The 57671-nt window shown below is 70.1% G+C and carries 44 protein-coding genes (2 of these 44 cut by a window edge); 18 read left to right on the forward strand and 26 right to left on the reverse strand.

The window, feature by feature from the left end; all coding sequences use genetic code 11:
- Window positions 1-216, forward strand: partial view of a glycosyltransferase family 2 protein gene (locus tag WMF17_RS05220; protein ID WP_437600830.1) — the 3' end only. It extends 909 nt beyond the left edge of the window; 216 of the gene's 1125 nt are visible here — the last part of the coding sequence; its start codon lies beyond the left edge, outside the window; it ends in the stop codon at window positions 214-216.
- A 35-nt stretch (window positions 217-251) separates the two neighbouring features.
- On the opposite strand, the gene WMF17_RS05225 is transcribed toward WMF17_RS05220, so the two are convergent.
- The 3 genes from WMF17_RS05225 to WMF17_RS05235 form a co-directional block, all read right to left on the reverse strand.
- Entirely contained in the window at window positions 252-1013 is a 762-nt protein-coding gene (locus WMF17_RS05225) for a YdcF family protein (RefSeq protein WP_437600831.1), read from the reverse strand.
- Window positions 1014-1162: 149 nt separating this feature from the next.
- Window positions 1163-3004, reverse strand: a complete 1842-nt coding sequence (locus WMF17_RS05230) for an MYXO-CTERM sorting domain-containing protein (RefSeq protein WP_437648461.1) — start codon at window positions 3002-3004, stop codon at window positions 1163-1165.
- 87 nt (window positions 3005-3091) lie between these two features.
- Window positions 3092-4570 carry a PQQ-dependent sugar dehydrogenase gene (locus WMF17_RS05235; RefSeq protein WP_437648463.1) on the reverse strand — a complete coding sequence of 493 codons (1479 nt, stop codon included), beginning with the start codon at window positions 4568-4570 and terminating at the stop codon, window positions 3092-3094.
- Window positions 4571-4777: 207 nt separating this feature from the next.
- Between WMF17_RS05235 and WMF17_RS05240 the strand changes: the two genes are divergently transcribed.
- The 3 genes from WMF17_RS05240 to WMF17_RS05250 are packed head-to-tail and all read left to right on the forward strand — an operon-like array spanning window position 4778 to window position 7728.
- Window positions 4778-5434, forward strand: coding sequence for an EboA domain-containing protein (locus tag WMF17_RS05240; RefSeq protein WP_437648465.1), 657 nt, complete (start codon window positions 4778-4780; stop codon window positions 5432-5434).
- Between the two features lie 23 nt (window positions 5435-5457).
- Window positions 5458-6342, forward strand: a complete 885-nt coding sequence (locus WMF17_RS05245) for a TatD family hydrolase (RefSeq protein WP_437648467.1) — start codon at window positions 5458-5460, stop codon at window positions 6340-6342.
- A gap of 12 nt (window positions 6343-6354) precedes the next feature.
- Entirely contained in the window at window positions 6355-7728 is a 1374-nt protein-coding gene (locus WMF17_RS05250) for an alkaline phosphatase family protein (protein WP_437648469.1), read from the forward strand.
- A gap of 132 nt (window positions 7729-7860) precedes the next feature.
- Here WMF17_RS05250 and WMF17_RS05255 read toward each other — a convergent pair whose 3' ends face one another.
- The 4 genes from WMF17_RS05255 to WMF17_RS05270 all read right to left on the reverse strand — a co-directional run bounded on the left by WMF17_RS05255 (window position 7861) and on the right by WMF17_RS05270 (window position 13141).
- Window positions 7861-9300 (reverse strand): hypothetical protein, encoded by a 1440-nt coding sequence (locus WMF17_RS05255; protein ID WP_437648471.1) that lies wholly within the window; start codon window positions 9298-9300, stop codon window positions 7861-7863.
- 282 nt (window positions 9301-9582) lie between these two features.
- A complete protein-coding gene (locus WMF17_RS05260) occupies window positions 9583-10464 on the reverse strand; it encodes a UbiA family prenyltransferase (RefSeq protein WP_437648473.1) in 882 nt (293 codons plus the stop codon).
- 2 nt (window positions 10465-10466) lie between these two features.
- Window positions 10467-11897 carry a metabolite traffic protein EboE gene (gene eboE / locus WMF17_RS05265; RefSeq protein WP_437648475.1) on the reverse strand — a complete coding sequence of 477 codons (1431 nt, stop codon included), beginning with the start codon at window positions 11895-11897 and terminating at the stop codon, window positions 10467-10469.
- Window positions 11894-13141 (reverse strand): 3-dehydroquinate synthase, encoded by a 1248-nt coding sequence (locus WMF17_RS05270; protein ID WP_437648477.1) that lies wholly within the window; start codon window positions 13139-13141, stop codon window positions 11894-11896. The genes eboE and WMF17_RS05270 overlap by 4 nt, the downstream gene beginning before the upstream one ends.
- A gap of 255 nt (window positions 13142-13396) precedes the next feature.
- Between WMF17_RS05270 and WMF17_RS05275 the strand changes: the two genes are divergently transcribed.
- The 4 genes from WMF17_RS05275 to WMF17_RS05290 all read left to right on the forward strand — a co-directional run bounded on the left by WMF17_RS05275 (window position 13397) and on the right by WMF17_RS05290 (window position 19045).
- Window positions 13397-13999 carry a polysaccharide biosynthesis/export family protein gene (locus WMF17_RS05275; protein WP_437494751.1) on the forward strand — a complete coding sequence of 201 codons (603 nt, stop codon included), beginning with the start codon at window positions 13397-13399 and terminating at the stop codon, window positions 13997-13999.
- Window positions 14000-14001: 2 nt separating this feature from the next.
- Window positions 14002-15483 (forward strand): oligosaccharide flippase family protein, encoded by a 1482-nt coding sequence (locus tag WMF17_RS05280; protein WP_437600841.1) that lies wholly within the window; start codon window positions 14002-14004, stop codon window positions 15481-15483.
- A gap of 175 nt (window positions 15484-15658) precedes the next feature.
- A complete protein-coding gene (locus WMF17_RS05285) occupies window positions 15659-16993 on the forward strand; it encodes a nucleotide sugar dehydrogenase (protein ID WP_437600842.1) in 1335 nt (444 codons plus the stop codon).
- Between the two features lie 357 nt (window positions 16994-17350).
- Window positions 17351-19045: a SpoIIE family protein phosphatase gene (locus WMF17_RS05290; RefSeq protein WP_437600843.1), complete on the forward strand. Its 1695-nt coding sequence runs from the start codon at window positions 17351-17353 to the stop codon at window positions 19043-19045.
- Between the two features lie 12 nt (window positions 19046-19057).
- Here WMF17_RS05290 and WMF17_RS05295 read toward each other — a convergent pair whose 3' ends face one another.
- From WMF17_RS05295 to WMF17_RS05315, 5 genes are all read right to left on the reverse strand, one after another.
- Entirely contained in the window at window positions 19058-20458 is a 1401-nt protein-coding gene (locus WMF17_RS05295; RefSeq protein ID WP_437648479.1) for a hypothetical protein, read from the reverse strand.
- A gap of 88 nt (window positions 20459-20546) precedes the next feature.
- Window positions 20547-22406, reverse strand: a complete 1860-nt coding sequence (locus tag WMF17_RS05300) for a CpsD/CapB family tyrosine-protein kinase (protein ID WP_437648481.1) — start codon at window positions 22404-22406, stop codon at window positions 20547-20549.
- Window positions 22399-23949, reverse strand: coding sequence for a GumC family protein (locus WMF17_RS05305; protein ID WP_437648483.1), 1551 nt, complete (start codon window positions 23947-23949; stop codon window positions 22399-22401). Before WMF17_RS05305 ends, WMF17_RS05300 begins: the two co-directional genes overlap by 8 nt.
- 328 nt (window positions 23950-24277) lie before the next feature.
- Window positions 24278-24577 (reverse strand): STAS domain-containing protein, encoded by a 300-nt coding sequence (locus WMF17_RS05310; RefSeq protein ID WP_437487014.1) that lies wholly within the window; start codon window positions 24575-24577, stop codon window positions 24278-24280.
- Window positions 24574-25161, reverse strand: coding sequence for an ATP-binding protein (locus WMF17_RS05315; RefSeq protein ID WP_437600848.1), 588 nt, complete (start codon window positions 25159-25161; stop codon window positions 24574-24576). The genes WMF17_RS05310 and WMF17_RS05315 overlap by 4 nt, the downstream gene beginning before the upstream one ends.
- 65 nt (window positions 25162-25226) lie before the next feature.
- Here WMF17_RS05315 and WMF17_RS05320 point away from each other — a divergent pair, with 65 nt between their 5' ends.
- Complete coding sequence (locus WMF17_RS05320; RefSeq protein WP_437600849.1) at window positions 25227-25958, forward strand: sugar transferase; 732 nt, start codon at window positions 25227-25229, stop codon at window positions 25956-25958.
- A 94-nt stretch (window positions 25959-26052) separates the two neighbouring features.
- Here WMF17_RS05320 and WMF17_RS05325 read toward each other — a convergent pair whose 3' ends face one another.
- The 5 genes from WMF17_RS05325 to WMF17_RS05345 form a co-directional block, all read right to left on the reverse strand.
- Entirely contained in the window at window positions 26053-27429 is a 1377-nt protein-coding gene (locus tag WMF17_RS05325; RefSeq protein ID WP_437648485.1) for an O-antigen ligase family protein, read from the reverse strand.
- A 137-nt stretch (window positions 27430-27566) separates the two neighbouring features.
- Window positions 27567-28532 (reverse strand): hypothetical protein, encoded by a 966-nt coding sequence (locus WMF17_RS05330; RefSeq protein WP_437600851.1) that lies wholly within the window; start codon window positions 28530-28532, stop codon window positions 27567-27569.
- 138 nt (window positions 28533-28670) lie between these two features.
- Complete coding sequence (locus WMF17_RS05335) at window positions 28671-31157, reverse strand: hypothetical protein (protein WP_437648487.1); 2487 nt, start codon at window positions 31155-31157, stop codon at window positions 28671-28673.
- The gene (locus tag WMF17_RS05340; protein WP_437648488.1) at window positions 31154-32164 is read right to left on the reverse strand and encodes an NAD-dependent epimerase/dehydratase family protein; all 1011 of its coding nucleotides are present in this window, start codon (window positions 32162-32164) and stop codon (window positions 31154-31156) included. Before WMF17_RS05340 ends, WMF17_RS05335 begins: the two co-directional genes overlap by 4 nt.
- Window positions 32161-33249 carry a Gfo/Idh/MocA family protein gene (locus WMF17_RS05345; RefSeq protein WP_437487021.1) on the reverse strand — a complete coding sequence of 363 codons (1089 nt, stop codon included), beginning with the start codon at window positions 33247-33249 and terminating at the stop codon, window positions 32161-32163. The genes WMF17_RS05340 and WMF17_RS05345 overlap by 4 nt, the downstream gene beginning before the upstream one ends.
- Window positions 33250-33514: 265 nt before the next feature.
- On the opposite strand from WMF17_RS05345, the gene WMF17_RS05350 reads away from it, so the two are divergent.
- Entirely contained in the window at window positions 33515-34726 is a 1212-nt protein-coding gene (locus tag WMF17_RS05350; RefSeq protein WP_437600855.1) for a glycosyltransferase, read from the forward strand.
- 212 nt (window positions 34727-34938) lie between these two features.
- The gene (locus WMF17_RS05355) at window positions 34939-35316 is read left to right on the forward strand and encodes an STAS/SEC14 domain-containing protein (RefSeq protein WP_437600856.1); all 378 of its coding nucleotides are present in this window, start codon (window positions 34939-34941) and stop codon (window positions 35314-35316) included.
- Between the two features lie 24 nt (window positions 35317-35340).
- Here WMF17_RS05355 and WMF17_RS05360 read toward each other — a convergent pair whose 3' ends face one another.
- The gene (locus WMF17_RS05360; protein WP_437600857.1) at window positions 35341-36543 is read right to left on the reverse strand and encodes a P1 family peptidase; all 1203 of its coding nucleotides are present in this window, start codon (window positions 36541-36543) and stop codon (window positions 35341-35343) included.
- The gene (locus WMF17_RS05365; protein ID WP_437648490.1) at window positions 36540-38924 is read right to left on the reverse strand and encodes a D-alanine--D-alanine ligase family protein; all 2385 of its coding nucleotides are present in this window, start codon (window positions 38922-38924) and stop codon (window positions 36540-36542) included. Before WMF17_RS05365 ends, WMF17_RS05360 begins: the two co-directional genes overlap by 4 nt.
- Before the next feature lie 178 nt (window positions 38925-39102).
- Here WMF17_RS05365 and WMF17_RS05370 point away from each other — a divergent pair, with 178 nt between their 5' ends.
- The 3 genes from WMF17_RS05370 (at window position 39103) to WMF17_RS05380 (ending at window position 44494) form a co-directional block, all read left to right on the forward strand.
- Entirely contained in the window at window positions 39103-41559 is a 2457-nt protein-coding gene (locus tag WMF17_RS05370) for an ATP-dependent helicase (RefSeq protein ID WP_437600859.1), read from the forward strand.
- 670 nt (window positions 41560-42229) lie between these two features.
- Window positions 42230-43219: a hypothetical protein gene (locus tag WMF17_RS05375; RefSeq protein ID WP_437648492.1), complete on the forward strand. Its 990-nt coding sequence runs from the start codon at window positions 42230-42232 to the stop codon at window positions 43217-43219.
- 249 nt (window positions 43220-43468) lie between these two features.
- Window positions 43469-44494: a hypothetical protein gene (locus WMF17_RS05380; protein ID WP_437648493.1), complete on the forward strand. Its 1026-nt coding sequence runs from the start codon at window positions 43469-43471 to the stop codon at window positions 44492-44494.
- A 51-nt stretch (window positions 44495-44545) separates the two neighbouring features.
- Here the strand turns inward: WMF17_RS05380 and WMF17_RS05385 are convergent, their stop codons facing one another.
- From WMF17_RS05385 to WMF17_RS05405, 5 genes are all read right to left on the reverse strand, one after another.
- A complete protein-coding gene (locus WMF17_RS05385) occupies window positions 44546-45706 on the reverse strand; it encodes an FG-GAP repeat domain-containing protein (RefSeq protein WP_437648495.1) in 1161 nt (386 codons plus the stop codon).
- A 182-nt stretch (window positions 45707-45888) separates the two neighbouring features.
- The gene (locus tag WMF17_RS05390) at window positions 45889-47253 is read right to left on the reverse strand and encodes a DUF1552 domain-containing protein (protein WP_437648497.1); all 1365 of its coding nucleotides are present in this window, start codon (window positions 47251-47253) and stop codon (window positions 45889-45891) included.
- The gene (locus WMF17_RS05395) at window positions 47250-49001 is read right to left on the reverse strand and encodes a DUF1592 domain-containing protein (RefSeq protein WP_437648499.1); all 1752 of its coding nucleotides are present in this window, start codon (window positions 48999-49001) and stop codon (window positions 47250-47252) included. The genes WMF17_RS05390 and WMF17_RS05395 overlap by 4 nt, the downstream gene beginning before the upstream one ends.
- A gap of 190 nt (window positions 49002-49191) precedes the next feature.
- Complete coding sequence (locus WMF17_RS05400; protein WP_437648501.1) at window positions 49192-50427, reverse strand: pyridoxal phosphate-dependent aminotransferase; 1236 nt, start codon at window positions 50425-50427, stop codon at window positions 49192-49194.
- Window positions 50428-50458: 31 nt separating this feature from the next.
- Complete coding sequence (locus WMF17_RS05405; protein ID WP_437648503.1) at window positions 50459-51253, reverse strand: SDR family oxidoreductase; 795 nt, start codon at window positions 51251-51253, stop codon at window positions 50459-50461.
- Window positions 51254-51661: 408 nt separating this feature from the next.
- On the opposite strand from WMF17_RS05405, the gene WMF17_RS05410 reads away from it, so the two are divergent.
- Both WMF17_RS05410 and WMF17_RS05415 read left to right on the forward strand, forming a co-directional pair.
- Window positions 51662-51940, forward strand: coding sequence for a MoaD/ThiS family protein (locus tag WMF17_RS05410; RefSeq protein ID WP_437600868.1), 279 nt, complete (start codon window positions 51662-51664; stop codon window positions 51938-51940).
- A gap of 70 nt (window positions 51941-52010) precedes the next feature.
- Window positions 52011-53177 (forward strand): WD40/YVTN/BNR-like repeat-containing protein, encoded by a 1167-nt coding sequence (locus WMF17_RS05415; RefSeq protein ID WP_437600869.1) that lies wholly within the window; start codon window positions 52011-52013, stop codon window positions 53175-53177.
- 54 nt (window positions 53178-53231) lie between these two features.
- Here WMF17_RS05415 and WMF17_RS05420 read toward each other — a convergent pair whose 3' ends face one another.
- Entirely contained in the window at window positions 53232-53828 is a 597-nt protein-coding gene (locus WMF17_RS05420; RefSeq protein ID WP_437648505.1) for a 50S ribosomal protein L11 methyltransferase, read from the reverse strand.
- 399 nt (window positions 53829-54227) lie between these two features.
- Here WMF17_RS05420 and WMF17_RS05425 point away from each other — a divergent pair, with 399 nt between their 5' ends.
- Entirely contained in the window at window positions 54228-55460 is a 1233-nt protein-coding gene (locus WMF17_RS05425) for an MFS transporter (protein ID WP_437648507.1), read from the forward strand.
- Between the two features lie 115 nt (window positions 55461-55575).
- On the opposite strand, the gene WMF17_RS05430 is transcribed toward WMF17_RS05425, so the two are convergent.
- Window positions 55576-55995 (reverse strand): hypothetical protein, encoded by a 420-nt coding sequence (locus tag WMF17_RS05430; RefSeq protein WP_437648509.1) that lies wholly within the window; start codon window positions 55993-55995, stop codon window positions 55576-55578.
- Between the two features lie 773 nt (window positions 55996-56768).
- Here WMF17_RS05430 and WMF17_RS05435 point away from each other — a divergent pair.
- Window positions 56769-57671, forward strand: the 5' portion of a protein-coding gene (locus tag WMF17_RS05435) for a DNRLRE domain-containing protein (protein ID WP_437600872.1). 330 nt of this gene lie beyond the right edge of the window; the window shows 903 of its 1233 coding nt (coding positions 1-903); the start codon lies at window positions 56769-56771; its stop codon lies off the right edge, out of view.

A 57671-nucleotide genomic window follows, 5' to 3' on the forward strand; every position in this document is an offset into this window, starting at 1 on the left:
GCGTGGATCGGCGCCGAGGCCAGCGGCGATGTCTCGTGGACGCTCTACGCGACGCGCGCGATGTTCGGGGGCCAGGCGGCGTTCTACCTGCTCGCGGCGCTCGGGGGCGCCGCGGGCAAGCTCGGCTCGCTCGCGCGCACCTTCGTGGTCCTCAACGCGGCGGCCGTGGTGGGTCTCTGGCGTTTCGTCCGCGGCTCGCAGAAGGTCACCTGGTAAGCGCGACGCGCGAGCGCGCGCCGTGATCTCTGCGGCTACGGCTCGAGCAGGCCCACGAGCTCGTGGACGGCGCGGTGCGATCGCCGGAGGGTGAGCGACGATGGAATCAGCTGCCCCGGCCCGTCGGGCGGCGGGGCCTGGAACCTGATCGGCGCGGGGAGGACGTCGAGGCCCGCGCGCTCGAACATGCGGATCGAGCGCGGCATGTGGAGCGCGCTCGTCACGACCACCACGGCGTCGGCCGAGAGGCTGCGGGCGATCTTGGCGGAGTAGATGGCGTTCTCCCGGGTGTCGCGCGACTCGGTCTCCAGGAGGATCTTCTTCCTCGGCACGCCGAGCTCGACGAGCAGGTCGGCCATGGCGCCGGCGAGCTCGGTGCGCTCGCGCCGGACGTCCTGCCCCGAGACGATGACGTGGCCGAAGCCGTAGGTGCGGTAGATGCGCGCGGCGCCGAGGCCGCGCTCGATGCCAGGCGCCGACTGGCGTTCCATGGCGGGTGTGCCGAACTCGTCGGGGTCGATCCCGGCGGTAAGGATGATGAGGACCCGCCGCTCGGGCGAGCTGGCGGCGAGCTCCGCGCGCAGGTCTCTCGGCTTCGTGCTGATGCTGCGCACGAGCGCGCTGGAGACCCATGGCATGGAGAGGAGCCACAGCGCCAGCCAGGCGCTCCACGCGAGCGCCCGCCCGACCTTCGCCCGGCGCGCGCGGTAGGTCCACCCGCCGCCGGAGAGCGCGAGGCCGAGGCCCGCGGCGACGAGGAGCACGAAGAGGGGATCGACGAGGCGGGCGATGGGCAAGGCGAGGCTCGCCGTGAGGCGCTCGGTGGAGCTCTATCTATGCTGTCGCCGGGGAGCGACGCGAGCGAAAAGAGGCGCGTTGTGAAGGCGGGACGGACGCTGGCGGCGATGCGCCCGTTCCGGCGCTGCTTCTCGTGGCGGGTGGACGCTCAGCGCCGCCGGTGCGCTCGTCGCCGCCGGGCTGCGGCGGAGGCGAGGGCGAGCCCCGCGAGGCCTGCGGGGAGCCATCCGTCGTGGCCGTCGCCGGGGGTCCGGCAGCCGCACCCGCCGGCGTCGCGCGCGCCGTCGGTGCCGCTGCCGGTCGGGCTGTCGCCGCCGCCGCCTCCGCTGCCGTTGCCGCCGCTGCCGTTGCTGGCGGTGTCGGGCGGCTCTCCCAGATCGATCGGCGCATCGGCGTTCGCGACGAGGATCGGCGGCGCCTCGCCGGTCTCCTCGTAGATCTCCAGGAGCCGTTCTCCCGTGTCGTCGGTGACGTTCTCGGATCGCAGGAACTCGATGTACTCCCTCGTCATCGACTGGTAGTAGACGCGCGCCGAGAGCGTCTGGGTACCGAAGGTGCCGGCGGGCACGGTGAGCGTGAAGCGCGCCTCGTCGTAGTTGCGGAATCCGCCGTTCCCGTCGCTGAAGTCGACCTCCGGCGTCGGCTGGGTCGTCTTCGACGGCACAAAGCCCTTCGGCGGGATGCGGGTGTCCGAGATGATCATGTCGTGGAGCGCGAGGTGCTCCTCTTTCTCGCCCACGCCCGCGCCGCTGTTCCAGCGCCCGTGCACGGCCCGGTACTCGTGGGTGGGCGGCTCGTGCTGGATCTCGCCGGTGTCCGCGTCATAGCCGCCGAGCAGCGGCCGCTCGCGCCCGTCCTCGTCGACGAGGACCACGGCGATCCAGGCGCGCCGGCTCTCGGCGTAGCCGGTCGGGAACTTGTGGCCGGTGAGGTTCTCGACGCGGACGGTGAGGGTGATCTCGTCGCCGGGCTCCGCTTCCTGAGGGGCTTCGACGAGCGTGACGGAGGCGGCCGACGCGAGGCTCTCGAGGGTGCGGTCGAGGGCGAGCTGGAAGGCGCCGGCGTGCTCCGCGGCGAACTCCTTCTCGGCCGCCATGACGGCCTGGATGCCCCAGTGATTGCCGCCGACGAGGACGTGGTCGCGCGGATCGGCGCGGATCGGGCCGAGATCGGCGATGGTCCACTCGCCGGGTTTCCTGCGCATGTGGCAGTCGACGCAGCTCCGAGGGGCCGCGCCGCCGTCACGATAGTCGCTGGAGGCCCACTCCTCGAAGGTCGTATCGAGCGGAAACTCGATCCTGGTCTCGGTGCCGTCCGCGTCCCTCAGCATGATCTCCGGGTTCGTGACCTGGTGACATTGCCCGCAGAACTGCGATCCGGCGAGCGTGGGGTCCTGCTCGCCGATATGGGAGTTCGAGACCACGTTCTCGTACGGCCCATACATCACGGGTGTGCTGGTGAACCCGGCGGCCTCCGGCGTTGTATCGAACACGAGCTGAGCGTTGCCGATGAGGTACGATCTCGTATCGTCGGGGCCGAGGGTCGTCATCGCGCGATGGCACACGCTGCAGCTGACCCCCTGGCCATCGACGATCTTTCCGTCGGACGCGGCGTTGGGGTCGAATCCAGAGCCATCCGGGGGCGTCGCCCTCCCGTTCACGAAGCCGACCGGGGAGTGGCAGCGCAAGCAGAACGTGCCGACCCCCGGAGCGTCCTGGTTGGCGATCGTGAGGGCGGCCTTGAACACGGGATCGCGCCACGCGTTCGCCATCATGGTACCTGCCCACGTGTCCGTGGGCATGTAATCCATGCCGCTCTCGTCCTCGGCGCGATGGCATCCAGCGCAGCGCTCGGCGGTGCCGAGGTTGTTCTGCTCCGGCATCGCGCCTGCCTTCGTCCCCTGGAGGTCATCGATTCCAGCCGCCGCCTCGCGGCTCAGCAGCCCGAACGCGAGCACCCAACCTACCCCGAGTCTCGACCTTTTCTGCATGGCTTGAATCCAGCTCTGGCAAGCTGCCCTTCGGAGAGCGTGAACCGATGACAAACGGTGTTGCGGTGCTGCGGTCCGCGGAGCGCCCTATTCCGGATCGATCCGGAAAATCGTGCCCCCATAGGAGACGATGTAGAGCTCGCCCGCGGCGTCCTCGCCGAAGGAGGCGAGGCCTTCGATGGTGCTCACGGAGTCGAGATCCTGGCTGAGCGAAGTGCCCAGCTGGGTCGGCATGGCGGGCGTGGCGACACCGTCCTTCCACGTGAACATCCACACCCTGTCCGAGGCAAAATCGCCGTACAGGTACTTCCCACGGAGTGCGGGGATCTTGCTGCCGCGGTAGACATAACCGCCTGTCACGGAGCCGTCGCCGTTGTCGTGATCGTATCGCTTGACGGGCGGCGTGATCGTCGACGAGTCGCATCCCGGCGATTGGCTTGCCTTCAGGCATGTCGCCCCCTCGGTGACGCTCCATCCGTAGTTCTTGTGACCCTGGCCGCGCGGCTCGATGTTGATCTCCTCGAACAGGCGCCCACCGACATCTCCGATGTAGAGATCGCCTCGGCAGCGGTCGAAGCTGAATCGCCACGGGTTGCGCAACCCGTAATCCCAGATGTCTGGATCTCCACCGGTGAGATTCCCGGCCGGCGCCGTCGGATGATTGTCGACGTCGATGCGCAGGATCTTGGCGAGCTTCACATCGATGTTCTGTCCATTGTTATTCGGATCCGGGTTGTCGCTCTGACCGCCGCCGTCGCCGACGCCTACGTAGAGCATGCCGTCAGGGCCGAACGCGAGCATGCCGCCGTTGTGATTGCCCATGACGCCGGATGTGATGCGAAAGAAACTGCGTTTGCTCTCGGGGACGGCGATGTCCGGGTTGCTCGGTGAGCGCGAGAATTCCATGAGAGTGAGGCCTGCCGGTGACTCAGCGCTCTGACGGCGTGCGTTGAAGTACACGAAGAAGCGCCCGTTTTCCGCGTAATCGGGATGAAACGCGAGGCCGAGTAGCCCCTTTTCGTCATCGTAGCTCGTGTCAACCGGCGTGACGAGCCCCGTGATGTCGAGGAACGATGCGTCCTGAAGCGCTCCGTTCTTCACGAGGCGAATCCTTCCGACCTGCTCGATAACGTAGAGTCGGCTCGCGTCGGCGGGCTCGCTGGTCACGTAGAGCGGCCGGTCGAAGCCGCTCACCACCTCGGTGAGCTTGAGCGGCGGCACGGTCCCGCCCGGCTCGTCGCACTCGATCGTCCCATGCCCGCCTGCGCCGGTTCCCGTCGCAGGGCCGGCTCCCGCCCCCGTCGTTCCACTCGTGGCCGGCCCGGCTCCGCTGCCAGTCGTGGGGGTGCCCGTGCCCGTGCCCGTGCCCGTGCTTGTGCCCGCGCTCGTGCCCGCGCCCGTGGTAGCGCCGCCGCCGGTGCCGGTTCCGCCAGGACCGGATCCTCCGCTGCCCCCTGATCCTGGTCCGGTCTCGTTGCTCCCGCAACCATTCAAGGTGAAGCTCAGACCGACGACGGCGGCTGCGATGGGCACGAAAGACAAAAGGAAACGCTTCTGGTCCATCATGGCTTAGGAGACTATCCGAAGCGCGCGCCCCTTGGTATAACTTTCCACCTCATGGCGCCCCGTCTGCGGCTTCCCACGCCGCCGGGACCGGTGAACGCGATCACAATGCAAGACCCTTCCCTACCGCTGCTCGAGATCCTGTCACGCCGGATTCCGCCTGCGGCCGGTTCCTGGCGAGAGCGCGTCGAACAGGTGACCGGGATTGGCGTGCGCCGTGGCGAGGTGCCTGACGCGGGGGCGAACGAGCTGTCCACCTGGTTCGATCGCGACCGCTTCCTGTCGACGTTCACTGCCGCCGCGCGGGTGCTCGGCAAGGCACCGCTCGAGCTCCACGCCGACGAGCGGGACGCCCTGGAAGCTGCGGGGGCCGCCAGGTCGGTGGATGGCTGGCGGCTGGACGAGCTCGGCCGAGTCACGATGCTAGCGCTTGTGTCGAGGCGCCTGCTCGCAACGGAGCTCGAACTGCTGCTCTCGACTGGCTACCAGCAGGGCGACAGCCGGGAGCGGCAGGCGCTCCTGCGGGCCCTGCCGCTCGTGACTGGAGCCGAGCGCTTCCTCCCGCTCGCGGTCGATGCGTGTCGCACGAACGAGCTGCCTGTCTTCGAGGCGATCGCCTGCGAGAACCGTTACCCAGCGGCGTATTTTCCGGAGCTCAATTTCAACCAGATGGTCCTCAAGGCCATGTTCATGGGCGTGTCGCTCGCGCGGATCGCCGGGCTGGAACAGCGCCGGTCGAGCGAGCTCGCCAGGATGGCGGACGATTTCGCGAATGAGCGGAGGGCGGCTGGCCGGAGCGCTCCGGCCGACATCGGCCTGCTCTCCCCGGAGCACGAGCACGAGCGCGCGACTCGGATCCCCGAGTGAAGCCGCGCGAGGCGGAGAGACAAGTGAAGCTATTCGATCCCCATATCCACATGACATCGCGGACGACCGACGACTACCAGGCGATGGCCGATGCCGGCATCGTCGCCGTCCTCGAGCCCGCGTTCTGGCTCGGTCAGCCGAGGGCGCACGTCGGCACGTTCGAGGACTATTTCGCGTCCCTGCTCGGCTGGGAGCGCTTCCGGGCCAGCCAGTTCGGCATCCGTCACCTCTGCACGCTCGCGCTCAACCCGAAGGAGGCCAACAACCCCCGCGTGGCGCAGGGCGTCATCGATCTCTTGCCGCGCTATCTCGACAAGGAGGGCGTGGTCGCGGTCGGCGAGATCGGGTTTGACGACATGACGCCCGAGGAAGAGAAGTACTTCGTCCAGCAGGTCGAGCTCGCGCGAGAGCACGATCTTCCCATCCTCGTGCACACGCCGCACCGCGACAAGAAGCGGGGAACCGAGCGGACGCTCGCCCTGGTGCGGGAGCTCAAGTTCCCCGAGGAGCGCGTGCTCATCGATCACAACAACGAGGAGACGCTGCCGCTCGTGCTCGCGACCGGCTGCTGGGCCGGTCACTCCATCTACCCGAACACGAAGATGGACGAAGACCGCATGGTCGCGCTGGTCAAGAAATACGGCGCGGAGCGGATCCTGATCAACAGCGCGGCGGACTGGGGCGTGAGCGATCCCTTGAAGGTGCCGAAGACGGCGGCGCGGATGCGCGAGAACGGGATCGCGGACGAGGTGATCGAGCGGATCGTCTGGAAGAACCCGCTCGCCTTCTTCGCCCAGAGCGGCCGGCTCGACCTCGCGGAGTTCGGCGAGGCGCCTGCGGTGGACCAGCGCGTCCTGTTCGAGGGAAACTCGGTCTTGCGCGGGCAGGCGCCCATCGTGCAGGGCTGACCGAGCACACCCATGCACCGCACCGTCGTCCTCAACGTCGTCGGGCTGACCGGCGAGCTCCTCGGCGACGCCACGCCGAACCTGCAGCGGCTCGCGCAAGAAGGCGTGATGCGCCCTCTGGAGACCGTGCTGCCTGCCGTCACCTGCACGGTCCAGTCGACCTTCACGACAGGTCTCCTCCCGAGCGGGCACGGCTGCGTCGCGAACGGCTGGTACTTTCGCGACATTGCCGAGGTGAACCTGTGGCGCCAGGCGAACCAGCTCGTGACGGGGGAGAAGATCTGGGAGGCTGCGCGCCGCCGGGATCCGACGTTCACCTGCGCCAAGCTGTTCTGGTGGTACAATATGTACAGCTCGGCGGATTACGCGGTGACGCCGAGGCCGATCTACTTGGCGGACGGGCTCAAGCTGCCGGACATCTACACCGATCCGGCGTCATTGCGCGATGAGCTCGTCTTCCGGCTGGGTGAATTCCCGCTCTTCAATTTCTGGGGTCCGAACGCGGACATCCGATCGACGGAGTGGATCGCGCGGTGCGCGCGCCACGTCTACGACACGCGACGTCCAACGTTGACGTTGGTCTACCTTCCGCACCTCGACTACAACCTGCAGCGGCTGGGGCCGGATCATCCCGCGATCAAGGAGGACCTCCGCGCCGTGGACGCCGTCTGCGGCGAGCTGATCGACCACGTGCGCAAGGACGGAGCGCGGGTGATCGTCCTGTCCGAATACGGTATCACGCGGGTGTCCGGGGTGGTGCACATCAACCGGACGCTGCGGGAGCAGGGGCTGCTGCGCGTCCGGGTCGAGCGTGGGCTCGAGAAGCTCGACGCCGGCGCGTCCGAGGCGTTCGCCGTGGCGGACCATCAGGTGGCGCATGTCTACGTGCGTCGTCCCGAGCGCGTTCAAGAGGTGAAGTCTCTCCTCGAGATGCTGCCTGGCGTGGACTTCGTCCTCGATGTGGAAGGCAAGCGTTCTGCGGGGTTGGATCACCCTAGGTCGGGCGAGCTGATCGCTGTCTCCCGCGAGGATCGATGGTTCAGTTACTACTACTGGCTTGACGACGAAAAGGCGCCGGAGTTTGCCAGGACCGTCGACATTCATCGTAAGCCAGGTTACGATCCTGTGGAGCTGTTTGCCGATCCCAACCTGCGCGTCCTGCCAGCCAGCGTCGCCTGGAGGCTGCTCAAGAAAAAGCTCGGGTTTCGCTACCTGATGGACGTGATCCCGCTTGACGCGGGGCTGGTCAATGGCTCGCATGGGCGTTTGACCGAGCGCCCGGAGCGGGGGCCGCTCGCGATATCCACCTGCGACTCGCTGCTGACAGACGAGCGTGTTCTCGCTGTTGATGTCGGCGAGATCGTGCTGCGTCACATCTTCGATTGATATTGGGACCAGGCTCTGCCTGACGAGCTGCTGCGCGGCCCGAACCGTCGGTCACGCACACGCGTGATACGGAATCGTTCCTCGCTGGCTCTCCCCGGGGTCGGGCCGCTCGCGACCTTCGTCAGGCAGAGCCTAGATCCCAAGTCTTGCGATGAAAATGGCGTCGGCTTCTGCCTCCAGCGTGCCCGTTTCAAAATCAATCTGGCGGTAGTACAGTCCTGTGATGATGACCTCGTCGCTTGGATCTGTCGTGGAAGCGACTCCGAATGAAGCCCCGCCGGACATGATGGATTTCTTCCACAGTGTTTTCCCTGTCGCGTCCAGCTTGAGCACCCACGGGGACGGGAGCTCGAAGTGATCAATGGTGTTGTTGTCCACCCTCAGCTCTTTCGAGAATTCACCGACGAGGATAAGATTGTTCATCGCGTCGGTGCTGATGTCGCCGATGGCATTGTGGCCGCGGCCTTCGAAGTCACGGCTCCACACGTGCTCTCCGGATGTGTCGAACTGTGCAACGAAGATCGCCGTGTAGCCTTCTGGTGACGCCAGGGGTGCGGCGCCTCCGAAATTGATGCTTTCGTCATAGTTACCCGTGGCAGAGATGTTGCCGCGCGCATCGACGTCCAGAGCAGAGGGATAGCCGCCGTCGAAGTCACGGCTCCACGTCGGTGTGCCATCTCTGTCAAGCTTCACCAGGAACATCCCGGAACCGCCGAGCGCCGGTCGGTCGCCGAAGCTGATCGAGTCGCGGTGCTCGCCAGTGATGATGATGTTGTCGCTTCGATCCACGACCGCGTCGATCAACGCATCATAACCGGAGCTGCCGAACTTCCGCGCCCATCCGCCTTGCTCGGTGCTCGAGGATCCAGTCTTCCCGTCGAGCTTCGCGATGTACATATCCAGCGTATTCGCTGGAGTCGAGGTCAGGATCGTGTCGTCGAACTCGATGTCCCCCCTGAACGTTCCTGCGATGATGATGTCCCCGTGCTGTGTGCTGTCGACCTTCGGGCGGACAGTTCTGACAAACCGGTCGAATTTGCGTTCGCTTATGGGGTTCGCCGAGAAGCTTCGACTCCAGATGTGTTCTCCGCTATTGGTGAGCTTCGCGACAAACAGGCCTGGGCCGACGTCTTGATCGCCGAATTTGATGGTGCCGCTGCTCACGCCGGTCAAGATGATGTTGCCCGATGCGTCCACGCTGACAGACGTCGCCTCCTGGGCCGCGGAGTCTCCGAATTTGTGGCTCCAGAGGTGACTTCCGGTTCTGTCGAAGGCGACGATGAAGATGTCGGATTCTCCGGCGCTTGTCAGCGGCTTGGGTCCAAATTGTATAGACTCCGAGAAGCTGCCTACCGCGATGGTGTTTCCATCCTTGTCGGCTGCCACCGCGTGGGCCACCGCGTCCTTGCCGAATGTTTGCGCCCACAAGGTGCAGTCAAATGTGTCGCAGTTTTCGTCCTCGTCGGACGCGCAGCGCTCTTGGTCGGGTACACGCTCGCCCTCGCACGCGCCCCAGCTGTTTTGGCTGCTGTCGCACCTGCGTGTCCCAGCTCGGCACATCCCGACATTCACGGTCCCTTGTGGGCCGCTGTAACATCGCTCTATTTCATTCAGGTTGCAAACGCTCGCGCCACCGCTTCCGCCTGAGCTCTGGTTCCCTGGTGCAGGCGCGTCCTCAAAGTCGTCGAGCCCGAGGACGAGCGCGCATCCGGACCCGGCCAGGATGAACGTGAGGAGGCTAGCCGGTAGGGTGCGAGCGCTGCGTAACGTCATGAATCGCGTCTCCGGTGGCTCAAGATGTCGTCTTCCAGTCTTGGCGAGTATATCCGCTCAGGCGCCGGCCAGGCGCCCGCCTCACGTCCCCCGCACCACCCGCTGCATCGCGAGCGTCAGCGGAAATCCCATCAGCGCCAGCGCCGCCGCGCCGCCGGCTCCAGGCGCGCCGCTCTTCGCGATGAGCACCGCGTCGAGCAGCGATATGCCGGCGATGAGCGTCACCACGGCGCGCGGGATCCGGTCTTTCCGCGTCCCGCGCAGCAGCCTCACGGCGTGGATCACGCAGCCCGCGAGCGCGCCGTACGCGATCGTCCCCATCAATCCCGTGAGCGGCGCCCCGATCGTGTAGAGGAACGGCACCGCCATGAAGCCGAGCGCCCACAGGCTGCGCACGGCCAGCAGATTCTCCTGCTTCGCGATCGCCGTCAGCCCGATCAGATAGAAGAGCAGCGCCACCCCTCCTCCGATCATTGCGCTCCCGAGCTGCCCCCCCGCCGCGAGCGCCGCCGTCGCATAGACCAGCACGCGGCATAGCCCCATGAGCGCCGGGCTCAGCGGATTCCCCTTGTGCCAGGCGTCGTACAGCACGATCGCCCCCGCGAGGAGCGCGCTCGCCACGATCGGCGCCGCGCCCCGGCCCTCCAGGTACGCGTGGCCCCCCACGAGCAGCACCCCCGCGCCGAGCAGGCCGTACCCCACCGCGAACACCTCGCGGGCGCTCACCAGCCCGGACGGGATCGGCCGCTCCGGGCGCTCACGCGCGTCGATCTCGCGGTCGAACGCGTCGTTCAGGAACATGCCGCCCACGTACATCAGCGACACGGCAAGCCCCACCAGCGCCACCTCGGGCGCCCGCAAGCCGGACCCCGCCAGCGCCATGCCGCACAGCACGTTCGTCCAGACCGTGGGCAGGTTCGAGACGCGGCCTAGCCGCAGATACACCCGCGCGCGTGAGCTCATGGTCAGACTCCCTCTCCGCCAGCTGCGCCGAGGACGCCGCCTCGAGCGTCGCCTCCGCTGCCCGCGCCGGCTCCGGCGCCGCCGCTCCCTTCCACCACCATCCGTTCCTCCACCCAGCGGAGCTCCCTCGCCACCGCCTCGACCAGGCCGCCGCGCCGCTGATCCTCCGGCAGGACATCCCAGGTGTAGGTCTCCACCTCGAGGTGCTGCGTCGCGGGCAACTCTCGCAGGTGCGATAGAAGCGTCGCAAGCTCCGGCTGCGTCGTCGCGAGCGCGCCCTCGATCCGCTGGAAGATCGGCATGTGGAAGTGGATACGCCACTCCTCCGGCCACTCCTCCGGCGACGCCGCCCCCGCGCCCTCGAGCGCCGACAGCGCCTCGGGCAGATCCAGGTAGCGAACGAGCTCACCCGCGCCCGCCCGCCGCTCGACCACCTGGTGCAGGTAGACGATGTCCGCCGCATACGCGCGCAGCCTCGCCATCGTCGCCGGATCGCGCTCCGCCACGCGCGCGCGCAGCCCGGCGCTGATCTGCACCTTGTGCACGCCGACGCCCGCCGCGCGGAGCGCCGCGAGCGACGCCGGCGCGTCCTCGAACTCCACCGCCATGTGGCACGCATCGAAGCAGAGGCCGAGGTGCGTGTGGAGCGCCTCCTCCGCGTCCGGCAGGCTCATCCCGGCCAGCACCGAGAGCTCCCGCGCGCGCTCCCGCGCGAACACGTGATCGGTGAAGAAGGCGATCGCCTCGGGCGTCGTCTCGAGGAAGCAGCACGGCTCCGGCTCGAGCGCCAGCGCGACGCGCTTGCCCGTGCGGCGGCGGAGCTCGACGAGGTGCGCCGCGTGCCTGACCAGCCGCCGCGCCATCGCCTCCGCGTCCTCCCGCCCGCGCACCCGCGGCCTGAACGCGCCGGGCACGGTGCTGACGCTCCCCATCAGGCCCTCCTCGGCCGGCAGCAGCGCGGCGAGGAGCGTCGCGAGGAGATCGCTGTACGCGAGGCGCTCGTCAGCCAGCCAGTCCGGCAGGTACACGCGCTCCTTCACCGGCGCGCCGTGGAACCGGCCGTAGGGGAAGCCGTTCAGCGTGAACACGTACAGGCCATTTCGTTCGAGAAAATCGCGGAACGCCTCGAGCTCCGCGGGCGCCGCGAGCTCCGCCGCCGCCCTCGCCGAGAGCCGTAGCCCCACCCCGCAGCGGCGTCGCTCGCCGGGCCCGGCGCGCTCCACCCCGCCGCCTCCGCCGCCTCCGCCCGATCCGTCGCCTCCGTCCGGTCCGCCGCCGCCGCGCGGCTGCGCGCCCTCCCGCCCGCCGGCCGCGCGCGACCAGATCTCGATCAGGTGCGTCTCCAGGCTCTGCTTCACCTCCGCCCACGTCTCGCCCGGGTGGATGTTCGTGCAGTACGTCAGGTGCGGCGCTCCCGCGCACGCGAGCCTCATGATCGCGCCGCCCCGGCCGCCCCGGCCGCCCCGGCCGCCCCGGTTGCCACCAGCGCGCCCCGCCGCCCCGCGCGCTCGCGGAGCCGCGCGATCGCCGCGACGATGTGCCGCTCCTCCATCGCGTGCACCTCGCGCGCGCGCCCCACGTCCTCGAGCAACGTCACCGTGAGCTCTCCGCCGAGGTGCTCGCGGAACTCGTCCAGCCCGTCGAGCACGCAGAGCCGCTCGCCCCGCTCGCCCCGCTCGCCGCCCGGCCGCGTGAGCGCGAGCGCGTCGTCCCACAGCGCGAAGCCGAGCGCCTCGAGCGTCGAGAGCACCGCGGCCGACGTCGACTCGCTGCAGAGGCCGGCCAGCTCGGCGTAGAGGGTGTCGAGCGCGATCCCGATCGCGACCGCCTCGCCGTGCCGGAGCCGGTGCTTCGTGAGCGACTCGAGCTTGTGCGCGGCCCAGTGCCCGAAATCGAGCGGCCGCGCGCTCCCGAGCTCGAACGGATCGCCCGCGCTCGCGATGTGCTGGAGGTGGATCTCCGCCGAGCGACGCACCAGCTCCGCGAGCGGCGCGAGCGAGCCCGACGCGAGCGCGGGCGCATGCTCGGACAGCCACGAGAACAGCCTCGCGTCCCGGATCAGCGCGACCTTCACCGCCTCCGCCATCCCGGCCACCTTGTCGCGCAAGGGCAGCGTCTCCAGGAAGCGCGGGTCGAGGATCACCGCGAACGGCGGGGCGAACGTGCCGAGCAGGTTCTTCTTCCCGAACGCGTTGACGCCGTTCTTCACGCCGACGCCGGAGTCGGCCTGCGCGAGCACCGTGGTCGGGATGCGCACGACCCGCACGCCGCGGTGCACCGTCGCGGCCGCGTAGCCGGCCATGTCGAGCACCGCGCCCCCGCCGACGATCATCACGAACGACTGCCGATCCATCCCCAGCGCGTCGAGCCTCGCCTGCAGCGCCTCCGTCGCCGCGGCGTCGTTCTTCGCCGCCTCGCCGCCGGGCACAACGATCGGCTCGGCCGCGAGCGCGAGCCGATCCGCGTGCGCGTCCACGTACCGCGCGATGTCCTCCGCGAGCGACGGCCACGCCGCGGCGACGCCGCCGTCGATCACCGGCAGCACGCGGTGACGCCGGCGCGGCTCCTTCGACGCGACGGCGGACGCAAGGTCGCCGTTGCGCGGCGAAAAGACGCCGTTCGTGAGATAGACGGGGTACTCGAAGGGGACGGTGATCCGTTGGAGATGAAGCAGCATCAAAGCCGAGCTTTGAGAGCCGTCATCGGGCCGTCAAGTTGGTTCCTCGCCGAGGATCCCGCGTCCTGCCGCAGCATGAAAACTTCCCCTTGGCGGCGGACGGCCTTCCTGCAATGCTGGCGCCGCTCGTGAGCTGCGCGGCTGCGCGGCCGCGATCGCCTCGCAAGCGCAACCCCGTACTGCCTGACATCCTCCTCAATGCAGACGCCCATGGAAGGCACAGCCCGTCCCACGAAACGGTCCTTCATGAGAGGAGTGCTTTTGACAGCAGCGGCAGGCCTCGCCCTCGCCGCGCTCTCCGCTGGGTGTGCGCCCACGTACGTTTACAACCCGGCGAACTACGCGAAGGAGTACGACCCGCGCAAGCACGAGTACGTGATCGGGGTGGGGGACCAGCTCCGGGTCAACGTGTGGCGCATGGCCGACCTGTCGAGCGAAGCGCTGGTCAGGGCCGACGGCTTCATCACGATGCCGCTCATCGGCGACCTCTACGTGGCCGGCAGGACCCCGACCCAGGTGCGCGAGGAGATGAAGAAGCGGCTCACCGAGTTCGTGAAGGACGAGACGGCCGTGATCACCGTCGCCGTGACCGGCATCAACAGCTACCGGTTCGTGGTCAGCGGCAACGTCGCGCGCACCGGTATCTTCAACTCGAACTACTTCGTCTCCGTCTCCGAGGCGCTCGCGATGGCCGGCGGTCCAAACCAGTTCGCCTCGACCGATCAGATCCTGCTCATCCGCATGGATAGCCCGGGCAAGTTCCGGCACATCCCCATCAACTACGACGATATCGCCTCGCGCAAGCGGCCCGAGCAGGACCTCGTGCTCAAGTCCGGCGATACCATCTTCGTGCCCTGATCGTGGCCGGCTCCTCCGCGCTCGCTCGCAAGGCCGTCCTCGGCGCGGTCTGGACGATCGCGACAGGGCTCGGCTCACGCGTGATCGGCCTGATTGGCACCCTCGTGCTCACCCGGTTCATCGCGCCGGACGTGTACGGCGAGGTCTCGGCCGCCTCCGTCGTCATCATGACGGCGCATTTCGTGTCGAGCCTCGGGATCGGCCAGTACATCGCCTCGAGGCCCGAGCTCGACCGCCAGACCGTCTTCAACGCCACCATCTATTTCCATGTGGCGGGCCTGCTCGCCATCAGCGTCGTGTACCTCTTCCGGGAGCCGATCGCCGTGCACCTCGTCGGCGCGCCCGGGATGCTCGAGTTCATGCCCTGGCTCATCGTCGCGATGATCATCGATCGGCTCTGGTACATCCCCGATCGCCTGCTCATCCGCGAGATGCGGTTCCGCAGCGTCAGCCTCCGCAACGCGGCCGGCGAGCTCACCTACACGGCGGCGTCGGTCGTCCTCGCCATGCGCGGCTGGGGGGGGAATGCCATCGTGGTCGCGACGGTCCTGCGCGCCGTCGTGCGCGTGGTCACGACGGTCCCGGCGGTGAAGCTCGCCGAGTGGCTGACGCCGAGCCCGCTGTCGCGCGAGAAGGCGCGCGACCTGTTCGCCTTCGGCATCCCGCTCAACTTCGGGTCGCTGGCGAACTTCGGGGCCTCGAAATGGGACAACCTCGTCATGATCCGCCTCTTCGGCGAGCAGGTCGGCGGCCTCTACAACCTCGCGTGGAACCTCGCCGACATCCCGGCCTCCCAGGTCGGCGAGCGCATCGGCGACGTGCTCGTCCCGTCGTTCTCGAAGCTCGAGCCGGAGCAGCGCAAGGTCGCCCTCGTCCGCGCGCTCACGCTGCTCTCGCTCCTCATCTTCCCGCTCGCCATCGGCCTCGGCGCGGTCGCCCCGACGATCCTCAACGACACGTTCTTCAACGAGGCCTGGGAGCCGGCCGGCCCGCTCCTCGCCGTGCTGGCGGCGCTCGGCGTCACCCGTCCGATCGGCTGGGTCATGTCCTCGTACATGCAGGTCTACGGCCGGACGCGGGCGATCATGGTCCTGGAGTGGCTCAAGGTGATCGCCATCATCAGCGGCATCGCGCTGCTCGGCTCGATCGGCGGCGTCCTCTGGGCGTGCGGCGGGGTCGGCGTCGCGTTCGGGGTCCACGCCCTGGGGAGCCTCTGGGTGGTGAAGCGCGCCGACGGCGTGCCGTACATGCGGCTCCTGCGCCCGCTGGTCCGCCCGCTCGCCGCGTGCCTGCCCATGGTCGCTGCCGTGCTCGCCGTCCGCTACGGCATGCGCTCGCTCGGCGAGCTGCCCCGCGGCTCCCGCCTTGGCGCCGAGGTGCTCGCGGGCGGGCTGGTCTTCGCCGGTTCCGCGCTGATCATCGCGCGGCAGGCGTCGCGCGACTTCCTCCAGCTCGCCCGCGAAGCGGTACGCCGCCGTCGCTGAGACGTCGCCCACGGCGCCGGCAGACCCTCACGAGGAGGCCCTTTCCCGGCGCTGGTGGGGACCCTTTCGACACTCGAGCGAAAATTGGGGGCCTGTGGTAGCGTCGGGCCCCTCTCTTCGAACATGGGTCGGGATCCGCGTGGCGGCTCCCCTCCACCACTGGAGATAAACGGAAATGGCAGAGACGCATCCCGCTGCGGTCGAGAGCCTCCTGGCCAAGATCACCTCGCACGAAGCCCAGGTGGGCATCATCGGCATGGGCTATGTCGGCCTGCCGCTGGCGCTCACGTTCATCGAGAAAGGCTTCCGCGTGCTGGGGTTCGACGTCGACCCGGCGAAGGTCACCGCGCTCGGCGAGGGGAAGAGCTACATCAAGCACCTTGACCCCTCGCGCGTGGCGGCGGCCTCCAAGACGGGTCGATTCGAGGCGACGGCGGATTTCGGGCGGCTCGGCGAGCCTGACGCCATCCTCATCTGCGTCCCCACCCCGCTGACCGCCCAGCGGGAGCCCGACATGAGCTACGTCGTCGGCTCGGCCCAGAAGATCAAGGAGCGGCTGCGGAAGGGGCAGCTCGTCGTCCTCGAATCCACCACGTACCCCGGCACGACCGATGAGCTCGTCCAGGGCATCCTCGAGCAATCAGGCCTGCGCATGGGCGAGGATTTCTATCTCGCCTTCTCGCCCGAGCGCGAGGACCCGGGCAACCGCGATCACAGCACAGCGACCATCCCGAAGGTCGTCGGCGGCGTCGATCGCGCGTCGCTGGTCCTCTCGCAGGCGCTCTATTCCCAGGCGATCGCCCGCGTCGTGGCCGTCTCGTCGGCGCGCGCGGCCGAGGCGGCGAAGCTGACCGAGAACATCTTCCGGGCGATCAACATCGCCCTCGTGAACGAGCTCAAGGTCGTCTACGACGCCATGGGCATCGACGTCTGGGAGGTGCTCGACGCCGCCGCGACAAAGCCGTTCGGCTTCATGCGGTTCAACCCGGGCCCGGGCTGGGGCGGCCACTGCATCCCGCTCGACCCGTTCTACCTCGCCTGGAAGGCGCGCGAGTTCGGCGTGTCCACGAAGTTCATCGAGCTCGCGGGCGAGGTGAACGTCGAGATGCCGCACTACGTCGTCGAGAAGCTCCAGCTCGGGCTCAACGACCGCGGCAAGGCCATGAAGGGCACGAAGGTCCTGCTCCTCGGCGTCGCCTACAAGAAGGACATCGACGATCCGCGCGAGAGCCCCGCGTTCGAGATCATCGAGCTCCTGCGCCGGCTCGGCGCCGTGCTCAGCTACCACGACCCGCACGTGCCCAAGCTGCCCCGCATGCGCACCTGGCCGCACCTGCCGGAGCTCGCGTCGCTCCCGCTCAACGAGGACACCCTCAAGAGCCACGACGCGGTCCTCCTCGTCACCGATCACTCCGTGGTCGATTACGACCTGGTGCTCAAGCACGCCGCCGTGATCGTCGACACCCGCGGCGTCTACCGCGCGGCGCACCCCAAGGTGATCAAGGCCTAGCGGAGGGCGCCTCGAGCGGTACGCCCGCGCTCCGCCTCGCCTTGCCCGTGCGAGCGCGCTCGATCCGCGTCGCCTGCCCGCGCGCGCCGCGGCAGGCGCGGCGCGCTTGGTGACCGGGCACCCATCGGCGGCGTCATCGCCTCGTTCGTGGTCCCGCACCGCGATGGGTCGCTCGACGCCCGCGCTGTGGGCGGCGCGGGGATGCTCAGGGCGCAGGGAGACTCACGGCCTTACCGATGCGGATCTCGCCGCGCTCGCGAAATCGCGAGCATCCCCTTGATGTCAGGGCGCCGGTTCGGTACCCATCGAGGACGGTCCATGTCCACGCCGCCGCCCATGGTCGGGCCAGGTCGAACGATGTCGCCTGCAGATGACAGCCTGGGCCCTGCGCCATCGAGCTCGGATTGGAAGGGCCACCTGGAGATCCGGCTCGGCGATCTCCCGGCGACCCGGCGGCCGCTGACGGAGTCTCACATCGTCATCGGCAGGGCGCCGGGCGTGCAGCTCACGCTCGACCACTACACGGTCTCCCGGCGCCACGCGGAGCTCTTCTGCGATCCGTTCGGCCGGTGGTGGATCCGCGATCTCGGCAGCACCAACGGCACGCTCGTCAACGACGAGCGGGTCAACGAGAAGGTGCTGAAGCCAGGGGATCGCATCGGGATCGGCGACTACGTCCTCGAGTTCCAGCTCACGGCGCGCGCCCCCCGCGTGCCGATCGAGCCGGGCGGACTCCATTTCGAGGAGGACAAACCGACCGCGATCCGCAAGCTCGGCGAGCTCGACCCGCCGCGGATCGCGGCGAAGCACCTGTTCACCCTGATGGACCTGTCACGGCGGCTCCTCAGCATCGAGGACGCCACGGATCGGTTCGACGCGCTCTGCCAGCTGATGGTCCGGGAGGACTTCCACGGCAGCATGGCGCTCGCGCTGCGGCTCCGGCAGAACGGCGCGCTGACGATCCTGTCCGGGCCGCACCGCCCGTTCCAGTCGCTCCGGCGCGAGGACTCCGTCGCCCCGCCGTACATCTCGCGCCGCGTGCTCGCGGCCGTGCAGGACACGCGCGAGCCGGTGCTCGCCGGCAACCTGGTGAGCGACAGCGCCACGGTCGAGCTCACGATGTCGCGCGACGTCATGGCGCTCTGGGTCGTCGCCTGTCCGCTGCGCGTCGAGGAGCAGCTGATGAACCTGCTCTACGTGACCCTGCCGCCCGACTTCGGCAGCGTCGAGTGGCTCGGGCTCATCGCGCTCGCGTCGGAGGTCTATCAGCAGGCCGAGTCGGCGTGGGAGGCGCGGCGCCACGCGCAGGCGCACGCGGCGATCGAGCGCGAGCTCGAGATGGCGCACCAGATCCAGCGGACGTTCGTCCCGAAGCGCCTGGAGTTCAAGGCGCTGGACGTGGCGCTCGGCTTCGAGCCGTGCCGGTGGGTCGGCGGCGACTACGTGGACATCGTCCCGATGCCGGACGGCCGCCTGATGCTCGCGGTGGCGGACGTCTGCGGCAAGGGGCTCCAGGCCGCGCTCATCGGGTCGAGCGTGCACACGATGGTGCGGGCGACGGTCGACGCGGGCCGCGGCATCACGGGCATGATGGATCGGCTGAACGCCTATCTCTGCGAGTACCTGCCCGAGCAGTCGTTCGTGACGATGGTGGCCGTCGCGCTCGACCCGGCGACGGGGCGCATGGAATGCGTCAACGCAGGGCACCCGCCGGCGCTGGTGGCGACCGCGGAGGGCGGCCTGCGCCACCTCCAGGCGGCCGTCAACCCGGCGCTCGGGATCGGCCTTGTGCCCATGGAGGCGCACCAGAGCGTGCTCGCGCCGGGCGAGGTGCTCGCGATGTACACCGACGGGCTCACCGAGCTGCGCAACTCGTCCAAGCAGATGCTCGGCCTGCACGCGCTCGGCACCGGCTTCGCCAAGCTGTGCGCCACGAACGCCGGCCGCCCGGTCGCGTCGATCGCCGACAAGCTCACGCACATGCTCGAGGAGTTCCGCGGCGATCAGCTGCCCGAGGACGACAGGGCCTTCCTCCTCGCGCGGCGCACCTGAGCGCCCTCGCGCTCAGGGCGCGGCGTCGCCGGCGGACGACGGCTCCGCGCCCTCGGTCGGCTCGATCGGCGTCGGCTCCCGGCGCGGCGCGCCCGCGGGGCCGGCCGAGCCGAAGGGCTGGGTCATCGAGATGCGCGAGCCCGGCTCCATCCGCCGCGGGAACGCGCCCGACACGGACACGAGGAGCGTGTTCCGGACGATGCGCGTGTCGGGGAGCTCCGCCGTCCTCGCCGCGCTGCGCTGGTTCGTGTGCTGGTACCGGAGCGCGAGCGCGAAGTCGGGGATGACGATGGGAGGGCTCCAGAGCAGCGCGACGTCGGTGAGCACGGCGATCGTGGTCGGCCCCGTCTCGAGCTCCCCGGCCGCGTTCGCCTCGAGAGCTTGCGCGATCTGACCGCCGGCCGAGCCCTCGACGGACAGGTGCCAGGCAGGGCGGAGGGGCGCGGCGGCGCGGAGCGTCAGCTGATGCGAGAGCTGGATCTGCTGCAGGAAGACGTTGGGCGTGGCCGAGTAGGCGTACGCGAGCTCGGCCTCGCCCCGATCGTGCGTGTAGCGCAGCGCCGCGAGCCCCGCGGGCCGCACGAGCGAGTCGGCGCCGCCGGTCAGGTCCGTCGCGACGACCCCGCCGAGGTCGAGCTGGCTCGAGAAGCGGCGGCCGAGGTCGTGCTGCCAGCTCGCCACGAGCGTCGTCAGGAGCTGGTCGCGCGCCGTTGTCGTGTCCTCGGTCGTGGGATCGGTGTCAGTCACCGGGACGTTGTCGAAATGGGTGTAGCCGACCGAGAGCGCGAGGGCCGCGGTGTCGTGGCGGAAGATGCGCTGCGCGCTCAGCGTGTTCGCCGCGCTGTACGTGCGCTGCGGGCGAGCCTGGAGCGGGTTGTAGACGAGGAACGTCGCCGCCTGCCCGAGCGCCCAGACCGGCGAGGCCTGGAACGAGAAGCCCTCGTTGAACGACGCCTGCACGAAGTTCGTCGTCCCGCCCGCGGTGCCCTGGACCGTCGTGGTCCCCGGCGTCTGCTCCAGCTGGAAGGTGTTGAGCTGGCCCTGCGACCCGGCCGCGCCGAGCGTCAGCGACGTCCTCGGCGAGGTGACGAAGCGGCCGGACCACATGGCCATGTTCGAGTACGAGCTCGCCTCCGAGTGCAGGAAGAAGAAGCTCGTCGAGAACGTGTAGGACAGCGTCTGCGCGGTCCGCGGCGTCGTGTAGGTGAAGATCAGGCCGGGGCTCGCGGTCCCGAAGCCGTCTGCGTCGGGGCCGGGCCCGGCCGGAGGCTCCGCCGCCGAGCTCACGTTGTCGGTGATGCCGATCGACCCGGTGAAGACGCCCTGGAGATACGCCTCCTGCGCTCGGGCGTCGTCGTGGGTGAGGATCGCGCAACCGAAGGCCGCGACCGCAATACCTCGTCCGGAGCGCATGAGGGTCGCAAGGTAACCATGGAGCCGGCGCGCGGCTACGCCTCCCCGACCTTTCGGGCAGGGAAGTCGCCGGCCGTGCGCCGAGCGCTCAGGCGTCGAGCAGGACGACACCGAGGATGGGCGCCGGTCGGAGCTGGTCGATGGCCTGGCGGATCGCCTTGCGGGTCGACTTCTTGACCAGCGACGTCAGAAGGACGCCGTCCACCGAGTCGCCGATCACGTTCATGTCCATGCTGCCGAGCACGGGCGGTGTGTCGATGACGATGTATGAGTAGCCCGCGCGCTTGAGGCTCTCGATCGCGGTCGAGAACGCCACCGAGTCGAGGATCGGCGGCCGCTCGGTGCGCGGATCGACGGCCAGGATGTGGACGGGCGTCTGGACGGAGAGCCTCGGGTCGGGCGACCTGCCGCCCATCGGCGCCGCGCTCCGGTCCGACACGTCGATGCCGTCGTCGCCGGGCGCCACGGCGGGCGCCGGCGCCGCCTGGTCGACGACGACCCAGGGGGCGAACCGGTCGGAGGCGTGCCGCTGGAGCTGCTCCGTGAAACAGCTCGGGGGCTCGAACCGCAGCGCCTTCGCGATGCCGGGCTTGCGGATGTTCGCCTCGACGAGGAGGATCTTCCCGCGGACGGTCTCGCGGAGGGCGAGCGCGAGGTTGATGGCGCACGACGTCTTGCCCTCGCCCGGCCCGGCGCTCGTCACGGCGATCGTGGTCCCGGAGCCCGACGGCAGCTTGCGCCGGAGCGTCCGGTAGGCGTCGGCCTGAGGCGAGTACGGCGCGTGGATCATCACGATGTTCGCATCCACGGCGTCCGGCAGCGGCAGCGGGCGGACGGTGACCTCGCCCGGGCCGCCCAGGGACTCCGCCGGGAGCAGCCCGGCGCTCTCCGGCACGCCGGGCAGCGAGCGCATGTGCTCGATGTGCAGCGACGGCGGCTCCTCGAACGTCGGGTCCAGCGACTGCAGCTTCGCGTCCACGGCCTGCTGCGCCGGGGTCGACACCACGCGGTTGAACATGAGCGACGGCGGCGAGGAGAACGCGGCGGTGCCCGAGCGCTCGAGCGGCCTCTCGGGCGGCGGCTGCTGTTGCTGCTGCCGCGGCGGCGGCGGCACCTCGCGCACCGTCACCTCGTGCGCCGCGGGCGGCACCACGCGATCGAAGACGAGCGACGGCGGCGAGCGGAAGGTCGCGCTGAACGAGCGCTCCAGCGGCGGCGCCGCGCCCGCAGGAGGCCCCGCCGCGTTGCGGACGCCCACGTCGCGCGCCGGCGGCGCACCGACCCGCTCGTTCGGCCCCGGCAGCGCCGATGAGCTCGCCGCTCCCGGGCCGCTGGACACGAGCCCGGGGCTGCTCAGCGTGGCGCTCAGGTCCACGACGCGCGTCACCACCGGGCCCGCGAAGTGCCGCTCGGGGCCGGGCGGCAGCGCCGGCGCAGGCGCGCCGTGCATCGCCGGGTGGCCCTGGGGCGCGCCGCGCTGCTCCCCGGACAGCCCCGCCAGGAACATCGCCGCGGTCTGCGGCGGCCCCTTGATCGGCGGCTGCATGCCGGGATGGCCCCCCGCCATCGGCGCGGGGCCGATGCGCAGCCCCATCCCGTGCGGCGGCTGGTGCCCCATGTGCGGCAGGTCCTGGCGGATGGTCGGCGAGTCGAACGCGGCGTTCGGGTCCTCGTGGCTGGAGCTCGGGCGCTCCGCCGCGACCAGGTCCTCGGCGTCGTTCGCGAGGCGCAGGACGCGGGCGATCATCTCCTCGCGCACGTCCGGATCCGGCGCGATCGAGCGCCAGTTGCCGACCACGTTGCGGAGCCGGCGCGCCTCGATGACGAGCGCGCGGACCCGCGCGGTCTGCTCCGCGCGACTCAGGAAGTCGCAGACCTGATCGAGCGCCCGCTCCAAGGAAGCGACCGGCGGCGGCTTTCCCGGCTCAGCTCCGCCTGCTTCAGCCACGGCGCCCCCGGGACCCACGCGCGGCGGCCGGCACGACGACGAGCACCGGAGCGAGCGCCATTCGATCGATATCTTCCATGTCGTAAACCCGATCGTCGAGCACGATGCCACGCGCTGCTGCGGCGGCGATCCCGGCCGCGACGGACGCGAAGAGCCCCGCGACGGCGAGGATCAGCCGCGACGGGCTCGATGGAGCGCTCGGCCTGTACGCCGGGTCGAGCACCTCGATCTGCGCCGAGTAGCCGCCCTGCTCCGAGCTCGCCGCCATCTCCGCGCGGAACGACTTGCCCTCGAGATCGGCGAGCCGCTGCTGCGCCCGCGCCTTCTCGCGGCTGAGCCGCGACCAGTCGGTCTCGGTGTTGATGATCGCCTTCGCCGTCTCGCTCGCGTCGGCCGCGGTCCCGATCTTCGCGCCCCTGCGCGCCGCGATCTCCCGCTCGATCTTGGCGAGCTGGGCCCTGATCTTCGCCTTCTCGGCCTCGTCGGTCGCGGGGACCTCCATCACGGGCTCCGGCGGGGGCGGCACGAGGAGCGCCGCCTCGGCGCGCCGCAGCGCCGCCTCGGCGTTGTTCACGCGGGCGACCGCGGCCCGGACATCGGGGTGCTGCTCGGTGAAGCGCGACTGCTTGTCGCCCAGATCCCGCCGCGCGGTCGCGAGCTCTTGCTCCGCCTGCTCCTTCTGCCGGACGAGCGCGGGGGAGGGCAGCCCCGTGGCGCTCTGCGCCGCCTGCTCCGGCTTGCCGGTGAGCCGGCTGCGCAGGCGGGGCACCTGCCGCTCGAGGGCCTCCAGCGTCGGGTCGGTGGTGGTGGAGCGGCGCTCCCGCTCGCGGACGGCGGCGCCGGCCTGCGCGCCGCCCGCCGTGTTCTGCTCGGCGGCGAACTCGGGGTGCTCGGCCAGGAACGCCGCGAGCTCGGTCTCGGCCTTCTCGACGTCCTGCTCGGCGCGCTTCAGCTCGGCGTCGAGGAACTCGTTCGTCAGCTTCGCCTGCGACCTGCGCATGCGCGTCGTCTCCTCGACGAGGATGTCGGCGAGCCGCTGCGTCACCTCCTGCGCCTGCTCGCGCGTCTGCCCTTCGGCCGAGATCGCGAAGGTGTCGGTCGAGCGGGCCTTGAAGGTGATCTTGAGGCGGAGCCGGTCGACCGCGTCGACCATGCCCCGCTTCTCGAGGACCTCGGGGAAGAGGTTGAACTCGGTCACGACCTTCTCGAGGTTGGAGCGCGCGAGCAGCGTCTCCTTCAGCCGCGCGGAGAGGGTGCGGAGCGGGTCGGGCCCGTCCGGCCCGAGGTACGTCGCCTTCACGCCCTCCCGGTAGAAGATCACCGTCTCGGAGCGGTACGCGGGCTTCCTCGACTGCACGACGAGCACCGTGAACCCGATCCCCGCGAGCGCCACGAGCACCGCCACGTACCAGTGCGCAAGGGTCCGGTTGATCATCGCGCTGATGCTGGGCGGCTGCGGGCCCCCAGGTCGCGCCGTTGCATCGACGGGAAGCGCCCCGAGCGCCTCCTGGGGCGGGTTAGGCCCGGAGGTCTGCTGGTTCATCTTCTTTGTCCATATTCCGCGCTCCTCGAAGGTTGCGTTGCCCTTGCTCCGCCCGACCCGGAGAACGCGCACCCCAGTCCGGCAGACGGCTGCCTATCGTAGACGTGCGACGCCCGAGCGCCAGCTTGTTGCACGCGGCCTGTGCTCACCGCGTGCTAGCTCACGCCCGTCACGCCCCCGGCGCACGCAGGAAGCGGCGTGGCCACGGCCCCGGTCGCAGCGGCGCGCCGAGCGCTCCGAGCGCTCCGAGCGCTCCGAGCGCTCCCGTCGCGGCGCGCCGCCGCGGACGCTATCGCCGGGCCGGCGGCGCGCGCGCCGCCTCCGAGCGTCACGTGGGGAACACCCGATCGAGGCGCAGCAGGCGGAAGATGGCGCGCGGCTGATCCCGCAGCCCCACGATGCGCACCTGGCCGCCGTTGGCTCGTACCCGCTTGAACAGCGAGACGATGACGCCGACGCCGGAGCTGTCGATCAGCCGGAGCGACGAGAGCTCGAGCGTGATGTTCTGCCGGCTCTCGGCCACCAGCTCGTCCACCAACGTCCTGAACTCCGGCGCGGTCACCGCGTCGAGGGTCCCCTCGAACTGCACAACTGTCTCACTGCCGTTATCGGTCCGCGTATAGCTCATTGGATTTTGATTCCCCCTGCGGCGCGGGCTGCGCCCAAGCGGGAGACGCTCCGCATTCGAAAACTGCTCGTCCGATGCCCCGTCGCCCCGGCGAAATCGGCATCGGAATGCTCTTGTTCGCTGCTGCCTTCACTGTCGTCGCCGGCGATGCATGAGCTGCCCTCCCGCCGCTTCACCAGGCGGAGGACATTCGGGCTGCCAGGACAGTAATCGACCTCATCCATGAACGACTTGATGATGAAGAGCCCCATCCCGGACTCGGGGAGGTCGTCGATGGGAGGGTTGTCGATGGCCGCGGGATCGAAGCTGCGACCCGTGTCCATCAAGCGGATGATGATGCCGTCCGCGCCGGATTCGATCTCGATGTCGACGTCGCCCGGTGGCCCATCGCGGTATCCGTGAATGGCGATGTTGTTGAACGCCTCGCCGAACGCCGAGACCGTCTGGTCCTCGAAATCCTCCTGGGTCATGCCGGGCGATCCGCCTTCGACCCTCCCAGGCGTGGCCATCTTGCATGCGGCCGCCACCACGCGGAGGGCGAGGTGGCGATAGGTCAACGAACCTGGTACGCGGAGTCGGATCACGCCCAAACCTCCATCCGAGCTTGTACCCTACCACGTTCTCGACTATGGGAGCCACAAGGTAAACAGTGACACCTGGCGTTCGTGTAGCGAAACGTGCGATCGACCTCGCGGGCTCGCTCGTGGGTCTCACGCTGACCCTCCCGCTCTACCCCTTCATCGGCGCGGCCATCTACCTCGAGTCGCCCGGGCCGATCTTCTATTTGCAGCGCCGCGCCGGGATGCTCATCGGCACGGAGGTGCGGGATGGCGTCAGCTACCCGCGGTTCGTCGAGTTCCATATGCGCAAGTTCCGTTCCATGCGCGTGGATGCCGAGAAGATGACCGGGCCCGTGCTCGCCCAGCAGGACGACCCCCGCATCACGCGCGTCGGCCGCTTCCTGCGCAAGACGCGCCTCGACGAGCTCCCGCAGTTCTGGAGTGTGCTCATGGGCGACATGAGCATCGTGGGGCCGCGCCCCGAGCGGCCGGAGCTGCTTGTCAACCTGGCGCTCGCCATTCCCTTCTTCGAGGAGCGGATGCGCGACATCAAGCCGGGCATCACGGGGCTCGCGCAGGTGTCGCTGGGCTACACCGGCCGCGCCCCGGCGGAGAGCGAGGTCGCCGCCTTCGAGGCGACGCTGACGAACCCGTTCGGCCTCGAGGAGGCGGAGGGGGCCGAGGCCGACGACATGCGGATGAAGCTGCTCTTCGACCTCGCGTACGCCGCCTCGCTCGAGAAGCTCTCGACGTTCCTGCAGATGGAGCTCTCGATCATCCTGAAGACGCCGCTCGTGATGGTCCTCGGCCTCGGGCGCTGAGCAGGCGCCGCGCGCCCCGCACCCCGGGGCCCGCGCCGCGGCCGCCAAAGCTCCGCGCGCCAGCGATCCCCGGCGGGATTTCGGGCGCACGGAGCTAGCCCCTCCTGCTGAGCGCGAAGATCACGAGCATCACGATGACGTCGGCCAGGATGAGCCGGTACGCGTCGCGCTTCTCGAGCCGGATCGAGAAGTTCGGGTCGACGCTCCTGATGGCGCAATACAGCGCCCCCGCGAGGCCGAAGTAGATCCAGAGCACGTAGTGGTAGGTGAACGAGAGGAAGAAGATCCCGACCATCATCCCGCAGAACCCGGCCATGATCGCCATGGACCAGGCGCGGATCATCGCGAACTGGGCGCCGTGCTCGTACCGCTTGAGCGCGACCAGCGAGATCTTCAGCGTGAGATAGATCATCGCCGTCCACGCGAACATCCCGAGCGGGCCGAGCTCCGAGAGCGCGAGAAGGTACGCGTTGTGCGCCGTGAGCCAGTGGTGCTCCGTGAACTGGCGGTAGCCCGCGCCGATCAGCGGGAACATCCGGTAGATCAGGAGGCCCTCGGAGAGGATCTCGGTGCGCTCGTTCGCCGACTCGTCCGCCTCGCCGCCGCCGCGGCCGCCGAGGAGCATGAGCGGCGCCGCGAAGACCGCGCCGAAGACCGCGCCGCGGAGGCCGTACTTCTTGACGAAGTAGACGCCCAGCACCGTCGCGAAGACGAGCTGGCCGCCCCGCGACTGCGTGAGGATGATCGCGGTCGCGATCACGAGCAGCGAGGCGAGGACCAGGAGCGCTCGCATGAACGAGCGCTTCTGCTCGAACAGGGCGAAGCTGAACGGCAGCACGATGCCCGACGTGAGCGCGAGCTCGTTCGGATCCTGGAGCACGCCGCGCCAGCGCACGCGGCCGTTGATCGTCGACGTCTTGAAGAGGCCGACGCGCTCGCACAGGTACTCGGCCTCGGGATCGGCGCCCGGCGCCTCGCGGCAGTCCACGCGCCTCTCGCAGGACCGGCCGTCGGGGATGCCGGCCTCTCCGCGCGAGCCGCCGATGGTCTGGGTCATCGCGAGGCACTGAAACGACGAGAACCCCTGGTGCACCGCGACGCCCGCGACGAAGAGGCCCATCACGAGCACCGTCGTCGCGAGCTTCTGGAAGCCCTTGAAGCCGTCGGGGCTGTGCCCGATCAGGAAGAAGAGCACGAACGTCACGCTGATCGCGACGAAGTTCGCGGAGAAATCGCCGGGGTTCCGCAGGCCGAGCGTGATCACGCACCAGACGTAGACGACGATGGCCCACCGGAGCTGCGGCGTCGCCTTCAGCCGGACCTTGCCCAGGGCGAGGTCGAGGCCCATGCCCATGAAGGAGAGGGCGAACCAGAGGTACAGGAACGGCAGGCTCTCGAAGCGCTCGTCCCATTCCTGGGGCCTGCCGTAGATGAAGATGATGAGAAGGATGACCCCGGGGAGCGCGAGCATGACGAGGGTCCTCAGCGAAGACGCGGTTCGGGTGAAGAGGGACGTTCCGGAGAATCGCGGCCCGCGTCAAGCAACTTGCGCTCGCTCCTCCCGGCGACATCGGTCGCCGCCCTCTCGATCTCGATCTCGATCTGGATCTACGTGCTGAGGCCCATGCGGCGCACGGCCTGGTTCAGGAACGGCACGAGCTCGTCCGCGGTCCTCTCGTTGCCCTCGCGCGAGGGGTGGTTGTCGGTGTTCCCCTCCGAGCCGAACAGGGAGAAGTTGGACTCGCCCTTGTTCGTGAGCACGTCGTAGTAGTCGAAGACAACGACGTTCTTCTCCGCATAGCCGCTGAGCCAGCCGTCGGGCGACTTGACCCAGTTGTTGAACGAGCGGGCGAGGTCGGCCTGCCGCTGCGCGACCTCGGCCTCGGACGGCTTGCCGAGGATCTGCTTCGCGGTCCACTTCCACGCGGGCTCCTTCGAGCGCTTGAGGACGTTGGCGGGGGCGGTGACGTAGACGAACAGCGTGTCCTTCCGCTTCGCGAGGTCGGGCAAGAGCGAGGCCAGCGTGGCCTTGGCGTTCCAGACGGTGAGCTCCGGGCCGGCCGGGTTGCCGGGGGCGGTGCCCTCGCCGACGAAGCGGTTGTTGGGATAACAGGACTTGAAGACGACGATCCGGTTCACCACGCCGTCCGGGTGCATCTGGTCGTTCAGCGCGACCCGGAGCACCTTGTCCATCTTGTCGCGGAACTTGGGCGCCCAGTCGAAGAGATCGGTGTTCTCGCCGATCTCGCTGCCGTAGGAGGCCTCGTGGACGCGGTAGCCGTGCTCCGTGAGCCTCTTCTTGAGGCCCCCCCCGTTCGGGTGCGCCTCGTAGACGCACGACGCCTTCTCCTTCTCGGCGCCCGGGTCCGTGAGCAGCTGGCCACCGCAGGAGTGATGGATGAACAGGAGATCCAGCGGGGTGTCGGGCCGGGCGCTCGAGAAGCCCGACAGATCGAGCGAGGTGGCCTTCGCGATCGGGCCGGTCGCGGCGGGGGCCTTGCCCTCGATAGGGATGAACAGGGCGCCCAGCGCGACGAGGAATGCGCCGGCTGAGACGAGGTGCTTCTTGTTCATGACATCTCCGTGGAGGGGGCGGGCAAGGAACCTAAATTATCGCAGGGCGCCGCGCCGAGGACAAGCCGACCGGGAGTCCCCCTCGCCCCCCGAGCGCGGGGGCGACCCAGGTCCACCGCGGGCGGCAGGGCGATCGGCTCAGAAGGTGAGGACGCCGCCCTCGTCGGCCTTGGCGGCCGAGCCGGGGCGGATCGTGATCTCGTCCCCGCCGCCCGCGGGCTTCCGGATCACGTCGTACGAGGCGCCGGGGGCGAGCCCCGTGACGAGGTGCTTCGTCACGCCGGGCAGCGAGGTGAACTGCACCTGGGACACGGCGCCCAGATCGACCGGGAACAGGACCAGGGTGCCCTTCACCGCCGCGCCCACGAACGGCGTGCCCTGCTTCGTGCGCACGAGCGTCGCCGGCGTCGCCGCGGCGTTGCCGGCCGCGCCCTCCAGCACGTGGAGGAAGCGGGCGTCCTTCGGCATCGGGGCCGGCGGCTCGGTCCGCAAGGTCGCGAGCATCGGCTCGAACTCGGCCGGCTTCGTGTCCCAGGTGCCGGTCGGCTTGTACGGCTCGGCCACGACGACGGCGCTCTCCGGCAGCAGCGCGGTCACGAAGAGCTTCTGCCCCTTGGGCGTCGTGACGGTCGCGAGCTTCCCCGCGACGAGCGCGGCGCTCGGCGTCTGCAGGAAGAACCGCTTGAAGCGCCCCTCCTTGCCCGTCGCGGCGCGGTCGTAGATCACGAGGTGGTCCGGCTTGAGCCACACGAGCGAGCGGCTGACGTGCGTGACGTCGTTGATGTTCTCGTAGTCGGAGTTGTAGAGCGGGGTCGCGTCGCCGAGGACGTAGACGTGGTCCTGCGCGAAGCTCTTCGCGAGCACCCGGGGATCGTTCGTGTGCACGAGCGGCCACTGGGACCCGCTCCGCCAGAGCCAGCCGCGGTTCGGGTCGTCGTGGCGGCGGTTCCGGTCGTTCTCGACGGCGAGCGTGTTGTGCTGCTCGGAGCTCCCGAAGAAGGCGCCGTACCCGATGCGCTCCTTCGTGAGCCACTCGCCGCCGCGGTAGAAGCCGAAGCTGAGGCCGTCCCCGTGCTGGTGATCGATGTGCTCCCAGCCGAGCTGGAACTGGAGCCACGCCGCCTCGGGGCCCCAGCTCGTCCTCGCGAAGACCTGGCCGAGGCCGGGGCCGTAGTGCGTGAGCGGGATGGAGGGGCGCGGATCGGTCGGGGTGACCGCCGGGTCGAGCAGCAGGAAGTACAGGATCGAGTGGCGCTTGTGGACCTGGCCGAGCTGCGAGCGGGCGCGCCGCGCGAGGCCGGCGGCGCCGCCCGGGCTCGCGTGGACGGCCATCCAGCGGAGCGCGTTGAGGCGCTCGGCGTTGCCGCTGTTCTGGGCGTGGAGGCCGAGCGCCGCGAACGGATCGATGTGATCTGTGTACTCGTAGCGCTGGCCGTCGCCCGTCCACGCGGCCTCGTGGGTCGGCCCGATCCGGCCCGCCGGCGCGGCGGGGCTCAGGCTGTGGACGTGGGCCGGGATGAACTCGTGCCAGAAGGGGTTGCCGTCGAGGTGCACCTGCGGGCCCCACTTCGCCGGATCGGCCTCGCCGGCCGTCTGGATGGCGAGGAGCGTCTGGCTCACGTAGGCGAGCGTCGCGGGGCCGTACTGGAAGCCCTCCGGCGGCGCGCCGCCGCGCGCGTCGTTCCGGAGGATGTGGTCGGTCATGTAGAGCCACGCCCCGGTGACGTTGGCGAAGTAGTCCCTGAGCCGCGGGTAGGTGCCGCTGTGCTTCGGATCCGGCGGATCGTCGGCCTCGTCGAACGCGAGCGACAGGAGCGTGAGGTTGCGCATGTGCGACGTGAAGTAGTTGTTCACGGCGTACCTGCGCTTCCGCGGCTCCTTCAGCATCGCCGGGTCGTTCAGCTTGCCCACCGGCTCGGGGTGGTCGTGGCTCGTCGTCGACGACTTCAGCTGATCCTCCGCCCAGCGCAGGAACACGGGCCGTATCGCCGCCTTGTCCTGGGCCGAGAGGTACCCGTAGATCCAGTCGACCGTGAGGCCGAACGACTCGCCGGCCCAGCGGGCGCGGTCGCCGGTCGAGAATCTGTGGTTGAAGGGGTCCTTCGGATCTCCCTTGTTCACGCGGTCGACGATGTAAAGCAGGATCTTCCGCGCGCGAGCGGCGTAGTCGTTGCGGGCCGCCTCGTCGCTCGAGACGAGCGACATGAAGGCGAACAGCTCGGCGTGCGCCTCGCAGTAGACGCGGCTGAAGGCGCAGTCGCCCTCGGAGGGGATGCTCCCCTTGTCCATCGCGGCCACGGCCTCGGCCGTGACGGTGGCGAGCTCCTTGAACATGGGGTTCGCCGGCGTGGCGCGCGCCCGGAGCCCCGGCAGGTCGGCCGCGCGCACCCAGAGCCGCGGGTGCCCCTTGACCGGCGCCGCCGCCGGCGCGGGCGGCCCCTCGAAGCGCGGCGCCGCGACGCCCGGCGCCGCGACCCCGAGCGCCGCGGCGCCGGCCTGCGTCTGCGGGTCGGCGCCGCTGTGGACCGCCGGGGGCCCCGGGGTCTGCCGCCGGTCGCACCCGGCGAGCAGGCCCGCGAGGCCGAGCGCCAGGGCGAGCGGCGCGAGCGGCGCCCGCCGCGTCATGTCGCGCGGTCCCGGAGGTAGGCGAACGCCCGCTGGAGGCCCTCCTCCGTGGAGACGAGCGGCTTCCAGCCGAGCGCCTTCAGCTTTGTGTTGTCGAACCGGTTCCCCTTCCAGGACGTCGCGGTCTTGTACGGCGTGAAGACGGCCGGGAGCTGCCCCTTCGAGTAGGCGTGATAGCGCTCGACGAGCTTCGATATCCCGGTGAGGGCGACATAGGGCACCGAGAGCGAGCGGATCGGCTTCACCTCGCGCTTGTAGCGGGCGAGGTAGACGTCGGCCGTGGGCAGGTCGTCGTCGTGGACGTTGTAGACCTGCCCCTTCGCGACCTCGCTCCGGCCGGCGATGGCGATCGCCTCGGCGCAGTTGTCGACGTACGAGAGCGGGAGGAGGTTGCGCCCGCCGAGGTGCAGGAACACGCCGAACAGGCTCATCCCCACGCGGCCGGAGAAGGCGTTGCCGCCCGGGCCGTAGATGACGCCGGGGCGGAGCACCGTGAGCGGGAAGCCGTAGCGCGCCTGGTACTCCCAGAAGAGCTTCTCCTGCCGGAGCTTCGCCTGCGAGTAGAGGTCGCGCTGCGCGGGGCGCGACTCGAGCGGGGTGTTCTCGTCGACGATGTACCCGCGCGGGAGGTCGGCCACGCCGTAGACGCCGAAGGAGCTGACGAGGATGACGCGCGGCGATCGGCCCGTGTGGACCAGCGCCTCGAGCAGGTTCTTCGAGGCGACCACGGTGTTCAGGAACATGTCCGCGGGCGCGCCGCCCATGGCCGCGGCCACGTGGTAGACGACGTCCACGCCCTCGACCGCGCGCTCGGCGGCCTCCTTCGTGGCGAGGGAGCCCACCGCGACGTCGAGGGGGGCGCCGTGGCGCTTCTCGAGCTCCTCGAGCCGCGCGCGGTTGCTCGCGGGGCGGACGAGGCAGCGGATGTCGGTCTCGCCGTGGGCGAGCAGCCGGTCGACGAGGGCCGACCCAAGGAAGCCGTTCGAGCCGGTGACAAGGACTTTCATGTGCGCGCCTTCTCCTGCGGGACCTGCCGGAAGATCTCATCCATCATCCACGCCACCCGGATCATGTCCCGGTACGAGATGGGCAGCTCCGCGCCCCGCGTGATGCTGTCGTAGAAGAGCCCGATCAGGCGGTTCATCCCCGAGAAGAAGTGGAAGTCGCTGCGGGCGAACCTCACCACGTTCCTGCCCCCTTCGCGCAGGTACGAGAGGGCCTGATCGAAGGCCGGGACGACGCGCCCGATGGCGCTCGGGAGCTTCGGCGACGCGTCGAGCGTGACCGTGCGGCTCGTGTAGTCGACGTGGAGCGTGTTCTTCGTGCCGTAGACGCGGAGGAAGTGCCCGGGCGGCCGCGCGTGCGACGAGAAGGTCCCGTAGGCGCTGACGCGCGCGCCCTGCACCGTGACGCGGAGCTCGTCGAGCATGTCGTCGCGCGCGTCGCCATACCGCTTCTCCCGGAGCGCGTAGGCCGTCGCGGTGACCTTCGGCTGCTCGTCGTCCACGAACTCGACGATCTTGTTCAGCAGGTGATCGATGTTGTTGTGGAACAGCTTGCCCGGCAGGCGATGGACCCAGTGCGTGCCGTCGCCGAGGAGCGCCGTGCCGAAGGGGCCGGAGAGGTTGTAGCCGAAGCAGCTCTCCACGTGGACGGGGTCGCCCAGCACGCCGTCGCCGATGAGCCTCCGCATCTCGATGGCCGGCGGATCAAACTGGTACTCCCAGCCGAGGGTCATCTTCTTCCCGGCCGCGGTGCAGAGCTCGATGAGGCGCCGCACGTCCGAGAGGTTGAGCGCAATCGGCTTCTCCACGTAGACGTGGGCGCCCGCCTCGATGGCCCGCCGCGCGAGGAACAGGTGCGACTGCGGAGGCGTGGTGATGTGGACGACATCGGGCTTCTCGACGTCGAGCATCCGGTCGAACGAGTCGTAGTGGCTCGGGATGCCGTAGCGCACCGCGATCTGCTCGGCCATCAGGAGCTCTAGGTCGCATACGGCGACGACCCGGGCCCGCTCCGGCATCTTCTGGATCTCTTCTATGTGGCCGTCGGCGATCTTGCCGCAGCCGACGATCGCGATTTTGAGGGTCATGGGGCGGCGGAGCGTACCGCAACGGGGCAGGCGAGAGCTAGGCTCTCGGGCGCCTCGCCTCGCCGCGCGGGCGCTTCGCCTCGCCGCGGCTCGCCTCGCCGCGCGCCGCGAGCCGCCGGAGCGAGGGGCCGGGGCGGGCCGCGCCGCCGCGGCGCTCCTGCGTGGACGAGCTTGGTGACGGTCGCGACGGCCTCGGGTAGGCTGCGCGGCGCATCATAGAGAAGGGCGGTGATTCGTGCGCGTGCTTCATGTTCTTCATACGTCGTTGCCTGTCATTGCGGGGTACACGATCCGCAGCGACTACATCGTCAAGCATCAGGCCGAGCACGGGATGCGTCCGGCGGTGGTGACCTCGGCGCAGCAGGGGTCCGGGGACGCGCTGAAGGAGGAGATCGGCGGCATCTCGTACTGGCGGACGCGCGAGCCTTCCGGCAAGAAGCTGCCGCTCCTCCGCGAGCTCTCGCTCGTGCGGGCGCTGGAGGCGCGCGTCGAGGACGCGATCCGGGAGTTTCAGCCCGACGTCGTGCACGCGCACTCGCCGATGCTTGTCGGGCTGCCGGCGCTCGCGGCGGCGCGCCGCTTCGGGCTGCCGCTCGTCTACGAGGTGCGCGACCTCTGGGAGAACGCCTCCGTCGACCGGGGCAAGTTCGCCGAGGACTCGGTGCCCTACAAGATCGCGGCCGGCCTCGAGACGGTGGTGTACAGGTACGCTGACGCGACGGTGACGATCTGCGAGAGCCTGAAGAACGCGGTCGCGCCGCGGGTGCGCAGCACGGACGCGCTCCACGTGGTGGGCAACGGCGTCGACGCGGACAAGTTCGCGCCGCGGGAGGCCCCGCCGGGCGCCTGGGAGCGCTTCGGGCTCGCCGGGAAGAGGCTCATCGGGTATGTCGGCACCTTCCAGCCGTACGAGGGGCTCCAGACGCTCATCGCGTCGATCGGCGACATCGCGCGGGAGGTCCCGGACGCGCACGTCGTGATCACGGGGGCCGGCGGCCAGGAGATGGAGCTCAAGGCGTTTGCCCGCGAGCGAGGCGTGGAGTCGAAGGTGACGTTCACGGGGCGGGTGCCGCACGACGAGGTGTTCAACATCTACGCGATGGCGAGCCTGCTCGTTTATCCGCGCATCCGGACCCGGACGACCGCGCTCACGACGCCGCTGAAGCCCCTCGAGGCGATGGCCATGGCCCGGCCCGTGATGGTCAGCGACGTGCCGGCGATGGGAGAGCTCGTGCGCTATGGCGAGACCGGGTTCGTCTTCAAGGCGGGCGACAGCGTCGACCTCACGAGGCGGTGCGTCGAGGCCCTCAAGGACCCGGAGCGCCTCGATCGCGTCGGCAAGAACGCGCGGGAGTGGATCCTGAAGGAGCGGCAATGGCCCACGCTGCTCTCGCAGTACCAGGCCATCTACGAGCAGGCGATCGCCGCGCGGCGCGGACGGGGCAAGTCGCCCGTCGGCGAGGCGCGCGCGGCGTGAACGGCCGCGCGCGACGGGGAGCAGGCGTCCGGCAGGCACGGCTCCGGGCGCGCTCCCTGCGCGCGTGAGCCTCCGGAGAGCGGGCCGCGCGCCGGGGGGCCTCGGGGGCTCTCCGGCGCGCGGGGCGATCCCGAGGCTCGCCCCGCGCGATCCGGGGTATGATTCCGCGGCCCCATCCCGCCCCTTCGGGAACTGGCAGGAGGTCCCTCAACGTGTTCGAGATCAAAGTCGACCGGATCCACTCCATCGTGGATTTCGTCCTCGAGGGGCGTGTCCGCCTCGAAGAGATGCAGAACTTCGTCAGCGAGCTGAGGAAGGCGTGCGAGGGCCTCCAGGGGCGGGAGATCAAGATCAAGGCTGATGTCCGGGGCTTCCGGCCGATGTCTCCCGATGTGGCGGAGAAGATCCGCGCCGTCCAGGAGTTCGGCCTGGAGCTCGGGGTGATGCGCGTGGCCGAGATCATCGAGAGCGACATCGTCGCGCTCCAGCTCAACCGCGTGGCGCGCGAGAGCGGCACGGACAAGGTCCTCCGCCGCTTCTGGGACGAGGACGCGGCCCACGAGTGGCTCCTCCACGGGGATCCAGAATAACGCCGGAGCGCGGGCGACGCGGCGCTAGAACAGGGGGGCCGGGTCGCACGGGTGCGGGGGGCGGTACCGCTTCAGGATCTCGGCCACGGCGTCGAGCGGCAGGGCGGGGGCGTGGTGGCCGCTGTGGCCGGTCGTGTCGACGCCGGCGCACATGGCGTTGAGGATCGCCTCTTCCACCACGTCGACGGTGGCCTCGTAGAGACCGTCGATCTCGGTGTCGAGGACGAGCTCGGCCATGTGCCGTCCGGGCGCGAGGGGGTGCACGCTGAGCGAGCGGCTCGACCGGGGGGCGCTCCATCGCTCGGTGGCGACGCGAGGCACCCGGTTCGCGGTGCTCCACGCGAGGACGATCTCGCCGGAGTTGTTGGCCGCGTACCCGCCGGTCCGGCCGATCGCGAGCGCGGCGCGCCGCGCCAGGCGCGCGAGCTGGCGGTGGATGAGCGGGGCGTCGGTGGCGACGAGCACGATGATGGAGCCGGCCGGGCCCCGCCGCGGGATGTGCGCGAACCGATCGCTGATCAGCCGGCCCACGGGGACCCCGTCGACGCGGAGCAGCTCGCGATCGCCGAAGTTCGAGAGCACCAGCGCGCCGACCGTGGACTCGACCCCGCCGACCGGGACCGAGCGGCTCGAGGTGCCGATCCCGCCCGCGAAGTGGAAGGTCTGCATGCCCGTGCCAGCGCCGACGCTCCCCTCGGCCACAGGGCCACCCCGGACGTTGTCGAGCGCCTCCTCGACGTCGGCCTGCGTCACGTGGCGCCCCACCGTGTCGTTGAGGAAGCTGTCGTCGCACTCGGCGACGACAGGGATCACGACGTCGTCCTCCTGGCCGATCCTCGGATGACGGTGCGAGAGCCAGGCGACGCTCGCGTCGAGGACGCGGCCGACGCAGAGCGTGCTGCAGAGCAGGATCGGCGTCTCGCAGAGGCCCCACTCGTTGATCTGCGAGAGGCCGGTCACCTCGCCGGCGCCGTTCAGCACGTAGCTGGCGGTGAACACCCGATCCAGGAAGATGTCGCCGTCGGCGGGCATCACCGCGGTCACGCCCGTGCGCACCGGGCCGATGCCCGGGACGAGCTCGCCCTCGCCCTCGATCTTTGTCACGTGGTGGACCCGGACCCCGGTGACGTCCGTGATCGCGTTCTCGGGACCGGTCGGAAAACGACCGATCGCGACGCCGAGATCGCGCAGCCGAGGGCGCCTGATCGAGGCCGAGGGCGCGCTCACGGGCCGGCGACCTCGCGGTCCGCGACGGCGGCCGTGGACGCCGTGGAGGAGAGGGGGGCGGGCTCCGCCGCGAGCGGCGCGGGCCCGGCGAGCGCCGGCTGGGGCGCGGCCAGCAGGCCGGGCTCGGCCGCCGGTGAGGCGCCCCCCGCGCCGGCGGAGACCGCGGCGGGAAGGGCGGCGGCGGGAGGGGCGGCGGCGGCAGGGGCGGCGGCGGCAGGGGCCGCGGCGGCGAGGGCGGCGGCGGCGGCAGGAGCCGCGGCGGCGAGGGCGGACTGCGGCGCCGCGGCGCGGGCCTCGCGGTGGCGCTTGAGGCAGCCGGCCATGATCTCGCCGATCAGCGTGCGGTAATCCATCCCCGCCACCCTCGCGATCACGCAGAGATCGCTGAAGTCGGGGGTCAGGCCGGGCAGCGGGTTGATCTCGATGACGTACACCCTGCCGTCCTTTGTCATGCGCAGGTCGACCCGCGCCACGTCGCGGCAGCCGAGGGCCGCGAACGTGTCGCGCACGACCTTCTCGATGCGGCGGAGCTCGGTCGGCGTGAGCTGCGCGGGGCAATCGAAGCGCACCCGCGGCGTGTCCGCCTGCTTCTCCTCGTAGCCGTAGACCGGATAGGAGGGCGGGTCGACGAAGACGACCTCCATCGGCGGCAGCACCTTCGTCCGCCGCTCCCCGAGCAGGCCCACGGTGAACTCGCGCCCCGTGACGTACTCCTCGATGAGGGCCGGCTGGTGGTAGCGATCGACGAGCTGCCTCGCCGCGGCGCGCGCGGCGGCCTCGTCCTTGACCACGGACGAGGAGGTGATCCCCTTCGAGGTCCCCTCGGCGTTGGGCTTCACGATCACCGGATAGCGGAACGGCTTCAGCTTCTCGCGCCCGGTCGTGACCACCTGCCACTCGGCCGTCTCGATGCCGGCGGCCCGCAGGATCTGCTTCGTCAGCCCCTTGTCGAGCGCCAGCGAGAGCGTCGTCGCGTCCGAGCCGCTGTAGGGGATGCCGAGCAGCTCGCAGAGCGCCGGCACCTGCGCCTCCCGGCCGCGGCCGCGGAGCCCCTCGGCGATGTTGAAGACCACGTCGACCCCGGAAGCGGCGAGCGCGCGCGGCAGATCCGGGGTCGCCTCGAGCGGGACCACGGTGTGGCCGTAGCTCTCGATGGCGCTCGCGATCGCCTGGATGGTGCGCGGCGAGTCGAACTCGGCCTCGGAGTCGGACGCGGCGCCGGCGCCCGCCTTGCCAGCGCCCCCGTCGGCCGCGGCCGGCTCGCCCCGCTTCATGTTGTAGGTGAAGCCGACGCGGAGCGCGGTCCGCTTCGCCCGGCGCGGCGGGTTGCTCTCCAGGAGCGGCAAGAGCCCCCGCCGCTTGCAGGCGCTCCTCACGATGGCCCGGATCACGCCGTCGAAGTCGACGCCGCGCTGGGCCGCGGCCACGAAGACGCTCGCGCCCGGCTGGAGCGTGGGCAGCCCGTCGACCTCGAGGAAGTGCACGTCGTGGCCCTGGCCGCGCACCGACGACGGGGTGACCCGGAACTCGCAGCGCGCGTGGTCCTTGAGGTCGAGCGCGCGCACGATGCGCGCGGTGAGCGACCGGATGCGCTCGATGACGGGCGCGGGCAGCTGCGCGGGCCGGCGCGTCACGTGCTCGGGCCTCGCGTGCTTCAGGTTGAAGTCGTACACGTTGTAGCTGCCCGGCACCTGGGGATCGATCACGAACTCGATGGGCGTGAGGACCCCCTCGGGGACGCCCGCGCCGTTCGGTCGCGCGCCGCTCGCCTCCTTGAGGCCGTCGACGAAGGAGCACGCGACGTCGACGCCGGCGATGTAGTGCTCGACGAGCAGCCCCGCCTCGAAGCGCGCGAGCTGCCGCTCGACCACCTCGGCGAGGTGGTACGCGTCCTCGCAGACGCTCCACTCCCGGGAGATCCCCTTCGAGGAGCCCTCGAAATTCGGCTTCACGATGACCGGGAAGCTCATGTCGTCGAGCGCGCCGCTCTCCAGGGTGGTCCGGTTGACGAGGCGGGCGCGCGGGGTCGTGACGCCATAGCTCGCGAGGACGCGCTTCGTGAGCGACTTGTCGAGCGCGACGTTCAGCGTGTAGGCGTCGGAGCCGGTGTACGGGATGCCGAGCTCGTCGAAGAGCGACGGATAGAACGCCTCGCGCGTCTTGCCCTTGTGGCCCTCGGCCGTGTTGAAGATGAGGTCCGGCTGGACCGCCTCGAGCCGCGCGAGGACCCGGGAGGCCGGCCCGCTGACCTCGATCCGCTCCACCTCGTGCCCGGCCCGCTCGAGCGCGCCGGCGATGGCGGCGATCGTCTCCGGGCTATCGAACTCTGCTTCCTCGGCGGACCCCGTGATCTTCAGGTTGTGCGTGACCGCGATACGCATGGTCTCTCCTGTGCCGCTCGTCCGGACCGCGCCTCCTGTGCTCTGTCGGAGGCGCATGCGCGTGTGAGATTACGGTGAGCGCGCCTGATTTGCGGGGGAAAAAACGGGGATGCCTGGCGGCGTACGGTGGGACTGGCCGGGCTCCCGCTCGCGCGATGGTCGTGCTAGCGACCCCCGTGTGGATCGTTTTGCCGCACACGACGCCGACCGCCCCCCGCCGCCCGAGCCCGGCCTCCCTTACGAGGAGCTGAACGAGCCGCAGGCGCGCGCGGCCCGCCACGCGGCGGGGCCGCTGCTCATCTTCGCGGGCGCGGGGAGCGGAAAGACGCGCGTCATCGTGTACCGGATCGCGAACCTCATCGTGACGCACCGTGTCCCGCCCTACCGGATCCTCGCGGTGACGTTCACGAACAAGGCGGCGTCCGAGATGAAGCGCCGGCTGGAGGGGCTCATCGGGGCGGACATCGTGAAGGACCTCTGGGTCGGCACGTTCCACTCCGTGTGCGCGCGCCTCCTGCGCCGGCACCACGAGGCGGCCGGGCTCGACAAGAACTTCATCATCTATGACGACGACGACCAGCGCGCCGTCATGAACCGCGTCCTCAAGGAGCTCAACCTCGACGATCGGCGCTATCCGCCCCGCCAGGTGCTCTCGCGCATCCACGCCGAGAAGCAGGAGGGGCGGGGGCCCGGCGAGTTCGAGCGCAAGGGCTACTTCGACGACGCCATCGTGCGGTGCTTCGAGGCCTACGAGCGGCACCTCAAGGCGGCGAGCGCTGTGGACTTCGACGACCTCCTGCTCGCCGTGCTCCGCCTCGCGGAGGACCCGGAGAGCCTGGCCGGCGAGGATCTCCGGGGGCGCTTCCGCCACGTGCTCGTCGACGAGTTCCAGGACGTGAACCAGGTGCAGTACCGGCTCGTCCGGGCGTTCTGCAGGAGCCACGACAACCTCTGCGTGGTCGGCGACGACGACCAGAGCATCTACCGCTGGCGCGGCGCGGACGTCCGGATCGTCCGCGGGTTCCGGCGCGATTTCCCGCACGCGGAGGTGGTGAAGCTCGAGCAGAACTACCGCTCCGTGGGGCACGTCGTGCGCGGCGCGCTCGGCGTGATCCGCCACGCCTCGGACCGCGAGCCGAAGGAGCTCTGGACGTCGAACGAGGACGGCGCGCCGATCGACGTGGTGGCGGCCGACAGCGAGCACGACGAGGCGGCGTGGGTGGTCGAGTGCGTCCGCGAGCTCATCGCGCAGGGCGTCTCTCCGAACGAGATCGCGGTGTTCTACCGGATCCACGCGCAGTCGCGCGTGCTCGAGGAGGTGCTGCGCGAGGCGCGCATCCCGTACCAGATCATCGGCGGCACGCGCTTCTTCGAGCGGGCGGAGGTGAAGAACCTGCTCTCGTACCTGCGCGTCGTGGCCAACCCCCGCAGCGACGTCGATCTCAACCGCATCATCAACGTGCCGGCGCGCAAGATCGGCCAGAGCACGGTGGACAAGCTCATCCAGGCGGCCGACGTGCTCGGCGTGTCGCTCTACGAGGCGATCACGCCGCTCGTGGAGGGGGCGGTGCCGCCGTCGGAGATGCCGGGGGGCCAGCTGCCGCCGCTGCCGACGGCGGCGAAGCGGAGCCTGCTCGGCTTCCGCGATCTGATGCAGGGGCTCATGACGGAGGCGAAGAGCGCGTCGCCGAGCGCGCTCGCGGAGGAGGTGCTCGCGCGGTCGGGCTACGCGAGGATGCTCGAGCAGGACGACAGCGTCGAGGCCGAGGCGCGGCTCCAGAACTTGCGCGAGCTCGTGCAGTCGCTCGTGGACTACGAGCAGGAGACGACCGCCGCCGGCGACGAGGCGACGCTCTCGGGCTACCTGGAGCGGGTGAGCCTCGTGTCGGACGTCGACGCGCTCGTGGACATGCCGAAGGTCGCGATGATGACGATCCACGCCGCGAAGGGGCTGGAGTTTCATGCCGTGTTCCTGACGGGCATGGAGGAGGACCTGTTCCCGTTCCGGAGCCAGGATCCGAACCGCAAGGGCGACATCGAGGAGGAGCGCCGCCTCGCGTACGTCGCGATCACGCGGGCCCGGGCGCGGCTCTGGATCACGCATGCGGCGCGGCGGGCGATCTTCGGCCAGACGCGTTACGGCTTGCCGAGCCGCTTCCTGGCCGACCTCCCGCCGGCCGCGGTGCGCCCGATGGCGACGCCGACGGCGATGATGGCGCAGCGCCGGGGCGACGTCGGGGGCGGCGGGTACGCCGGGTCCCGGTCCGGCGGCGGGGGAGAGGCCCGTGGCTTCTGGGAGGGCCGGGATCGGAGGCCTGCGGCGCAGCCCGAGGAGCGGCTGGCGTGGTCGCGGTTCGCGGCGGAAGGCGAGCCGGCGAGGGCGCCGGCGCCGCGCGGCGTCGAGCGACCCGAGCGGGCGCCGGGCGAGCGATATGTCGAGCGGGAGGCGGTCGACGCGGGCGGCGATGGCGGCGAGGGGCTTGTGCTGCGGCGCGGGACGCGGGTGTTCCACGAGCGGTTCGGGCCGGGCGTGGTGGAGAGCGTGGACCCGGGGGCGGATCCGATCGCGACGGTGAAGTTCTCGGGGTGGGGGAAGAAGCGGATCAAGGTGGCGTTCTTGCGCGCCGGGTCGTGAGGGGTATCGGCAGCTGGAGCGCCGATCACGTTGGGATGCACGGCTCGTCGCGCTTGCGCATGGCGGTTTCTCACGGGGGAGACAGACGACTTCGGAGAACTTCCCGCCCCCTCGGCGACCCGATGCGGGGCCAGGCGTGGTGGGGGTGGACCCCGCCACGCGTCGAGGCCCGGCCAGGCTTGATGGGAGTGGACCCCCCCCTCGATCAGGTGCAGGGCCAGGTCTGGCGGGGCCCAACCTGCCGGCGACCTGACGTCCGGCCAGGCTTGACGTGGGTGGAACCCCCCCGCGACCAGGCACAGGGCCAGGCGTGAGGGGGGTCGACCCCCCCCACGAGCAGGTGCCCGGCCAGGCGTGAGGGGGGTCGACCCCCCCCACGAGCAGGTGCCCGGCCAGGCGTGAGGGGGGTCGACCCCCCCCACGAGCAGGTGCCCGGCCAGGTGTGAAGGGCGTGGGCACCCCCCTCGCTCTGGTCGATGGCCAGATCCCGCGGGGGTCGACCACCACATCCGCGGGTGCAGTACCCGCCCCGGTGGGGGTCTCACCCCGCCCGGGCGCCGCCGCTCCTTCCACGGCCGTCCTCGTTCTGGTACGTGACCCGTCGCGCGCCCCGGCGGGCGGCCCCGCGGCGCCCCCGCGCGCCCGAGCCGGGGCGAGGAGGGCCATTCCCATGCACAGGAACATCCGTCGTGCCGTCGCGCCGGCGCTGGCCGGCGCGCTGCTGTCGATCTCGGCGGTCGCCGCGGCCGAGCCTCCGTCCAGCGCCCGGGACCGGCTCGTCGCGCAGGCGCACGCCGCGGTCGACGAGGCGCGGCTCGCCGAGGCGCGCGATCTGTGGATGGCGGTGTGGAAGCTCGAGCGCTCCCAGGTGGCCGCCTGCAACATCGGCGCGCTGTCGTTCCGGATCGGCGATATGCCGGCCGCCGTGCGCTGGCTGTCGCTCTGCAAGGAGATCATGCGCGCGCCGAGGACCCCCGACGAGCGCGCGCTGTACGAGTCGCGGCTTGTCGATCTCGCCCGCGCGCGCCAGCTCGCCGGCGAGCTCCGCATCCTCGCGCCCGCGGGCGCGACGGTCACGATCGACGGCGCGCCGGCCGAGATCGAGGGCGACGAGCCCATCCCCGTCGAGCCCGGGCGCCGGGTCGTGCGCGCGGCGCTGGACGGCAAGACAGCCTCGGCCGAGGTCGACGTCCCGCGCGGCGAGACGCGGGAAGTGAGGCTGACCTTCCCCTCGCCGCCCCCGCCGCCCCCGCCGCCCCCGCCGCCCGAGGGGCCGCGCGCCGCGCGACAGAGCCCCGCGCCTCCTCCGCCCGCGCGACCGGGGCCGGATGCCACCCTCGTCAAGGGCGGCCTCGGGCTGTCCGTCACCTTCGCGGTGGTCGGCGGCGTGCTGCTCGCCGGCGCCGAGAAGCGCGAGGAAGCCGTCCTCGCCTACGCCCGCGCCGCAGGGCCGAACGGTTGCTTCCGGGCGAGCTGGCCGATTTGCCAGCAAGCCGTCGCGGCCCACGGCGAGATGCGCACCCTCAGGCAGCTCGGGGTGGCCGGCCTCATCACCGGAGGAGCGGTCCTGGCCGTCACGCTCGGATACACGTTCTACCCGCGCGGCCAGGCCGACGTCCGGCTGTCGGCGGATGGCTTTACGGTCACTGGCGTGTTCTGACCACGGATTCGACATCGACCCTGGTCTGACCGGCGCGTGACCGGACACCGGCGCCTGCGTGCCGCGCACTGGCGAAAACTTGCGTGACGGCCGCGGGAAGAGCGCGGCATAGTGAGCCTGTTCGAGGAGCAGGCCAACGACACCCCGGCGGATTGGGGCCGCCAGGGTGTCGGCTGCCCAGCCTTGTGCCGGAGGACTGGACGTACGATGAGCTCTGTCAAGCATTGCGCCTTGGCGATTTTGTTTCTCATGGGTTTTGCACTTTCTTTCGCCTGTGGTGCCGAGCCGTATGTGGGGGGCGACTGCGCGACCACGGACGACTGTCTGTCCGACGGCCAGAGCGTGCCGGGTACCGTCTGCATCAACGGGCGCTGCGAGTGCGCCGAGCCGGGCAAGGTGGTCTGCTGCCCGCGCGGCGAGAACGAGCCGGACTGCTTCCTGATGTGCCGGCCCTGCGACGAGTGCGCGGAGGGGACGGCGGAGTGCTCGGGCGTGGTGGACCCGTCGGCGCAGTGCAAGAGCGACGCGGAGTGTCCCGGCCCGCCGGACCCGCGGTGCGGCGCGGGACGCTGCGTCGAGGGGAAGTGCGCGCTCGAGATCAAGCCGGGTCGCCTCGGCTCGCAGCTCCGCGGCGACTGCCAGCAGGACGAGTGCACGGAGGAGGGGAGCGTGGTCAGCGTGCCGGCGTACGACGTGTACAACGACGGCAACCAGTGCACGAACGATCTCTGCGACTATGACCGGCCGCTCAACGCGCTGCTCGACGGGGTGATCTGCCCGATCTCGGGGTCGGGGCGGTGCCATGCGGGGCGGTGCATCGAGTGCCTCGCTGAGGATCCTACGCTGCACTGCGCCGCCGGGCTGGCCTGTGATGGGGTGTTCTGCGTGCCGGCCCACTGCGTCAACCTGGTGTTCGACGCGAGCCGCGGAGAGACCGCTCAAGACTGCGGTGGTTCGTGCAAGCCGTGCAGAGATGGGGATCTATGCAACGCCGGGGCAGATTGCCAGTCGGGCGTGTGCGCGATGGCGCATTGCAAGGCGCCGACGTGCGCCGACGGCGTGAAGAACGGCGGCGAGGCCGGCGTGGACTGCAGCGGCGCGTGCCCTCGCCTCTGCCCCGAGGGCGGCGGCTGCGCGTCCGGCGAGGATTGCGCGAGCGGCGTCTGCTGGGCCGGCGCCTGCGAGGAGCCCACCTGCAAGGACGGCGTGGAGAACGGCGACGAGCTCGGCGTGGACTGCGGCGGCAAGGGATGCGCCGCGGCGTGCCCGGGGTGAGGAGCGACGCCGAGCTCGCCGACGGCGAGCCGCGTCCACCGGCGGCGCCGGTCAGTCGCCGCCGCGAGGGCCCGGGATCACCGGTCCCGGCGCGAGGACGCGGCTCCCCTCCATCAGCCATACGGCCATCTCGCTCGTCCCGGCCCTCTGCCAGATCACATCCGCCATCCCATCCAGGTTGACGTCGCCGGCGGCGCGCGCGCTCCACCCGTCGCCGATCGGCCCCGGGATCACGGGCCCCGCCGCGAGCAGCTGACTCCCTGCGAGCAGCCATACGGCTATCAGCCCGCTCTCTTCGTTGCCCCAGAGCACGTCTATCATGCCGTCGGCGTTGAAATCGCCCACGCCGGTAGCGACCCAGCCGTCGCCGATCGGCCCCGGAATCACGGGCCCCGCCGCGAGCGGCTGGCCTCCGTGCATCAGCCAGACCAGCATCAGGTCCTGCTCGATACCGATCCAGATCACATCCGCCATTCGATCGAGATTGACGTCGACCGGAAAGCCGAAGCTGAAGCCGCCGATCGGACCCGGGATCGGGGGCCCCGCCGCGAGCAGGTGGACGCCGTTCATCGGCCAGACCGCCATCTGGTTCTGATCGGGATCGAGCCAGAGCACGTCCGCCATCCGATCGAAGTCGAAATCGCCGGGCAGGGCGGTCCAGCCACCGCCGATCGGCCCTGGAATGAACGGTCCGGGGGCGCGCAGGCGGCTGCCGTCCATCAGCCAGACCGCCATCAGGTGCCGTTCCTCATGGGACCAGAGCAGGTCCGCCATGCTGTCGGCGTCGAAATCGTTCGCCCAGACGACCCAGCCGTCGCCGCCGGGCCCCGGGATGAACGGTCCGGGCGCCAGGAGGTCGCTTCCGTTCATCAACCACACGGCGATCCGGTTTCGTTCGGCGTCGTACCAGATCACATCCGCCATCCTGTCGGCGTTGAAGTCGGCCGTCTGGATGATCTCCCACCCGTCGCCGTGGCGCCGCTGCGTCGCGGCGCCGGGGGATGGGGCCGAAGGTCCGATGGGACGGCCCTCGTCGCCCGGATCGACGCCGCGCGCGCAGGCGGCCGTCGCGGGGATCGCGGCGGCCACACCCAGCGCCCTCACGACCTGCATGAACGTTCTCAGGCTCGCCTCCCTGGCCCTCATGCCGTGCAGCGCGGCGAAGGCCGTCGTCGGGGATCTGTGGCCTCCGCTCGTGGGCGCGCGGTTCACGGCGCCGGGGAAGGTAGCAAGCGCCGGTCCATCCGGAGCCGCGTCGGCCCCGGAGAGGGGTGTCGCGCGCACAGGGGTTGGCCCTCGGAAGAGGAGCGTTACCGGGGCGTCAATTGCATCGGGGGGCCCCGGCTGCTTGCCGCGCGGCAGAGGAAGAGGGCCGCAGCCGTCGGGGCGCCTGCTCAGGTGAGCGGCAGGGCGCCCCCGGCGTTCAAGACGTCCTCGCCGAAGCTCTTGACGTCTTCGAAGCCCATGTAATTGAAGCAGCTCACGAGCATGTCGGCGAACGAGCGATCGCCCCGGAAGTCGACGAGCCGCCCGCGCCGGAAGTGGTCGTGAGCTTTGCCCGCGAAGACGACCAGGCTGTCCTCGATGCTGTGGGTGTCGCCCTGCCCGAGCTCGTTCCAGTGCACGACGAGCGTATGATCCCAGAGCGTGCCGTCGCCGTCGCTCGTGTTCTTCAAGATCTCGTAGAGCTTCGTGTTCTGCTCCCAGAGGTGCTTGTGGATCTTGCGCACGTCGGCGAACGCGGCGGCGTCGCTGTTGTGCGAGATGTCGTGGTGACCCTCGCTGAGGCCCAGGCTCGAGTAGACGCGGTTGCTCGTGTTGCCGCTCCAGTTGAAGTTCACCACGCGCGTCAGATCGCAGGCGAACGCCAGGGCGCTGATCTTGAAGAACAGCTCGCCCATGATCACGTGGTTGTCGTCGGCGTAGGGGTCGAGCCTCGTGCCGAGCGAGGTTTGCACGCACGCGGCCGCGTCGTTGCCGGTCTGGAGCGCGCGCTCGACGTCGCGCATCGAATCGAGGTGCTGCTGGATCTTGGCGCGGTCCTCGGCGCCGAGCTTTGTGAGGAGGGAGTTGCCCTCCTCGCGCACGAGATCGATGGCCGACTGCTTCTTCGCCAGGCGCCTCAGCACCTCTTGCTGCGCGGCCCCCTCGCCGGACGAGAAGGCGAAGATGCGGGCGTAGGCCTCGTACGGGTCGGTCTCCGGCGGGATCGGGCTCTGTTTGCCCTCGGGACCCGCGTGGGCGTGCGTGTTCCAGATGTCGTTCCGCTTGTTCCCGACGCGGAACACGAGGTGCCGGTGCGCGACGCTCTCGTCGGCCTCCAGCACGCGACCGCCGATCGCGTAGTCGGCGCTCGGCCCCTCCACGTAACCTATCGTGGACTCGGTGCCGCCGATCGGGAACGACCCGGTGCCGGACTTCCACGGCGCGAGCGAGCTGCCGCCCTGCTGGTGGTTGTCGGCCCGCTCGGCCTCCGGCAAGTCGTAGAAATGCTTGTGCAGTTTGTTGAGGAAGACGAGATCCTCGCGGTAAGGCTCGAGCGGGGCGAGGAACTCGCCGAGCTGAAAGCTCGTCTCACCGCCGGCGCTGAAGCGCTTCGCCGTCTCGTCGCCGTTCGCCTGGAACACGAACATGATGCGGCGCGGGGAGGGCGTCGTCTGGGCGCGCGCGCGGCTCGGGCGCATGGCGTCGAGGAACGGGAGCGCGAGCGCAACTCCGGATGCGCCACGCAGGAAAGTACGGCGGCTCAGCGGTTTCATGGTCTCTCCGGGGTGATCACGGGGCGGTAGCGGAAGGCGTCGGTCTGCGTGAGCGCGACAACGAGCTCGGACAGGCTGTAGCCGCTCTCCTTGAACGCGACCGAGAGCGCCGCCATCGAGCAGCGATCGGCGTCGGTCTCGTCGCGACCGTGGGAGAAGCGGAAGTTTTGCAGCACGTAGCAGGCGCGCGCCTGCTCGCTCTGCGCGAGGCGCTGGCCCAGCTCGGCGGCGTTCGCCACGGGGCCGTCGGCGTCGCGCGTGAGCGAGATGTCGCTCGAGGTCGCGACGGGCCGACCCTCCTCGTCCGTGGTGCGGGCGCGGCCCACGGCGTCGAACGACTCGAACACCACGCCGAGGGGATCCATCATCGCGTGGCACCCCGCGCAGCTCGGCTCGCTGCGGTGGAGCTCGAGGCGCTCGCGCTGCGAGAGCCCTTCTCCCAGGCCCTCGAGATCGAGCTTCACGTCGTTGGGGGGAGCGGGCACGATCGCGCACAGGAGATCGGTGCGCACCTTGAGGCCGCGCCGGACGATCGAGGTGCGCGTCGCCTTGTCGTGCGTGAGCATCATGCCCTGGGTCAGCACGCCCGAGCGGCCGGGCATGTCGACCCTGACGAAGCCGTCGCCGCTCACGCCGTCCACGCCGTAGTGCCGCGCGAGCGCGCCGTTCACGAAGCTGTACTCGGCGGTGAAGAGCTCGTCGAACGAGCCGCTCGGGCTCGAGAACAAGCTCTTCACGAACGTGCGCGTCTCCTCTTGCAGCAGGCCGGGCAGGCGGGGCACGAGGTCCGGATACACCGCCGGATCGCGCGTCATGCCGCTCAGGAGGTCGATGTCGAGCCACTGGTCGAAGTACTCGAGCAAGCGGTCGGCCCGGGGATCGGCGAGCATGCGCCGCACCTGGGCCTCGACCTGCTCCGGCGTGCCGAGCTCGTCCGCCGCCGCCGCGCGCGTGAGCTCCGCGTCCGGCTGCGACTGCCAGATCAGGTACGAGAGCCGCGAGGCCATCTCGTACGGCGTGGGCTCGGTGACGTCCCCCGTGCTCGCCTGGCCGAGCTCGACGCGATAGAGCACGTTCGGCGACTGCAGCATGCTGAAGACGACCCACTCGATGCCGTCCTTGAAGGTGTGCCCGTCCGAGCCCGCGGTGAAGCGCTCCTCGTAGCTCTGGACCTCGGCCTCGGTGAGCGGCCTTCGGTACGCCCTGGCGCCGAAGGTGCGGATGAAGTCGCTGGCGCACTCGAGCTCGCCGAGCGCCGCCGGATCGCAGGAGACAAGGCCCGGAGCCTGCGCCGCGACGGCGGAGATCTGCTCCGCGGCGTCGAGGTACTTCTGCGCGACGAGCGAGCCGACGGTCAAGAAGCTCGCGTTGTTGCGGAAGCCGAGCGACTCGGGCTCGCTCGGGAACGTGGCGACCACCGTGTCGATGGTGGAGGCCACGCCCGAGACGCCGGAGAAGAGATCTTTCAGCGTATTGGAATACTCGTAGTTGCTGAGGCGGCGGAGCGGCGACGCGCCGGGCTGCGGCGTCTGGCAGAAGGGCGAGGCCAGCACGTCTTCCGGGGCCTGGGCGCTTCCAGGCCTGTCCCCGCCGCTCTCGGAGCCCGAGCCGGGCGGCGTGGATTGGCCAGGTCCGCCGATCTGGCCGTTGCAAGCCGCGAGGAGCGCGAGCAAGAGCGGCGCAGCGTACCTGCGTTTTGAGCCCGGGAGCTCGAAAGGCCAGCGATGCGTGTGATGATCGGGGTTCACCGTGTCCTCCACGCCGCGCCCGACGAAAGGCACGAGCTGGTGCGAGCGCCGACCCCATGGATCGGCGCTGACATGGGTTCCCGGCGCTGAGACTCAACAGCGCCGAGGTTAGAACCTACCAGAACCTGTCCGGTCAGCCACACATCACGAATCGAACGCGAACACTTTTGTCCTCCAACGACCCACTCGCTTACCCAATTTCTATGCTCTCGCCGAGTTTTTGAATCTCGACGGTAGCGGCGCGCGGCGCCTCGCGCCACGCCGCCACGCTGGCCGCCGCTGCGCGGCGCGGGCTCATCACGGCGTCGAGCTGTTCGATGAAACAGCTGTTTTCCGCCGGCAGGCCGACGGTCACGCGGAAGTATTCATCGTATCGCTCTTCGCCGAACGGCTCGAAGACCTTCACCTTCACGCCTCGAGCGAGCAGCGCGTCGTGGACCTTCGCCCCGGACCACGCCCCGCGCGCGCGGCACAGGATGAAATTCGTCTTCGACGGGAAGGCCTCCAAAGGGCGATGAGCGCCGATGGCCGCCATGAGCCTGGCGCGCTCCCTCCCGGTTTGCTGCCGGACGAACCCGAGGTGTCCTCTGTCCTGCAACGACGCCTTCGCGAGCTCGGTGGCCAGCTGCCCGACACGGTGAGGCGTCAGCCTGGCCTCCATCTGCGCCACCAGCTGCTGGTCCGCCACGGCGTACCCGACGCGCACCGACGCGAGCCCGTGGGCAAAGGAGAAGCTGCGCAGCACCACCAGGTTGGGATGGCGGAGCACCAGGTCCGTCATGCGGGTGCCCGGGCTGTCCTCGAGGTAGTGGACATACGCCTCGTCGATGAAGAAGCAGGACTCAGGGAACCGGGCGAGCAGCGGCTCGAGCTCCCGCCTCGTGATGAGGACGTTCCCCGTGGGGTTGTTGGGGTTGCAGAGGTAGACAAGGCCGTCCTGCCGTGAGAGCCGCGATGCGAGCATCTCCACGTCGAGCGCGAAGCCGTTCTCCGGACCCAGCGGGAGCAGCTCGCATCGCAGCCCCACCCGGACGCCCGAGGCAGGCACCTTGGAATAGGTGAGCCGCGTGGTGATGATGGGGTACGCGACACGCCTCAACAGGAAGCGCAGGGTCCGCATCGCCGAGCGCTTGATCTTGTTCTCGATGAGGAACGGGATGCATGCCTTGAGCAGCGGGCCGCTCCCGTTCGCGACCAGCACGTTCTCCGGTCGCACGCCTGCGTCTTCGGCGAGCGCGCGCCGGAGATCTCCGTTGTCCGCGGCTGGATAGCGCCGCAGCGCCACGTTGCCGTCATGGCGCCGCATGACGTCCGCGCACCGCTCGGAGCAGTAGGTGCCGTGGTTCAGCGCCATGTCGATGGGCGGCGCGCCGGGCCGGCAATCCGGGTCGAGGGGTGTGTCGCTGGCTGTCGCTCGGGGCTGCATGGGGTGCTCCTTGCGTGGGTTGCGATCAGGATCAAGCAAGCTTCGAGACCCGCGCGGCCATGACGTCGAAGAGCCTCTCGGGCCACAGCCGCTTGAGCAGCAGGGCCGCGAGATCACGGCGCTTGCCCACCGCGATCTCGCGCTTGCCCTTGTCGAGCCCACCCAGGATGACGGCCGCAGCCTCGGAAGGATCCATGCCGGCCTCGATGTTCGGGTCGGCCGAGCCCGCCGTGGTCCCGTCGCCGCGAAGGGCATTGACGTCGATGGCGGTCCGCACGAACCCCGGCGTGACCACCGAGACCTGCACGCCTCGGTCCGCCACCTCGGCGCGGAGCGCATCGAAATACCCCACGAGCGCGTGCTTGGCCGCGCAGTATCCGGTCCGGAAAGGAACGCCCAGCTTGCCCGCGATGCTGGCCACCGCCACGAGGTGACCCGAGCGGCGCTCCAGCATCCGCGGGAGCACGAGCTGCGTGAGCCGGACGGGCGCGAAGAAGTCCACTTCCATGATGTGCCGGTAGACTTCGAACGACGTGTCGACGCCGAGCGAGCGCTGCGAGATACCCGCGTTGTTGACGAGCATGTCCACGGCGCCCGACCACGCAAAGGCGCGGTGCACGACGGCCGGCAGCGCGTCGAGGTGCGTCGCGTCGAACGGAAGCACAAGAGCAGGCGTCGCGCACGAGGTCGCCACGCGCTCCAGGACATCGGTACGCCGCGCCGAGAGGATGACGCTGGCTCCCTCTCCGGCGAACGCGAGCGCGAGCGCCTCACCGATGCCCGACGACGCGCCGGTGATCCATACTACCTTCCTCGCAAAGCCCATGACGCTGCTCCTCCTGACGTCGCGATGATGCGGTTGGCGCCTGCGCGCATGACACGGACCGGGCACAGCGAGCGTCCGATGGCCCCGGAGCCGCGTTCGCCTCCCACCCCATCCGAGGCGCTCACTCCCGCGTCCCCGGGCTCGGGTCTCCACCATGCGGCGACGTCATCCTGATGTTCGAACATTCGTCCCCGAGATCCAGGAGGCCACCGTCGCGGGCCAGCTGCAATGGCGATCTCGAGGCGCGCGGCCGCCGGTCCGGAGGGGACCAGCAGGCGGAGGGAGGGCTCAGGCCGCCGGGCGCCATGTCACCAGGTGTCGGAGTGGAGCTCGACGGTGGGGAGGCTGCTGCTGCGCGGCCGCCCCTCCGGGCTCGACGGAGGGCGCCCGATGTGCGATCGTCGGTCGATGGCGCGCGTCGAGTTCAGCACTCATCTGCCCACGTTGTTTCCTCAGCTCGCCGGAGGCCCGCTCTCCATCGAAGCGTCGACCGTGGCTGGGGTCGTCCAGCGCCTCGAAGAGCTCGCGCCCGGAGTGGCGTTCTATATCTGCGACGAGCGAGGCCGGCTGCGCAAACACGTCAATGTGTTCGTGGCGGGGGAGATGATCGTCGATCGACGCGCCCTCACCGATGCCGTCTCCTCGGACACCAGCGTCTTCATCGCTCAAGCCCTCAGCGGCGGCTGAGCCACGCGCCGCGGCACGTCCCCGGACGCCGGCCCCGCTCGAACCACCCCAGACAGGAGCTCTCGACAACATGGTCCAGCGACTTCTCATCGGTACACGCAAAGGCACCTTCATCGCGGAGCGCGGGGCGACCGGCTATCGCCTGCGCCTCGCGGGTCATGCGGGCGTGTGCGCCAACTATGTTGCGGCCAATCCACACGACGGCAGCCTGTGGGCGGCGCTCGGCTTCGGGCACTGGGGCGCCAAGCTGTCGACGTCCCGGGACGGAGGGCAGACGTGGAAGGACGCCCCCTCGCAGATCAAGTATCCCGAAGGCGCACGGTACCTGTCGCCGCCGGACCCGGGGCAGGAGGGCGAGGGAGAGAGCCGCTTCACGATGCGCCCGGCCACGCTGCTCAAGCTATGGGTCATCGGCTTCGGCGCGCCGGGCCGCATCTACGTCGGCACCATCCCGGGAGGGCTCTTCGTCAGCGATGACGCGGGAGAGCGCTTCGAGCTCAACCGTCCGCTCTGGGATCACGAGAGCCGCGGTGGAAACCTGTTCGACGGGGACGGCAGCGGCAAGACGCACTGGTTCGGCACGCCGGCGTCCGAGGGCGGCGAGTTCGCCGCCGGCATCCACTCGATCGACGTGGACCCGCGCGACCCCGACCGCGTGCGGGTCGGGATCTCGACGGCAGGCGTGCTCGAGAGCCGCGACGGCGGCAAGACCTGGCACGGCAGAAACAAGGGCCTGACCAACGACTATCTGCCCGAGCAGCAAGCCGAGTGGGGGCACGACGCTCACTTCATCCAGTGTTGCCCCGGTCAACCCGAGCACGTCTGGCAGCAGAACCACTGCGGCGTTTTTTACAGCAGCGATGGCGCCGCGACGTGGAAGAAGGTGAGCCAGCCCGAGCAGGGCGTCCATTTCGGTTTTCCCATCGTCCCGCACGACGAGGATGGGCGCACCGCCTGGGTGGTGCCCGGCGTGTCGGATCAACAGCGCATGACCATCGGCGGCGGCCTCTTCGTGGCCCGCACGCGCGACGGCGGACAGTCGTGGCAGGCGCTCCGGGAGGGGCTGCCTCAGGAGAACGCGTACGATGTCGTGTACCGGCACGCCCTCGCCCTCAGCGGCGATGAGCTTGCCTTCGGCAGCACCACCGGCAATCTTTATGTGAGCAGCAACGGCGGAGAACGCTGGCAGGCCATCGCCCAGAACCTGCCGCCCATCTACAGCGTGCGCTTCGGGTGACACGAAGGGGGGACGCGGGACACGTTCTGTTCCGCGTCGCGCTTCGGATCGGGTTCAGGGCGATGGTCGTGCGGTCAGGCGCCACACGAGCGTACGCCACGCGCCCCGCTCGAAGATCTCCGGTCGACGACCGGCGAGGAGCGGCGCATACCGCGCGACGATCTCCGGAGCGTCGGTGGACACGAGCCCCGAGAGGATCAACGTCCCTAGCGGAGCCAGGCGAGCCACGATCCGGGGGGCGAGCTCCGCGAGCACACCGCGAAGGATGTTGGCCACGACGATGTCGAACGTCCCGTCCGGCCACGTCGTCGCGAAGCTCACGCGACCTTCCACCGCGCTCCGCCGTCCATTCTCCTCGGCGATAGCGATCGCGGCGGCGTCGATGTCGACCCCGATCGCCTCGCCGCCGAGCTTCGCGGCGCCGATCGAAAGGATGCCTGTTCCGCACCCGACGTCGAGGAGGCGGAAGCCGCTTCGCGGCGCGAACGACGCGAGCGCTTGCAGGCACATCCGCGTGCTCTCGTGCCGGCCGTCGCCGAATGCGTGGCTCGGGCCGAGGACGATGGTGCGCTCGTCGATCTCCGCGTCCCGCGGACCGAGGATCACACGAAACCGAGGCGGTACTTCGATGACGGTCGAACGGGCGCTCATGCTCGTGGAAGCCTGCCACCGCGCGGCCGCAGCGTCATCCGAGCCGCGGGGGCTGGCCGGCGGGCGGGGGAGGCTCGGCGGCGCCCGGCGCGGGCGCCGCTGGATCCAGACCTCTCCCAGCAGCGGCAGCACGCCCATCCTCACGTCGCGCGCCGCCCGGCCGCGCCGAGCCACCGCACCCGGACCGTTCCAGCCGGCGCGAGCGACCGCGGAGAGAACGTGTCGGCGATCATCGGCGCTGGCTCGCCCGGTCGGCAGGCGTGGTGAGTCGGTGCGGCGTGGTCATCGAGATCGGTGCGGCGTGGTCAGCGAGGCGGGATCGCAATGGAACCGAGATCGACCCCCAGTGTCCGTGTTTCGGGCGACCGAAGCTCGTCCGCTCGATTACGATTGTCGGTCGTGGCAGACCAAACGCGCGCCGGCAAGATCGCCGCCCTCGGCGCGCTGTACTTCGCACAGGGCATCCCGTTCGGCTTCCAGGCGACGGCGCTGCCCGTCTTTCTGCGGGCGAGCGGCGTCTCGCTCTCCGGCGTGGGCTTCGCTGGGGCGCTCGCGCTCCCCTGGGTGGCGAAGGCGCTCTGGGCGCCGCTCGTCGACCGCTTCGGGTGGGAGCGGCTCGGCAGGCGCCGCTCGTGGATCCTGCCGCTCGGCGTGCTGCTCGCGCTCACGTGCGCGGCCGCGGCGTTCGTCCCGCCGTCGCGCCACCTCGGCGCCCTGCTCGCGCTGGTCTTCCTGATGAACCTGCTCGCGGCCACCCAGGACATCGCGGTCGACGGGCTCGCGATCGACCTGCTCGGTCATGGCGAGCTCGGCCTGGCGAACGCCGCGCAGGTGGTCGGGTACAAGGTCGGCATGCTCGTCGCCGGCGGGCTGCTCGTCTGGGCGAGCGCCTGGATCGGCTGGCGCGGCCAGTTCGGCGCGATGGCGGCGCTCATCCTCCTGTCGGTGCTCGCCTCGCTCGCGCTGCGCGAGCCGCCGGCGAGCGAGGTCGAGGCGCGCGCGCGCCGCTCGCTGCGCGAGGTGTTCGCGACGGTGCTCGTCGCCCTGCGGGCGCCGGGCGCGCTCTGGGTCGTCGCGTTCCTCGGGACCTACAAGCTCGGCGAGGCGATGGTCGACATGATGTTCAAGCCCTTCCTCGTCGACGCCGGCTTCCCGCCGCACCGGATCGGCCTCTGGGTGGGCACGTACGGCCTTGTCGCGTCGATCGTCGGCTCGCTCGCGGGGGGCCTGCTGTCGCAGCGCATCCCGCTGCTCGCCGCCGTCGGCGTGACCTCGGCGCTCCGGTCCGCCGCGATGGCGGGCGAGTGGTACCTCGCCGCGGCGGGCCCACCCACCGCCGGGGCCGTCATCGCGGTCACCGTGGCCGAGCACCTCTTCGGCGGCGCCCTCACGACCGCGGTGTTTGCCTTCATGATGTCGCGCGTCCGTCGAACGGTCGGCGCGACGCACTACACGCTGCTGGCGAGCGTCGAGGTGCTCGGGAAGTCGCCTGCGGTGTGGCTGTCGGGCACGCTCGCCCAGCGGCTCGGCTATGCAGGCCTGTTTGCCCTGGGGACCGCGATCTCGGTCGTCTTTCTCGGGCTGCTGCTCCCCTTGCGTGAGCTGCGTGAGCGGCGAGCGGGCGAGAGGTGAGCAGACCTGGCCGTTCGATCCGCCGGTCGACAGGGCGCCTCGTCTCCGTCCGAGGGGATACCTCACCCCGGTGAGCCGCTCGGACTCTTCCCAGAGCCGCCGCTGCGCGCCCTCGTCATACGACCGTGCGCTCGACGCGTGCCGCACCGGAAACCCCGTCATCCCGAACGGCCCTGTCGGCCCGTAGTACTCTCCTCCCCCTCGCGCCCGGATCGACGGCCGCTCGCAGTGACGCGAGGGCCCCCATCGCGGCGCTCTGCCCGAGGCCGAGCCCGAGCCGCGAGGCGAGCTGGCTCAGTCCGCGAAACAACCCAGGCGCGCTCCGCGTGATCTCTGTATGCGACCCGCCCGGGTGAGCCCCCAGCGCGATCGTCTTCGCGCCGGCCGCCGCGAGCCGGCGCTGGAGCTCGTAGGTGAACAGCAGGTTCGCGCGCCTGGACTGCCCGTACACGGAGAACCCCCGGAACGCCCGCCCGCTCTGCAGATCGTCGAAGGAGATGTCGGCCTGCCGATGCGCGACGCTGCTCACCGTCACGACGCGCGATCCTGGCACCTCGCGCAGCCTCCCGACGCGGCGCGACGCGACGCGACGCGACGCGACGCGACGCGACGCGAGCAGGCCGATCGCCGACCCGGCGCGCGGACCCTCGCTCCCGAGGGCCGCGACCCGCCGTCGCGCCGTCGCCCGCTTCCGTGACGGGGGAAATTGAACCTCCGAGGCACAGAGGGAACACAGCGCGAAGAGGAGAGGGGAGAATTTTTTTTATCCCTCCTCTTCCCTCGGCGCCCACGGCGCCCTCTATGGTGCCTTTTGTCATGAGACCCGAGGGGCGAGCTTTGTCGCCGATGTGGTCGATGATGCGAAAGAGGATGATCCGCGCGCCCATTTCATGATATAACGAGACAGCCCTACGGCTGGCAGCTCCAAGAATCTCTCGTGACCGGGGTCGCACGACTCCTTCCATCGATCGCCTGGCCGGCGACGACCCTCACCGCCTCAGGGGGCGAGATCCTCCTGGGACCGGGGAGCTCGAGTCGGCCACGATCCGGGAGGCGAGCGCCTCGTAACGGCCGTCCCGGCGTGTCGTGCATGCTGCAAGCGCTGGTCGACGGATAGAGCCTTCCGCGAGCCGCCTCCGGGCCAAGCAATCTCTTCTCAAGCATCGTTTACGCATCGTTTACGCATCGTTTACGCATCGTTTACACATCGCTTACGCATCGAAAAAGTATTTTTGAATCCACAGCGTGCGGCAGGTCGCCGTACTGCATGGCGCCAGCTATGCCGGCGCCCCAACGAGGAGCTCTCCCATGAGAACCACCTATCCGTCGATCTCTGCGTTCGCGCTCGCCTTGATGATCTCCGGCTGCATGGCGGCACCCGAGCCGCATGACGACAACGAAGAGGCCATCGGCGAGGGCGCGGCGGCGCTCGTCTCCTGCTCGGTGCTGCCCTCCGGCGACATCGTCACGAACGGCAGCTTCGAAACGCCGAACGTGTCGAACGGCTCGTCGTCGCTGTACAGCTCGATCTCCGGCTGGCAGGCTGCCTATGGTCAGATCCAGATCCATGACCACTCGAACGGCATGAGCCCCGCGCACGGCAGCCAGCACGCCGAGCTGGACGCCGACACCTCGAGCGGCATCTACCAGAATCTCACGACCATCCCGGGAGCGACATACCAGCTCCGGTTCGCCTTCGCCGCGCGCCCCGGCACCAACGCGAGCCAGAACGTGCTCGGCGTCGTCTGGGGCGGCCAGGCGGTGGCCACGCTCACGACCGCCAGCTCCACATGGGTCAACTATACCTATACCCTCGTGGCCTCCGGCACGACGACGCGCCTCCAGTTCAACGATCTGGGCATCTCGAACGGCCAGGGGACGCTCCTCGATCATGTCAGGGTGGTCGCCGCCGATACGGATCAGGACGGGGTCTTCGACTCGTGCGACAACTGCCCGGCGCTGGCCAACCCCTCCCAGGCCGACGCCGACGCCGACGGCATCGGCGACGCCTGCGAGCCCCCGTCCTCCCAGTGCGTCGTCGTGCAGCGCGGCACCTACGGGACCGTGCAGGATGCGCATATCCAGCCCGGGGTCTCGTGGCCTTACGGCGATTACCCGTACGTCGTCACCAACACGCTGCCGGAGGGCGAGCAGCCGGGCGTGCTGTCCTTCGATCTGTCGTTCATCCCCGCGGGCGCCGACATCGACTCG

This window comes from Sorangium sp. So ce362 (assembly GCF_051519845.1).
Lineage (GTDB): Bacteria > Myxococcota_A > Polyangia > Polyangiales > Polyangiaceae > Sorangium.

Excerpts from the sequence above, each read along its gene's own strand:
- WMF17_RS05230 (WP_437648461.1), bottom strand. The coding sequence starts at position 3,004 with ATGCAGAAAAGGTCGAGACTCGGGGTAGGTTGGGTGCTCGCGTTCGGG.
- WMF17_RS05235 (WP_437648463.1), bottom strand. The coding sequence starts at position 4,570 with ATGATGGACCAGAAGCGTTTCCTTTTGTCTTTCGTGCCCATCGCAGCC.
- WMF17_RS05250 (WP_437648469.1), top strand. The coding sequence starts at position 6,355 with ATGCACCGCACCGTCGTCCTCAACGTCGTCGGGCTGACCGGCGAGCTC.
- WMF17_RS05260 (WP_437648473.1), bottom strand. The coding sequence starts at position 10,464 with ATGAGCTCACGCGCGCGGGTGTATCTGCGGCTAGGCCGCGTCTCGAAC.
- eboE (WP_437648475.1), bottom strand. The coding sequence starts at position 11,897 with ATGAGGCTCGCGTGCGCGGGAGCGCCGCACCTGACGTACTGCACGAAC.
- WMF17_RS05270 (WP_437648477.1), bottom strand. The coding sequence starts at position 13,141 with ATGCTGCTTCATCTCCAACGGATCACCGTCCCCTTCGAGTACCCCGTC.
- WMF17_RS05285 (WP_437600842.1), top strand. The coding sequence starts at position 15,659 with ATGGCAGAGACGCATCCCGCTGCGGTCGAGAGCCTCCTGGCCAAGATC.
- WMF17_RS05290 (WP_437600843.1), top strand. The coding sequence starts at position 17,351 with ATGTCGCCTGCAGATGACAGCCTGGGCCCTGCGCCATCGAGCTCGGAT.
- WMF17_RS05295 (WP_437648479.1), bottom strand. The coding sequence starts at position 20,458 with ATGCGCTCCGGACGAGGTATTGCGGTCGCGGCCTTCGGTTGCGCGATC.
- WMF17_RS05305 (WP_437648483.1), bottom strand. The coding sequence starts at position 23,949 with ATGAACCAGCAGACCTCCGGGCCTAACCCGCCCCAGGAGGCGCTCGGG.
- WMF17_RS05310 (WP_437487014.1), bottom strand. The coding sequence starts at position 24,577 with ATGAGCTATACGCGGACCGATAACGGCAGTGAGACAGTTGTGCAGTTC.
- WMF17_RS05325 (WP_437648485.1), bottom strand. The coding sequence starts at position 27,429 with ATGCTCGCGCTCCCCGGGGTCATCCTTCTCATCATCTTCATCTACGGC.
- WMF17_RS05330 (WP_437600851.1), bottom strand. The coding sequence starts at position 28,532 with ATGAACAAGAAGCACCTCGTCTCAGCCGGCGCATTCCTCGTCGCGCTG.
- WMF17_RS05335 (WP_437648487.1), bottom strand. The coding sequence starts at position 31,157 with ATGACGCGGCGGGCGCCGCTCGCGCCGCTCGCCCTGGCGCTCGGCCTC.
- WMF17_RS05340 (WP_437648488.1), bottom strand. The coding sequence starts at position 32,164 with ATGAAAGTCCTTGTCACCGGCTCGAACGGCTTCCTTGGGTCGGCCCTC.
- WMF17_RS05345 (WP_437487021.1), bottom strand. The coding sequence starts at position 33,249 with ATGACCCTCAAAATCGCGATCGTCGGCTGCGGCAAGATCGCCGACGGC.
- WMF17_RS05365 (WP_437648490.1), bottom strand. The coding sequence starts at position 38,924 with ATGCGTATCGCGGTCACGCACAACCTGAAGATCACGGGGTCCGCCGAG.
- WMF17_RS05375 (WP_437648492.1), top strand. The coding sequence starts at position 42,230 with ATGCACAGGAACATCCGTCGTGCCGTCGCGCCGGCGCTGGCCGGCGCG.
- WMF17_RS05380 (WP_437648493.1), top strand. The coding sequence starts at position 43,469 with ATGGGTTTTGCACTTTCTTTCGCCTGTGGTGCCGAGCCGTATGTGGGG.
- WMF17_RS05390 (WP_437648497.1), bottom strand. The coding sequence starts at position 47,253 with ATGAAACCGCTGAGCCGCCGTACTTTCCTGCGTGGCGCATCCGGAGTT.
- WMF17_RS05400 (WP_437648501.1), bottom strand. The coding sequence starts at position 50,427 with ATGCAGCCCCGAGCGACAGCCAGCGACACACCCCTCGACCCGGATTGC.
- WMF17_RS05405 (WP_437648503.1), bottom strand. The coding sequence starts at position 51,253 with ATGGGCTTTGCGAGGAAGGTAGTATGGATCACCGGCGCGTCGTCGGGC.
- WMF17_RS05410 (WP_437600868.1), top strand. The coding sequence starts at position 51,662 with ATGGCGCGCGTCGAGTTCAGCACTCATCTGCCCACGTTGTTTCCTCAG.
- WMF17_RS05415 (WP_437600869.1), top strand. The coding sequence starts at position 52,011 with ATGGTCCAGCGACTTCTCATCGGTACACGCAAAGGCACCTTCATCGCG.
- WMF17_RS05420 (WP_437648505.1), bottom strand. The coding sequence starts at position 53,828 with ATGAGCGCCCGTTCGACCGTCATCGAAGTACCGCCTCGGTTTCGTGTG.